Here is a 56,909-nt window from a genome sequence, read left to right on the forward strand (position 1 = left end):
ATCACCCCTAAGATGATGGTTTCTGAAGCAAAGCCCATGAGGGCTAGCGGAACATGGGCGATCAGCGACCACACACCTTCGAACGGACCAAATCGGATACCCGTTATGATGTTCATATCGCGTGAAGAATGGTGCACTGCGTGCTGAGTCCAAAGCAGCCGTACTTCATGAGCTATCCGGTGCTCCCAGTAATACGTGATGTCCGCGAGCAGGACGACCAATACCAGGCTCCACCAGGTCACCGGGATCGTCCAAGGCAAACCCTGGGCAATGATCCAGTATATCCCGTAGGCTCCTGTGAGAATAAAGGTTTCGACCAGCAAATACGGGATTTGGGTCGACGCACTCGCCAGCATTTCACCGAACGTCTTTGCTTTGAACTCGCGCTTGAAGAGCAACTCCGCGATTTCGATCAACAAGATTGCGCCGCCGATGAGGAAGAATGCATCATCAATCTGAGTGGTTAAGCTTTCTACGTTCATTCTGCGCGTCCTTTCAATCCCTGTGAGAGTGTCCGCCAGGCCAGCTCTGCGGCTTGTTTCGGTGTCGCCTCGCCGGACCGGACAAGGGACCAGGCTGCGTAGATCAGGTTTTCATAGGCCTCGACGACCCATTCGGTTGGTACGTTTGGGTCGAAGGCGCCTTCTTTCTTAGCTTCGGTCACATCGCGTCGAAGCTCATCCAGGCTCGCATCGTAGGCGGCGGCAATCTCGGGGTCGGCCTCCAAGCCCTCGTTGGCAAGGAACCATTGGCGGTTCGCCAAAGGCACAATTGCAAACAGTGAAAGTCTAAAGCCCTCTTCATAGCTGATCGCGCTTGCCGTCGCCTGTGCGACAGCTTCTTCAAGTTCGGCCAAGGCAATCTTTGCTAAGGCGCGCATTAACTCGGGTCGTCCCGGAAAGTGGCGATGCAGCGTGGCGCGGCCAACACCAGCGCGCAGTGCCACATCGCCCAGCGAAGCGCCTTGGTTCTCCGAGAAAACCTCAAATGCGGCTTCTACGATGGCGTCTTGTGTCGTCGGTCGAATTTTGCTCATGAGACAGATATGTCTCATACGGGACTCGATTTCAACCCATTATGCAAACTCGTTTACTGGAAGCCTGTAAAGCCGCAGTGAATGAGTGTCTTGAACAGCGATCAGTGAGCAACCAAAGGCACAGACTTTGAGATCGCAATGAATGTTCGTAATACGAATTGCAAACGCAGCATTGGAACACCTTGCGCGAGCGTAGCTATGGGCCGGTGCACTCAACCTCTTCTTGCGTCCTCCGAAAGTACTCTTGGTAGATGGGGGGTGCTCTCACAGGACAGGCTACGGCGATGTTGTCTCACCGAAAGCATGTGCTGTAGATTTCTTGTCATCGCGATATTTGAGGGGGAGTTGCTTTATGCCTTCATTTTCTTTTGTCAAAAATGAAATTCTAGACCTAACCGGATTTGGGTTGGGCAGCATCCTCCGAACCAGGCGTCGGCGCGGGTTTATGGACCGCAACGCCGATCATGACGAGTACCACTCCCAACACATCCAGTGCGCTCGGGATCTGGCGCAGGACAATTACTCCGATAATCGTTGCTGTCGCGGGCAGGAGGGCCAGCAGTAAGGCGAAGCTGGCGCGTGGTAGACGCGCCATTGCGAGCTGGTCGCAGACGTAGGGGATGACAGAGGAACAGATACCGACCCCTATACCTGCCAGAACCAGCAAGGGGGCGCCGAAGGCATCGAGTGCTTGCAAAAATCCGATGGGCATTGCGAAGACGAAAGCCACCGTCATGGCAGCAGCCAGACGCTCCACGCCTCCCGACGCGCCGCCTTCGGAAATTCTATGCCCAAGAACTACATAGAGGACGAAGAGCGCGCCATTTAGCAGCGCCCAAAAAAGGCCAAGAAGATCGGATGTGAGCGTAGGCGCATCCGCTGCGAGGAGTGACGGCACATCGATCAACAGCGCAACGCCGATAATGGCGAAGGCAAGAGCGAGATAGTTGCGGCAGGTGCGCAAACCCCAAAGTGCGATCCCGATAGAGCCAACGAACTCGATCGTGGCGACCAGTGAAATCGGCAGTCGGTCGAGGGCGAGATAGAATGAGCTGTTCATTACTGCCAGGCAACCGCCCAGGGCCAACAAAAGCCCGCGCTCGCGCGGCGTTGATGTCTTGAATGTGCGCCACGGCTTTGTGATGGGCGCGAAAACAAGAGCTGCCGAGGCGATGCGGAACCATGCAACGCCAAGTACCCCGACAACCGGGAACAAGAGAACAGCGAAGGCAGGTCCGAGGTAGTGGAAAACGGCAGAAACACCAAACCATGCATGAGGTGGAAGGGCCTCGGAAATCCGTGACATAGCACCAGGGGCGGGTGCCAGGGTGGAATGCTGGGAGGCTTGATTTTTCATCAATCTACAATGCAAGGTGGTAGCGATGTATTATATGGAGATCAAATATGTCGATTGAGGAATTAGAAGCAGAAACGAAGGAAAATTATGCTGGATGCCTTCGATCTGAAGGAAGTATGCTTGATGGAATCGATGCGGCGATTCTACGCGAGCTTTGCGCAGACGCACGGATTCCGCGCGCGGAACTGTCTCGCCGTGTCGGCTTGTCGGCACCAAGCGTTGCTGATCGAGTGCGACGTTTAGAGGACGTTGGCATTATCACCGGGTATGGCGCTCGGATCGACCCGGCCCGCCTCGGTTATGGATTGACAATCCTGATCCGCGCACGACCTTTGCCAGGCGAAATGGGCAACATGATCGAGGCAATTCAGGACACGCTGCAGATCGTCGCCTGTGATCGCGTTTCAGGTGAGGATTGTTTCGTTGCCCGTGCGCATGTCCGCGATGTGGCCGAAATGGAAGCCGTCATCGACCGGATCGTGCCGTTTGGCGCGACGAACTCGTCAATCGTGCAGTCCTCACCCGTGCAAGAGCGGTTGGTACAGCTTTGATTTTCTGAGAGCCAATACTAACGCAGCCTTGGCGACGTGATGCTTCGCCCCGCGCAACGCGCGGCGGTTGCCCGGAAATACGCTTCAAAGCACCGAATGACCGGAGCGTGCCCAACCGGAGAACTCTTCGACAAGTGACGCAGTTGAGGTTTCGATGGCATCGCCTACCTTCTGACTTTCACTCCAAAAGCCTCCCTTTGATCCGATGAGAGGTGCATCGTGGAGGTTGCTATGGTCGATTTCGGCAGTCGATCTTTGTGCCGCATAAGAAATGCCACCAAAGCGTCCGGGTCCTTCTTACCGGCCTCGCGCGTCCACGAGCCGATGGCTTTCTGGACATATGTATCCTCATCATCGACCAGCGACCCGGCGATGCGGAATGTGTCGGATACATCCCCGCGTCGGATGAACGCAAATGTGCTGACCAAGGCAGTGCGTCGCTCATGCGGGTTCACCGAGTGCGCCAGGTGGTCGAGTATGGACCGGTCCTTGTCGCGTAAGTACTCGCCGATGACGTGCGGGGCAGCGCGGTCAACAAAGTCCCAATTGTTCAACCGGTCGTGGCGGCGAAGGTACAGATCAAACAGGGCTTTGCGGTCTTCGTCTGGCAATCGCTTTTTGCGCGCCTGAAAATCCATGACGGAGACAGCCGCCATGCGAACCTCGTAGCGAGGGTCGTCCAAAAGCGCGTCAATTTCCGAGAGTGGCAGCGCAACAAACGCCTTGGCGATTGGAAAGACCTTCGGCATCGGAACGCCCATGATCTGGGTGTTCGGATCATCGCCCTGAAAGAACCTGGCTACACAGTCGATCTTTTTTGGATCTGCCGCGTCCTCTAGTGCCGCTATGAGATCAGCTGCGTTCATATGAGACCGACCGCGCTAAACCGTCTCAGGAAGCAACGCATCAAGATTTATGTAACTGGCCTCAAGCCCCTCATCCATCGGTGTCTGCAACACCGCATCACGTGTGGCCTTGCTGTCATAGGTGAGACGCATGGCGACGGTCGTTCGGCCCTCATGTTCGGTAAAGGTCTGTTCAACCAGCGTCTTACTGTCAGGAGCGAAGTCGAATACCTCGGTGCAGACGAGACGTCGATTGTCCTCGATGTCTCGGTAAACGCCGTTGGCGCTCATCCGACCTTCGGACCATTCCCAGACGTAGCGATATGCGCCGCCCACCCGCAGATCAATGTCACATTCCGGCATAGTGTGGCCTGGCGGGCCCGTCAGCCAGCGCTTCACAAGGTCGGGTTCGGTATGTGCGCGCCAGACGAGGTGTCTTGGGGCGTCGAAGCTGCGGATAATCTTGATTGTCGTGTCCGTGGGACTACTCAACTTCAGAGGCTTCATTCCTTTTCCTCCTGATCCATGAGATCGGCCAATACATCATCAAGCCGCGCATAATTGGCATCCCAAATCACGCGATATTGCTCCAGCCAATCGCGAACAGCGTTGAACGGCTGAACTTCGATCTGTCTTGGCCGCGAGGTGCCTTTGATACGGGTCGAGATGAGCCCAGCATTCTCCAGGACCTTGAGGTGCCGGGAGATCGACGGTTGCGACATATCGAATGGCTCACTGAGCTGGTCGACCGTGGCTTCGCCCTCGACCAGGCGCGCAAGGATTGCTCTTCGCGTTGGGTCGGCCAGGGCTTTGAAAACGGTATCCAGCTTTTGCATGGTAGCCATAATATAACTGAATTGCTATATAGCAAGAGTGCTATTTTTTTAAATCATCTGCAATCTGAAATGGGCGACCATGAGAGTGATGCGATGACAAATACCGACAAACCGGCTCACTCACCGACCGGGAATCTATACATCCCAAAGGACGACGGCGATGCTCCCGTAAAAGCATATATCTCCGCCATGTCAGCATGGAAAAACGCGATTGGTATGCAGATCAATGAGACCGTTGAAACAGTCTTTCAGGAAGTCAGGAAAAAGGTTCGTTGGAACACGCCCTTCTTCGGAAAGCAGGATGGTCGGTTCCTCGCGATGTATTGCTAAAAAAGTATGTCCAGATCGGCTTGCTGAATGGTTCATCCTCAAATTCCATGCCGTCAAAAGCCTCTAAGTTGGAGGGCACTCGGTATCTGGATATCCGTGAAAATGACGAGTTGGATAAAGAGCAGCTTGCAGACTGGATCCGGCAGGCGCTGACCTTCCCCGGTGTGAAAACCTAGGAATGCGAGCATGACCCATGTGGTTGGTTCTCTTTCATTCCATCCTTGGTCTCAGGCAAGCAGAGCGCGAAATCACATCCACCTTTGGGGTGACCCTGATGTTGACAGGTCACTGTATCATGAAATACTGCGCTGGCTCCGAGCTCTGGTATGAGCCCAAACCTAACGAGTTGCTGCGGCATGGCGAACGTCCGTTTCGGTGACGCCGACCAAAAATGCAAGTGAAGCCGAGCTGAGTGTCGAGAGTGGTTTTTAACTGGTTCAAGGACCACCTTGGCTGCTTTCACACTTTCCGCTATAACGCTGCCACGGTCGGCAGATACCGAGGCGTCGCTGCTCCTTTGAGAGAGCTAAACCTGCCAATATGATCGAACGGCATTCCATTTTCTCAAACTGATGAGAGCGCCGCATCGTTAAGCCAGCGACCAATGATGTTGTACCGGTGCTCGATGTGGAAGAAACATGCCGAAGACCCCTTTACCGCTGCGCGCGGGAGACCTGACCACCTTTGTGCGCACACTCTCCAAACAACTCGGCGATGCAAGTCCGTCGCACCTCACCCTTATGAACATGGCCGCGCGGGCGGCGGGCTATCAGAACGTCCAACACATGCGCTCCGTGCATGCAGCGGCACAGCGGCTGAGCCGTGCTGCCGATGATCCGCCTCATGATGCGCGGAAAGTAGAGCGCGCCCTGCATCAGTTTGATGCCACAGGCCGTCTCAACCGATGGCCGTCAAAGCGCAGCGTTCAGACACTTGCGCTTTGGGCGCTCTGGGCGACGCTGCCGGCGGACCGGTCCATGCCAGAGCGGGAGGTCAACGAACGCCTCGCGCATGAACACCTGTTTAACGATCCCGCAACACTGCGACGCACGATGGTTTCTTGCGCGCTTCTTTCGCGCCGTAGAGATGGAACAGACTACCGACGCATCGAACAGGAACCCTCCGCCGAGGCGAAGGCTCTGATCAGCGCACTTGGCGCGCGGCGCCGGGCGCGACCGCAGGAAGCGATGGGGGTGCGCCATGTATAAAGGCTCCTGCCTCTGCGGCGCCGTGCGGATCGCAGTCGAAGGTGACCTGCCGCGTCCCTCCGCGTGCCATTGCACCGCATGTCGCAAGCATACCGGTCACTACGAGGCCTCCATAGATATTCCCCGAACGGCGCTTCGGATCGAGGGAGAGGATGCGGTCCGATGGTATCATTCCTCTGAGAAGGTGCGGCGCGGCTTCTGTGGCACCTGCGGATCAACGCTGTTCTGGGACCCGATCCACCATGACTGGACTGCCGTTGCCATGGGTGTCTTCGACGGACCGACGAACACCTCGTTGTCGATGCACATCTTCGTTTCAGAAAAGGGCGACTACTACGAGATCGGTGATGGGCTGCCGCAGAACATTCGGTAGTACGGGCTAGAGTTGACCAAAACCAACGCGTTTTGGGCGGGCCAAGATGCACCTTTTTTCAACGCCTCTACAAGCCGACATTTGCGAATGGCAGCAAAATTCTTCGGGGCTGTCATCCGCAGGGCCTTAATCCTGCAAGAATGATCTACCTCCGCTTTGTGGAAGCCGCGCTGCGACGTAGGAGAACGCTGCAAACACCTGGTCTCCATTCTGGAACCAGAAGTTGCCCCGATACTTGGCGCGCCCTCCATTGGATGCCTTTGCACGGGGCACGTGTGTCTAGACCTGATGTTCTGAGCCATTTCGGACTAGAGTCTTGGGCACTGGTGGCGCGCGTGATGCAGTTGGATGTGGTTGTACGGCCTGTACGGGCCGTTAGGTTCCAAACCTCAAGTGCTTAAAGCGACTAGTAGTCCAATTGAACTACTCCGCCGTTGCCATGCCGAGACGCCTGAGCACCCGGCGCTCGACGATGACGATAACCTCGTAGAAGAGGGTGGACAGCAGGACCGAGTATGGATGTTGCACCTTGTCGTCCAATGGACCGCACGCCTTTTGGCTGATCGATTTCCATGTGAAGGCACTCAATGCCTGTAGGACTGAGATATGGCGGGTGATGATGGCCATTGGTAGGAGACTTGAATCTTCAGTCTCGACCGTGCTCCAATCGATCAATGGATTTCGTATACGATTTATCGGCTTCTCCCTGATCCACTTTCAATTCTTATCTGGGCCTCGGTGTACATCTTTTTGGGCGACCGGGTCTCAATGCTGAAGATAAACCCGTGATAGATATTTACGTTGGAAATCTCTTTTTTGCCATTGACGCGCATGTGGACGCGTAACCATTTATCCTCAAAGTCAGGGTCGTTTACCCTCAGGTCACTATGCGCATCATAGAACCTCAAGACGTTTATTCTCTTGTTGGTTCTCTCAACAAAGAAATCCCGGTTGATCTGCTGGTGTAGCAATTCGCTTGCTTCTGGGGGCAATACCTCGAATGCCGACATCAGAATGGCTTCTTCGTGGTGAAATAATTTCCAATTCCCTTCACCGCCGACAAAGTAGATCACTTCTGACGCTTGTTTAAGCACTTTCTTTATTGGGAAAAGAGCTCTCAAGATATTCCGCATCCCTATTTGACGAACCGTGTGGCATCTCTGTTGGGTACATCCGGAATATGGTCAATTTTAGGCTCGCATTTGAGATAACAGGATGTATTGCCTCTACGCATGTTGGTTTCTATCGTTGGCATATGAAAGACGCCAAAAATGGAATTGACGAGACGCTCCTGTGGGAGTTGGAGATGCTTCAGGCATCCATTAATGGGGAGTACGGCCTAAACGATGGACGTTTGAACACGTTCCTGATTTTCAACGGTATTTTGCTCGCGGTCGTGGGCGTCTTGGTATCCACTCAGTCAGAAATCATTGTCGGGTCAGTTTCCAAGGCTCTGGTCTTGTGCACAGCGCTTGGCTTGATCAGCAGCGTGATCTCATGGGTGTCTTTACAAGCTGGCATCAAACAAATTGAGATTTTGAAGAGGGGGCGAGCGCAGCTCTATCCACGCCTTCAAGACGCTATGAATACCTCACTCATTGGCGCTGACGTGGGATCTGGTCAACATATGAGCGGCATTTTGGCTTACAGGGCATATCCTGCTTTGTTGGGGCTTCTATGGCTTTTTGCACTGGCTTATGCAGTCACACTGCTTACGTGAATCTCAATCCATGAAGGCTACTTTCTGGCCCCTCGACAGTAGCCGTTCATTCACATCGTCGCCGCCTTCAAGGATTGTGACCAGATACCGCCCAAAACTGCCCCTAGACTCCACTCCGAGCGTTTGGTTAACGGTCATAAAAATAACGACTTGCACTCAATGCACGCCCTGGCGGCCTTGCCCTCGTCTGTATTGTTCTCAGGGGTGTTGATTCCCAAAAAGGCGAAGATGTTCCCCGTGCAGCCAGGTGCGGAAACCCAGTTTCATATCTGCAACGATGGTATCACCGTCAATGACCCTGACGAATGGTGGCTCTAGACGATGCGATAGACAACGAAGAGCCCCGGCGAGAAGGTCGTCAAAGATTTCAAGCGCGCCACGCGCCAGCAGTATTCATCCGAAGAGCAGATCCGGATCGTGCTGGATGGAAAACGCTCGTTCGGGGTCTCGAATCTCCTCGGAGGATGGCATCGGCAAGCCGCTGGTCTTCAGGCGACTAATAGATCGACCAATCTGGATCGCAGCGATGCATTCTGCGCCGAACTGTCCGCCAGAACATCGAACCGAACCGAAAATTCGGGCACGATCCCGATCTTGTCCGCGGCTATGTTTCGCAAACTGAGTTTCCAGTCGTGCGGCGGGGGCGGTGGGAGGCCACCACCCCCGCCCGGAATAGTTGCACCGCCACCCGGCGCGGACCTGCACAGGTCGACCTCCAATGTCTCAAGCACCGGTTCGATGTGATTTGCGTATGCAAACACCCCCTCGGCTAAGACGATGGTGCCGTTTTCGTCGCGCTCTTCCTCGTTTCCGGCAAACAACAACCCGATGACACGCCGCGAGTTGTCCACCGCGACCGATCCTGAATCTCCTGGCAGCAAGAAGGGGTCGCCCTCCGCCAGATTGGCGAACTGAAAGATCGCCTCGTTGCTCACGCCATTGATCGAATAGTGAATGATCAGGGAGTCCTGGGTGGCCTCGCCCCGCGTTTCGCCGGTTGCCATGAACGACGGCGGACCGGCGAATATAGCTTCGCCGGTGCGGCTTTCGTACATGGCGAGGTTCTGAAGCTGCGTGCCGGACGAACTATAGATCAAAAATACCGATCCATCGCCCTGACTGAACTGAACCACGGGGGCGGGGATGTTTGGTCCGCTTGAACCGCCGGTCAGGATCATAAGTTCTGACGGAGGAACCGTGGTGAAATCAACCGACGTCACGCGGCGCGTGATCGGACCAATCGATCCCAGCGTATCGAGGATGAGGACATGATCGTTTCCGTAGATCATGTATCGCAACGTTGTATTGGCGGCGCCCAGATGAGTAAGCGAACCGTTCGGGCCGGTGACCGTGATGCCTTGCGCGTTCATCTCAACCGTGACGTCGCCACTGCTGCTGGAGGGGGCATTCGTCCATTCGCCTGCAATGAACAGCCCTTCTTCGACGGCGATCGACCGCGCCCCCGAGGTGATTTCGATCTGGTTGCTGAACATGACCGGTCCGATACCCTCGAAATCGACGGAGATCGCTACGTCAAGCGCGTCGATCGTACCAGAAGTCACGCGCGATGTGCGCCCGCGTTTGCGCACCTCCATGCCAATGTCGGCCACACCGGTCCCGCCAAGGGCGCCGATCTCGACGATCTCGCATCGTGTTTCGCGGTTTGTAGCTGAGGCAACAGCGGCGTCGATCTGACCGCCGAGCACTGCGCGCTGCAACGTGCCGATGACATCGTCGGGGCAGGCCCCCGCATCGGGAACCGATGGTTGCACGATCTGATCGCCAACCGCGAACATCTGGTCCAGGGCAAGTACATGGTAGTTGCTCAAAACCATCGGGTCGTCGGTCTGCCGGTCCACAACCGGACATCCGAGCGTTCCGGAAAATGCATTGCCGCCGATCTCGCGGCAGCTTCCAATGCTAATGCCGCCGACCAATGGATCGTAGGAACTGGCATCCACCGAAGCCGCCACCTGTGGAACAGGCGCGGCAAGAACCATCGGCTTGATCCGCCGCTGGATAACATCGGTCAGCACGCCTGCGAACTGCGGCGGGATGCGTTCGGGCGGCGGAACATCACGCTTGTCCGTCACATAGACCCTTATGGCCAATTCGTTTGTGCGCCTTCCGCCGACATACTTCCAGCCAACGCCAACGCCGACGACCCCGGGCCGCTTAAGAAATTCAGATTCCGCGTTGCGTTTTGCGGCCGAAACTCTGTCAAAATCCATCTTTCACAATCCTTCGCTTTGCTTACGAGATGTTGACCAGCACTCGGATCAGGCCAGTCCCGCACGCCAGCGGCTCCATGGCTTTGCCGATCATCGCGCCAAAGGCCTTTGCCGGATCGGACGCCCGCATCGCATGGCCAAAGCGCGAACCGCTCACTAGGATATCGCCAATCTCTATTTCGCCGGGTTCCGCATCCGCCCAGCAATAAACCTGACCCATCAACGCAACTCGCGCGCTGGTTTCGCCAGCCTGAGCACGACCCAGCACGATCCCGGGGCGCAATCCGCCAGCGCCCGCAACAACACCGGCGACACGGCTGTCATAGGCTCTGGTCGTGGCACGGACACCACCATCCTTGGTCAGGCGGACAACCTGACCTGCCTCGACGGCGGCATCGGTCGCGAGCCGGAATTCTTCCGCACAATCCCCGTTGCTCAGAACGATATCTCCGGCATCGGCGTTCAGTTCGATGGTTGCCTGGGTGTTGTCGAAAATGTCGTCGGCACCTCTTGGATACAGATACACGTTTCCGGATCTGCCATTGGTCCCAACACGGATGTTTGCGTCGCCACCCATCATCGAAGTGATCGCCCCGTCCGCATCGCGGATTTCAAGGCGTTGGTCGCTGGCGCTCAGGTGCACACGCGTCGCACCACCGGTGTCCCGCAACAGCAAGTCGCCGTCTCCAGCACTGCCGCCGAGACTCGCATTGCCGGTTTCACCGTTCAGGGCAATCGAGGCTTGGCCATCACTGAATATGTTGCCAGCGTCCGACGGAAACAGAAACAAGTTGCCTGTGCGCCCATTGCTGCCAGCGCGGATATTGGCATCGCCACCCATCATGGCGGTAATCTCTCCGTCGGGGTCTCGGATCTCCATGCGCTGACCGTCCGCGCTGAGATGCACCCTTAGCGCGCCATCCGGACCTCGCAGGAGCAGATCTCCATCCACGCCGCCGCCGCCGGCGCGGATATTACCGTTTTCCGCGTCCATGCGGATGGTGGTCTGGCCCGAAGAATTTCTTGCCTGGATCGTGCCCTCCTGGCCATCGTTCCCAACCGTAATACTCCCGGCTCCGGCATCTATAAGAAATGTCTGAGTGTTTTCACCGTCCTGACCGAGGATTCTGCCATCCACACCGCTACCGCCGATCCGTAGCGTGCCGGTTTGGCTGTTGATATGCAGGACCGCCTGCGCGGTGCCCGCAACCGTATTGGCATCCGCATCGAAAATTGTCAGGTCGCCGTCTTGTCCGTGCCCCCCGAAACTGAGGTTGTTGCCAGGCACCTGCCAGCGGAGCACCACCTCGCCATCGCTGTTGTGGCCAAAAATCGAACCGGTTTCCCGATCCAAGCGCAGCCGGACGACACCGGCGGCGTCGATGATGACCAGATCCCCCTCAAGCACTAGGTCATTTGTTGGAATACCTTCATCGGTCATTTTGCACTCCTATAGCAGGCATAAAATAGGTAAGCAGGTCGGAAGTCAGAATTGTGGGTGCGACTGGAGAATGCGCCCCGCCACCGCAGTATAACACAGCCAAGCCGAAAATCGGCGGCTTGTCGGCTCACGCGGATGACCCCGGCGCAAAGGATCTTGCCGCACGGCAGCGTCACACACTGCCGTCAAAGACGGCATTGCGGGTAGAGAGGCGCCCTCTGTCCCGCTGGATGCGCCGTTCTGCATTTCGTCAGAGGTTGGCTCCAAGCCAACTATTCTGATCTTTTGCGACGTGGCAAATGGCTTTTTGCCACCCCTGAAACCCGCGCAATCATTTTCGTTCGGGTTCGATGGGTCGCTGAAAAAAATACTATCTTTTCGCCTTGGGGGCTGCGGAGGTAGCAATCACAAAATGAGGCCCATAACCCGGGAGAGGTTAGCCTTTGAGGCCGGGGTGTCCCAGTTCTCTTTCGCAGCGCGCTTCCAGGCGTTGCTCGGACTCGCTCCATTTGGGTGCATCCGCAAATGGCGCGTGATCTTCGCACCTCAGATGCTGCGAACCCTCAATACGCCCTTGGCCGAAATTGCGGAACGTGTCGGATATGGGCCGGTCAACTCGTTCCGTGTCGCCTTCATGAAAGATGTCGGAGTGCCGCCGCGTCGATGGAGGTTACGGGAAAAAGAAAGAAAAATGTCGAAAGAACGACGAGATGATCGATAAAAGTAATGCCTGCGGGCACCCCTAGATTGAAGTTGAAAGGCTCGGATGCGGCAGCACTTGAGTTGCGGACGTTGCACTCGTATTCCAGAACACCTGTTAGGCTACATAGATTTGCGGTTTTTTTGCGAGAGGTCCAAGGTCCTCCCCAAGCCCAAAAGTTCCGAATGCCGCTGTAAGTTTGAACGGCCACTTTCAATTATGCGCGACCGTTCACTACACTGAACTTGCCTGTAACCCAGGTCTGCGACCGGAAAGGCGTCAGATGAAAAATCTCTCGACCGCACCCATGCTGACGACGCAACGTTTGGTTTTGCGTGGACCCGAACGCAGTGATCTACCTGAGTTCACCCGCTTCATGACCAGTGCCCCGTCGATGGCGGCGCAGGGCGAGACGGTCACAGCAGAACAGGCTTGGTTCGGGTTTCTGACTGGCATTGGCCACTGGCATTGGCACGGTTTCGGCTTCTTTACGGTCGTTGAAAAGCAGACGGGGCATCCCGTCGGCCGAGTGGGCTTGATCAAGCACTCGGGTTGGCCGGACGTAGAGTTGGCATGGCATCTATTCGAAGACGCGGAGGGAAAAGGCTTTGCCACGGAAGCGGCGATGGCCGTCAAGAAATGGGCCTGTGAGGATCTGGGGTTCGACAGGCTATGCAGCTATATAGATGCGCAGAATACACGCTCAAAGGCTGTGGCAAAGAGGCTCGGTGCCATCTCGGACGGAACGCGGGCCGCGCATGAACCAGAGGCGGAGATATGGGTTCACTCAGTGGAAAGCCATTGAGACAAGCTGGTGAGACCTTGCAAAGCCGCCTTCCGGGCCTTCTTCGATGATAAAGTCGATCAGGGTGTCGCGGCCCTGGATGGCTTCTTCCAAAAGCAGGGCGGAACAACCGCCCAAGCGGCTTAATGCCAGACGCCGCTTTAAATTTGGTCTTTCGCACGCATCTGGCGAAAGGCCGGTTTGTCCGTGCGGCCGACATCGGCACGGCCTACGGCTATGGGTCGATCACGCGCAAGCTGTTGCCGTGGGGCCTGCTGATCATTGTATTCTGTTATGGCCTCTTCATTGGCTCTGCGAACGTGTTCTCTGTGCTAAAGGCAGAGCCGTCTCCGCTCGGCCAGCGCTCGGACCTCTTTGTTTATCTTGACACCGCCATTGAAGAGAAACCCGCTCAAGCCCTGGCGGTTGAGCGCTGGTTGCGTGCCCCCACAGTCTATGTCGGTGATGATGGTCCACGCTTCTAGCTCGGTCTGGATCCTGCGGAAACCGATCCAGCCAGCGCTTTCTTTGTAGTGAACACACAGAGTTTTGACGACGCAAAGACAATGGAGCAACGCGCGCGGCGGCATCTCACAGAGAACTTCGCATCATTTAGACCGCGTCTGACACGCCTCTCCATGGGTGGCACGGAATCTGACATTGTCGAAATCCGGATCACAGACCCAGATGGCGACTTCCTCATGGAGGCCGCAGAGCAAGTAAAGAGGGGCTTCGCGCAGATCCCCAACCTTGCATGCAACGAGGATGATTGGGGCAAAAATCCATCAAAATGGTTATCGACATCGCCCAAGGCAAAGCGCGCGAACTTGGCATCACGTACTAGGATGCGTCAGGCGCGATGGATACGTTTTTCAGAGGCACACCCTATTCGACTTTTCGCGAGGGAACGGATGCCATCCCCATCGTTGCGTGTGCGCAGGAGAATTTCCGCGACGGCCTGGAAGATCTCGCGAACCTTTCTGTGCCTACAGGTCGCGGCCTAACCTCGCCTAATCAGGTGGCGACATTCCGACCGACGCTAGAGTTCTCGTAAACCTGCCGTGAAAACCAGCAGTGCGTGATCAACGTTTCCGGGAAGAGCAACATTGGGCGGAACTCATGTATAACAGTTCCTAGAACTAACCCTGACGGCGCTCGATCTGGGCCCGGATTACACGATCAGCATCCGCGGGGAGAGTGAGGAAGGCGCAAAAATACAAGGCAGGTTGGTAGCTGGTATTCCCTACAAAGTGATCGTCATGTTGGCCGCGCTCACGTTCCAGTTCAATTCTGCGCGCCGGGTCGTTCTGACGCTCATGACCATTCCTTTGATCGTCCTCGGCGCGCCTCTGTCACTTTCGGACAATCGACTGTCACTGCGTGAGATGGCGCACGGGTAAGATTTGCCGATATAGATCTGAAAACACTATTTACCAACGCACGTGCTTTTAGTGCCTCGCTGTTGCGGCACCACATGGCTGGCGACATAGGACAGTGCGCGCCATCGAAAGGATGCTGCAATGTCTGAGAAACTGGATGGATTCCTGGCTGCGACCCGCGACCACGCGACTCAGGTCTCACCCCCAATGAAGATGTACACCCGCGCCACGAACGACGGCGATGGCACATGGACCATCAGCGGTGCGAAAGCCTGGGTCAGCCTTGCGGGGGAGGCCGACATCTATTTCACCGTCGTGAAGACCAGCGACGCCCCCGGCCAAAAGGATATGGCCATGATCGCCATTCCGGCTGATGCGCCGGGGATCAGCTTCGGCTCGATGTATGAGACGCCGTGATGAGGGACGAAACGGCAATGAGTCCGCCAAAGAGCATGATCACGCCGGAGCGGTTCCTGCCCTGACCGGGGGAGCCGCCAGCGTTCGAGCCAGGGCGACCAGAACACTTTAAGGGCCCAGGGCAGGATCAGAAGGGACAAGAGGCCGATCTGGTCAAGTGGCGGCCCTTCGCTGCGCAGGACCGCTGGAAGGCCGCTCCATGTCAGACCAGCGATGATGCTTTGCGCGACATAGGCGGCGCCGATGGCCGCGATGATGCTGGCGTGGGAGAGATGCGCTGCCACCAAAAGCGCTTGGTTAGGCTGACGGTGACAAGCCGTCCTTCGTCGCGGTAGCAAAAGCTGCTTGCACAAGTTGGTTTTCGGGTATCGAAGAGATTGCGAATATTGGCCTGTACGACGGTGCCGGGGACGTGCGGCAGCGCGTAGGACAGGGCGAGATCCACATAGGTGCGCGAGCTGTTACGGATGGTGTCGGCATCGATGTTGAAAAGGGCGGCCGACAAGAGGCTATTGCTTCCAGGCAGCTGATATTTGACGCCAATCTCTTGCTGCAAGGCTTCGGTCGGGCCGGCTGGCCGGGTGACAACCACGTTCACATCGTCATAGACAAGTTGCGGCACGGGTAAAAAAGACGAGGAGAGGTTGATATAGGGCGTTATCCCGGTCGCCATCTCATAAGAGAGGCCCAGGCGGGCAGAGGTGCCGGTCTGTCGTTGCGACTGCAGGGTACCTGTCGCATCCCGCGAGTCGATATCGGCCCGATCAAAACGAACAGAGGCAAAGGCCTTCAGGCTCTGCCATGTAATCTGATCGTGGAGGTAGACGCCGATCTGCTCCATCTCCAACCCGCCCAGATCGGCGAGCGGTGTAGCTGCGGCACTAGCAGAGGAGACCAGGCTGCGGGCAAAGGCAGAATCGTAGTCGGATTGAGTGACATCGAGCCCAAAAAGTAGCTCATGGCTGGCCGCTGCTGTCTTAAAATCGACCTGAACCATTGTGTCGACCGTCGTGGCAGTCATGTCTTCGGTGTAGTGATCCCAGTTGCGGATAAATCCTCCCAGACCATCGGGTGTCAGGCCGCTGTATTCCAAATCGGCGTCAACATCACTGTGGCGGAAATTTTGCCGCAGCGTGACGGCGTTGTTGAACCGATGCTCGAACTCATATCCGAAACGCCATTGGTCCTGTGTAAAATCGTTGTATGCCGGATCGGCCACATAAAGGTCAGAGACCTGACCGAGCACCGGGTTGACAAAGACCGCGGTGGCCCCGGTGACGCTTTGGCTGATCTCGCCCAGCAGGGTAAGGGTCGTGTCTGGCCCCGTGTCAATTGTCAGTGCGGGGGCCACGTAGAGCTTGTCATCCCGGAACCCTTCCAGATGGGTGTCGGAGTCCCGCGCCAGCGCTGTCAGCCTGTACCGAACCGTCCCGTCGCCCGTCAGCGGCCCGGAAAAATCACCCGCTACTTCCCGGCGACTGTGCTTGCCCAAGCCAAATCGAAGTTCGCGGAAGGGCTCATCCTTCGGGCGTTTGGAGACCAGATTGACAATGCCACCCGGACCGCTGGCACCATAAAGCGATGACGCCGGTCCCTTCAGGACAGTCAGCGCCTCCAGCCCGTAGGGTTCGTTTTTAAACAGCGCTGTGGGCGAGTTGTACTGTCGCAATCCATCGCGGAAAATTCCATCGTAGAAGGCGGGAAAGCCGCGCAGGTTGAACGCATCGAACCGGCTGTCATAGCCAAAGGAATAAGGGTCAGCGCTCGCGGTATAGGTGAGTGTTTCATTCAGTGTCCGGGGGGCCTGATCCTCGATTTGGTCTATCGTGATTGCGGTCACAGCCTGCGGGATTTGCAGGAGTGGGGTATCCACCTTGGTGGCCTGTCGACCGCTCTCAACAACATAACCATCCTGTACAAGGGTTGTGTCGCTCTCTGCTTCGGACACGATGGCACCCAGATCAAACGGTACATCTTGAGCGAGCGCCGGGGCCCCGAGGCCGTGTGCGATCATGATGAGCGTGGAAAGCGGTCTGGTCGTCATATGTTTGTCCCATTTTGTCGTATCTCGGCTGGGTACAAACTTACCTGACTGTTTTAATCGGTATTTGCAGGATTCGGTCCTGAGTTAAAGGGGTTTCAGGAACTTCTCCGTTCGGGTTTGCCTGTCGTGGCGCGAGAAACGGGCACGAACCTGCCGACCCCAACCGCCGATGTCCGCCAGCCGAGGGACGGATTTCCCAGAAGTCTAAATCGGTCTTCAGTTGCCTACCGACGCATTGCTCTGCTGTACGTGCCCCCAGGCACAAAAGGTGAGCCGCAAGATCAATGAGCTGATCTGTTACTTAAATCAGCCCGCAGAATGATATTGCGCCCTGCCTCCGAGAGGGGAAAGCCTGGTTGGGGCGATGGCGCCAGCCAGCATGTCCTTTTGCCTCCTGTGCGTCTTACGTCCGAGCTGCTGGGGGGACCGGTTTGCCAAAAGCGGTGCTTGCTTGACTGTCTGGGACTATCCGCGCTGACGTGCTTCGGGCAAACGGGATATAAGTTTTTGCCAGCGCGTTCGAGATTGGAAATGCGGCGCGGCTGATCAGGTGTTTGCAACTGAGATGGTATGTCCGCGATGCGGCAAATGCTGTGGCGATCGGCGCCTTGGCAGACTAGCGCCGCCAATCCAGCACAAGGCTGAATTTAAAGCTGCTACCGGGTAGATCGTCGGGTGCCTTCGCAAAGCGTCTCGCGCGCTTTACCGCGTCCAGAGCGGCTTGATCCAACGCGGACACCCCCGAAGACCGGCCAACGCTCACACCGAGGATTTGTCCGGACCGTGCAACGTTCAGAATGATCTGGGTACGCCCGTTTTGTCGCGTCCCCCGGGGGTAGCGCTGTTGGCGCGCAAGCTTGGCCCGGATCTTTGCACCCCAGACCGCCTGCAACTGCTGCTGTTGCCCCGGCGATGCGGTCGCGACCTCGGCTGCGCCGGTATTGCCAGCCTGCGCAGTCCCGCCGCTACCTGCCGCCCGCCGCTCGGCGCGCCCGGCAGATTGAGCTTCGGAGGTTTTGGCCGTTTGCGGATCTGGTTGTCGCTCAGGCCTCAGTTTCGGCCGGGTCGTTGGGGCGGCATCGGGAACGACATCCGGTGCTGGAGTTTCAACCGTTTCGGGATCAGGCTCTGGTGCGGGTGGTGGGTCAGCTGGCGCGGTATCGATTTCAAGGCTGTCGCGGGTCGGCGCGGGATCAATGATGGCCATGCGCATTTCTGCCCGCGGCGCCTGCTGCACTTGCAACGAGGGCATGGTAGGGCGGGTGGTTATGGGATCGGTGGGGGGGTCCAGCACGGCGTCCTGTACTGTCTCCACTTGCGTCGGGCGTTCCCATGCTTCGACCATTTTGATGACGGTCGGTGCGGCAGCCTGCAGCGAGATTATCTCCTCCCCGCCAACGCCTCCCGCTTCCGCTCCCTCGTCCGGTTTCACAACGAAGAAAGCAACATGCAGAGCGACCGCGATGGCCGTAAAGAGAGCAAATTCCAGCCACCGCATCATTTGGGTGTCACCACGAGTTCGACCCGCGACAGGCCAGCTGCGCCGAGATCGCTCAGAATGCGGGCAAGACGCGTCGCCTCCAGACGCGCGTCGGCGCGCAACTGGATGACCGTCATTTCGCTTGACCGCGCCGCTAGGGACAAAAGCGCCGCCTCATCTTCCACGCCATCAAAGGACATCCGACCGCTTTCATCCACAAACAACACCGGTTCGGCCTCGGCGTCGTTCTCAATCGATGCTTCCGGAGGCGTGACGTCAAAGGGCTGTGTTGCAAGTTGAGAGGTCATGAGAAAGAAGATCAGCAGCAGAAACACAACGTTGATCATCGGGACGATGGATTCAACGCGGCGGCGCTTGGGAGGGTCGCTCAGATCCATGCGTTACTCCATCAGGACGATGGCGGTGAACCCGGCGGCGCGCAGCTCTTCCGTGACGGTAACGACACGTTGCAGATCGGTGCCGTCCCGACCGCGCAACACGATCATGTCGGTCGGAGCGGTCATCAGTGGGCTGAGTGCAGCGACCAGATCGCCTGTTGGCGCCCCGTTCAGGGTGATGGCATCCGGGGCGATGTCCACAAGTCGCGGAGGACCATTATACGCGCCGCCACCCGCAGCCAGAGGCAGTGGCAATACCGCATCCAATCCGAACCGTGAGGCCAGCATGAAAAACACCAGCAGCAGGAACACCACATCGATCATTGGTGTGAGGCTGGGCTTTCGACGCGGCCGGGCAGGGGGGGCGAATTCCATGGTTATTGGGCCGCCATCTTCAGGTGCCCCGGCTGTTTGGCGACAAAGAGGCGGGTGGCATTATCTTCGATGTCACCTCTGATCCTGTCGATGACAGATTCGAACCACGTCAGCGCCACGGATGCGGGAATGGCGACCGTCATGCCCGCCGCTGTGGTCAAAAGGGCCTCCCAAATGCCCCCGGCAAGCAGGGCGGGATCCGCTTTGGATCCGGCGGCCTGCAGAGCCTGGAACGCCGCGATCATCCCCAGCACGGTTCCCAGCAGCCCTAGAAGGGGGGCGATGGTGGCGATCAACTCCAAAGCGCCTAAACCCACCCTGGCAGAGGCAAGCTCGCGTTTCGCCACGCGGGCTGTTTCCTCACGGGCGCGGTCCTCGGGGAGCTGTTCAATTGCGCTAAGCGTTGTCGCCATGACTTTTGATCGGATGCCGCGGCGGCCTCTGACCAACACCAGTGCCCGTTCCAGATTGCCACCTTCGAAAAGCTCAACGGATTGACTGGCCTTGCCACGGGACCACGCACCAACACGTGCCAGACGCCAGATTTTCCACAGGATCAACGCCAGTGTGATGACGGAGAGGGCGGCAATCGCCCAGACCACAGGCCCGCCATCCTGAAGAAATGCCTGGGCGCGTATCAGGGCGCTTTCTGCAGTTGGCCCAGCATGCGTCACACCAGGTTCCGAAGCGACGCTCGGGGAGGGCGGCACACGCCCTGTCGCGACCGGCGTATTCTCCGGTGCTGCTTCCGACGCAGGACGGGGAGGCGCTTCAGCCTCACCGGTGCCGGGAGGTACAACGTCGACCGTTTCCGATCCCACTTCCGGTGCTGGCAGGACGGGTGTGTCGGTTGATGCGGCAGGCCCTGCCGCGTCCTGCGCGAAAGCGGCCGAAAAGCCCATTAGCAAAATGGCCAGCAGAAACGGCTTGATCATGTCAGCCTCCCATGGATGCGGTCGAAACCGTGCAGGAAACCCCTGCGCCGGATTGTCGAAATTCATTTGAATTTGTCTGGCTGGACCGGGCGCTGCGTATGGCAGAGCCTCTCGGTTTTGCTCGATCAGATGAAAGGATCACCTTTGGTTCGGGTAGATTTTTGGCAGGGATTTGTCAAGAAACGCGGCAAGGTATCGCCGGTTTCCTATCCATATGCCTGACTGGCCAACCCGTACAACTTTACCGGAACAGAGGGCTCGATGAGCGGTTGCTCCCCCTTTAGCATGGTCGTCCCCATGTCAACCTTGGACAGCCCGATGGCCTCCAACCAGTCGCAAAGTCCAAGCCCGGGGTCACTATCAATCCTGAAAAACGCATTTTTCGCGGTGTGCAGGGCCCGGGTGACAAGTGCCTGCGCCGTTTCGGGCGCGTCGGCCACGATCGGGCCGATGATGCTGCCCTTGCCAGCGTGTCTTTCCAACGCGTAGCCGACGATCCGACCGTCGCGGGCGGCTGCCCAGCAGGTCCCTTTCTGCATCAGAGCCTGAAGCAGATCCGTCCTGTCCCACCCGCGCGCTGCTTTGTCCACATCTGCAATTCTTGTGACGTCGCGAGCGGACATACGAGAGATATCAAGGTCTGTGTCAGGCAAGGGCGGTCTGGCAGCATGGCCCTGATGCTGATGTATGATGCCGACGGGAACGAATCCCAGTCTGGCATACCCTGGCAGGCCAGCGCCGGTTGCATGCAACAGGATATTGCGTTCACCGATCTGCTTCAGCGCTTCGGTTACAAGGCGTGCACCATGACCCCTCTGACGATGTGCGGCGGCGACGATAACCATGCCGAGCGTTGCATGGGTGGTCTGCTCCCACCAGAGTACCGTCCCGATCAACGCGCCCTCGGACATAAGCCCCAGACCCCTGCCATTGGCGATCATATTGCCCCAATCGTTGGGCAGGTGTGGCCATCCCTCGGCCTGCGACAGGGCATGGGCCTGACCCAGCAGGCGCTCTGAAAGGGCGGTTAGCTCAGGCACGATGGTCCCTGTGCAGATCTGATGAGGCGCGTTTCAAGCATCCGATTTAATCCGGGATGGCGGTTTCCCGAATTCTTTTGCAAAGGCAGAGCTGAAATTGGAAGGGCTTCTGTAACCGGCGATACGAGCGGCCTGCGCCACCGAGATGCGCCCGGATCTCAGGGTCCTCAGAGCCTGCTCAAGCACCAGCCGTCGCTGATGTTCAATGACGGTCATACCGTATGTGTCGCGGTAGATGCGTTGCAGGGAACTGACAGAGAAGCCGGTTGCCACTGCAATGTCGCTCAATCTCGGATGTTCTGAGGCGGTCTGTTCTACATAGGCGCGGGCGGCTGCGATACGGGAGGTGGCGGCATCACCTTGCGCCTCCAGATGCTCGAGCAGTGAATCCAGTGCTTCAACCGCGAAGCGCGATGCCGCCATGCGGGAGCGCGGTTCGGACACAGCCTTGCCCTTGATCAGACCGCCTGCGGCCTCAGAGGCGGCCAGGCCAGGGGACCAGGAGATAACCTTGCCATGCGTGCCCAGAATCTGCCCGATGCCGGCCTTCCAGGTCACGTCGAAAAAGCTGAGCGGTGTATGTACCTGCACTTTGACAAGATGGTCGGGTTGTGCCGTTCTGCGGGTCACCTCGACCGGCTTGAGGTTCGTCCAGGCTACTGCAAGAGGTTGCCCGGATGTGCGAAAATCATAGGCGTGACCGTCCAATGAAAACGTTAGCCGTCCGTCAAGCACAATTAAGACAAGCAGGCCAGTCTCAGCGATGAAGCTGGTTTCAAATTCGGTTTCGGGCGCAATGCGGCTCTGGTGTACGGTCTGCCCGTCGCCGATGTCCCGAATGCCGAACTGCCCGGCGAAGCACGGCAAGGGGGCGGGGCGCCCAACTGTCATGCGGTGCCGTTTGACATAGGGCGCGGCACTTTTGCGCAGAGCTTCAAACCCAAGATCACCACTCAAAACCGGCACTTGCGCATTTTGCATCTGTTTTTGGTGATTTCGCATAGATCCGCGCCTTTCCAGAACGCCTGGCAGATTAGTAATTTGACAAAAATAGTCAAGAATTTGAAAAGGCGCTTCAAATGCCCCAGTTTTCGCTTCGTGTTTCGCTGCTGGCCAGCGTGGTTCTTGTTAGTCCGCTCGTCGCGGAAGAGGATATCACGGAGCTTGCACCGATCCTCGTCGAAGCCTCTGACGGCGTCGCGACCGAGGGCACCGGGTCCTATTCTACGGAACGGGCGACCGTTGGGGGGCGGCAGCCCGTGGACATCAGGGATATCCCTCAGTCGATCACGGTTGTGACCGACGAACGACTGGAAGACGCGAATGCAAATAGCCTCGAAGAAGCGGCCTTCGTGTTGCCAAACCTCACCACAGCACTGGGGGATGTCTATACCGGGTCGCTTTACTCGCGCGGGCATGAGGTTTTCACATATAACATCGACGGCGCCCCGCGGCCGTTTCTAAGCATTTATGGCACGGCACCGGATCTGGTGTTCTTTGACAGGGTTGAGCTGCTGTCTGGCCCCTCGGGGGTCTATCAGGGAACGGGCGAGCCGGTCGGAACGCTTAACCTGGTGCGCAAGCGCCCGACATCGACGCCGCAGGGCCGTGCATCGGTCGCTATCGGCTCCTTTGATGCTCTCCGGGGCGAGTTCGACTATTCAGCCCCGCTCAACGCGGAGACCACGGTGCGCGGGCGCATCATTGGATATGCGGACACCAAGAATTCCTATGTTGATTTTGTCGAGAGCGACCGTGAGGGGCTGTCCGGCGCGCTGGATGTCGATTTGACGGATCAAACCCTCTTGTCCTTCGGTTTTATCGCAGAAACTCAAGATGCATTGCGGTTTTCCGGTCTTCCCACATTCACAGATGGCACCTTGCTGGACGTGCCGCGTGAGACCTTTATCGGTGCGGATTGGAACCGGTTCGAAAGTGACAGCATCGAAGGCTTCACAGAGCTGGAACATCGCTTCGACAACGGCAGCGTTCTGAAGGCCAGCGCGCGGCGCTACAGCCGGGACGTGGTGATCCGTAGTGTCCTGCCGAACAGCGCCGTCGATCCGCTCAGCGGGGATTTCGATCTGCTGACCTTTGCGCGGGATTTCGAGGAGGACACGGATTTTGTCGATGTGAACTGGACGTCGCCGATCTCCGCCTTCGCTACCACGGGCGAGGTCACCCTTGGCGCAGACTACCGCAGTACCGATCAGGCGATGCGCCAGAATTTTGGCTTCTCTGCCGGGACGCAGAACATCAACACCTTCGATCCGACCGCCATTGCCGAACCGGTCATCACGTTTCCCGGCATCGGGCCGGGCTTTCGCCTGAATACCCTTACGGAAACTCAAGAATACGGGATCTACGCGCAGGGGCGCATTGACCTTGGGGCGCGCACAAAACTCTCCGTCGGCACGCGCTATGTGCTTTATGACAGCAGGGTGCGGGATACCGGCAGGGATCTGATACGCTCAGACATCGAAGAACAGCAGTTCGTATCCAACATTGGCCTCGCCTATGCCCTGAATGACCGGTTGACGGCCTATGGCGGGTACTCGGACATTTTTCAGCCGCAGATCGAGCAGCGCGCCGATGGATCGCAGCTTGATCCGGTTGAAGGCCGGCAATTTGAGGTTGGCCTGAAAGGCAGCTTCAATGGCGGGAGCCTGACCACACAGACAGCGGTTTTCTACATTGAGGACAGAAATCGTGCTGTTGAGGATCCGGCCAACCCCGGCGCATTTCTGGACAGCGGTGATGCGACAACCAAGGGCTTCGAAGCGCTGTTGCAGGGCTTCGTTGGGCAAAACTGGATGGTTTCGGGCGGCTATACCTACGTGGATACAGATCGTGATGACGATCCGACCTCGCCGCACACCCTGTCTCTTTGGGGGCGCTACACGGTGCCCGAGGGGCGGCTTCAGGGGGCAGATCTTGGCCTAGGTCTGCGCTATGCCAGCAGTTTCTCTCTGGGCACGATCAAAGCGCCCAGCTACGTGGTTATCGATGCAATGGCCCGCTACCCGATTACCGAGACCCTCTCAGCGCAGCTCTCTGTCGAAAACCTGCTCGACGGGACGTATTACACTCGGGTCAACCAGACGACGCGGGGCAACTTCTACGGCACGCCGCGTCGCCTCACGCTTGGTATAACGGTGCGATTTTGAGGCGACGTGACCCTCTTTACATCATCCAGCCTATCGCCAGAGGAGCATCCAAATGCCGACCGCCCGGAGTACCTTCGAAACCAAAAAAGCGCCCCGCTATCTTCAGCAGCTTTGTAAGCACTTTGCCCATAAGGTGGACGTTCGCTACGGGCCCGACACCGGGCAAGTGGATTTCCCGCTGGCGCAGGCGGATCTGACGGCGCATTCGGATCGCCTGGAATTCGAGGTGCGCGCCGAGAGCCGCGACGGATTGGAGCGAACCAAGCGGATCCTGGAAGACCACATTACCCGCTTTGCATTTCGCGAAAACCCGAAAACGCTGGAATGGTCGGATTGAGTTTCCCGGAAGCCTGTGTCACGGTGCGCCCGCCAGTTACATGCAATTGCATCTCGCCAGCGCCTCTTCCAATAGTTACCTCCCCAGCCTGCCATGAGGATGCCTGATGCTTGCCCGACTGACTGCCCTTATTCTGTTGATCCTGAGCGCCGGGACAAGCGCCGCTGATACTCTTGAGCTGGAGACGGCGCTGGGTGTCGTTTCCGTCCCTGCTGCACCGGATAGGGTGGCCGTCTTCGACGTCGCCGTGGCGGACACCCTCGATGCGCTTGGCGTGCCCGTTGCCGGTACGATGGGGTCGCTTTACGTCGACTATCTGGAGGATATGGCCGCGCAGGCCGAAAATCTCGGATCGTTTTTCGAGCCAGATTTCGAAGCCGTGCACGCCCTGGCTCCTGATCTGATCATTGTGGGCAGCCGCAGTTCCGACCAGCTTGATGCGATGGCCCGTATCGCGCCCAGCATCGACATGACCGTTGGGGATGACCTGTGGTCTGACGCCATCACCCGGCTGCGCAGCTATGGACAGCTGTTCAACGTGGCAGAGAAGGCAGCAGCGCTTGAGCAGGCTTTGAACAAGCGGCTGGCGCAGGCGCGTGAAGTGGTCCAGGGGCGTGGTGACGCTCTGGTGATCATGACCAATGGTCCGAAGATCAGCGCCTATGGCGCCGGGGGACGTTTTGGCTGGTTGCACAAGGATGTGGGCCTCTCGGAGGCTGCACCCGAGACCGGCGCATCCACACATGGCGAAGCGATCTCTTTTGAGTTCATCAAGGCGGTCGACCCCGACTGGCTGATCGTCGTGGACCGCCTCGCGGCCATTGGCCAGCCGGGCGAAAGTGCCGCGGCGACCCTCGACAATGCGATCATGCATCAGACCAGGGCCTGGTCCTCCGGTCAGGTGATCTATCTTAATGCCGCCGATATCTACATCGCGGGCGGGGGGATACAGTCGATGATGCGGACGCTGGACGATCTGATCGCCGGATTTCAGGGCCGCTGACTGGAGATGCGGATCGGCGCGAGCCTGCTGGCTTTGACAATAATGGCCCTGGCGTCGCTGTTTGTTGGCGTCATTGACCTGACCCAGGCAGAGGATGCCGAGATCTGGCCCTTGATCCGCGACAGCCGTTTCCCGCGCACGGTTGCCACGCTGCTGACGGGCGCGTCGCTGGCGATTGCCGGGCAGATCATGCAGACCATCGCGCGCAACCGCTTTGTCGAACCCATGACCGCGGGGACCGGGCAGGGGGCGGCTCTGGGCATCCTGCTGGCGGTTATTCTGGTGCCCGGGGCGCCTTTGAGTTTGCAGATGCTGCTGGCGTCCGGAACAGCACTTTGCAGCTCTCTGGGCTTTTTCGCGCTGACCCGACGGCTTCCGCCGACCCAGCCGCTGCTGGTGCCGCTGGTGGGACTGATCTATGGCGGCGTTATCGGCGCCGCGGTGACCTATCTGGCCTATCAGGCCGATATGCTGCAAGTCATTGAAATCTGGATGAATGGTGAGTTTTCGGGAACGCTGCGCGGTCGCTATGAACTGCTGTGGCTCGCCGGGCTGGCGGCTTTGCTGAGCTATCTTGTGGCCGATCAGTTTTCCATTCTGGGGCTGGGCGAGCAGGTCAGCCTGAACCTTGGCCTGAAGTACCGGCAGATCGTTCTGCTGGGCCTGATCATGATCTCCATCGTGAGCGGCCTGACCGTTGTCACCGTCGGCATGATCCCCTTTGTGGGTCTCGTGGTGCCGAACCTGATCAGCCGTGTCGCGGGCGACAATCTGCGCCGCGCCCTGCCGCTGACAGCCATCGCCGGGGCAGGATTGGTGTTGGCGGCGGATTTGCTGGGTCGTCTGGTGATCCATCCCTTCGAGATGCCCGCCGGCACGGTGATCGGTATCGTGGGGGCTGCCATGTTTCTGTGGTTGCTCTACGGGGGCAAACGTCTTGCGGGGTAGGATCGCGGTGCTGGGGCTGGTTCTGCTCGCCGCCTGTGCGGCCTATCTCTGCATCGGTGCGCGGGGCGACTGGGGGTTCGTGCTCGCCTTTCGGGGCCAGAAACTTGCGGGGCTCTTGCTGGTGGCGCTGGCGATGTCCTGGGCCACGCTGGTTTTCCAGACCATTACCGCCAATCGCATTCTGACCCCGTCGATCATGGGGTTCGATGCGCTCTACCTGTTGTTGCTCAGCGCGCTGGTCTGGGGGTTGGGCGCACAGACCTATCGTGCCATGCCCGCACAGGGGCTCATGGCTGCCAATGTATTTCTGCTTTGCGGGGCCGCACTGGCGCTTTTTGGGGCTCTGCTGCGGTCAGGCCGGGACGATCTGATGCGGCTGGTCCTGACCGGTGTCGTGCTGTCGGTGCTGTTCCGGTCGGTGACGGCCTATTTGCAACGGGTGATCGATCCCAACGAATACGCGGTGATCCAGGCCGCGTCATTTGCAAGGTTCTCTGCAATCGAAGTGGATGTGCTGGGGCTTTCTGCCGTGCTCACGCTACTCGCCTGCGGCGCGCTCTGGCACATACGGCACCGTCTGGATGTGCTGGCTCTGGGGCCGCTTCTTTCCACATCGCTGGGAGAGGCACCGGCGCGCGGCCAATGGCATGTTTTGATCCTTGTCTCTGTGCTTGTTTCGGTGTCCACGGCGCTGGTGGGGCCGGTGACCTTCTTTGGTCTGTTGGTGACCAGCCTGACCTATCAGGTGATGGACGCGCCGCGCCATGCCCTGCTCTTGCCCACGGCGGCACTTATCGGGGGGATCATACTGGTGGGTGGTCAGACCGTGATGGAGCGCCTTCTCGGCTTGGCGACCCCCTTGAGCGTCGTGGTGGAGTTTCTGGGCGGGCTTGTGTTTCTGGCGCTGCTCTTGAGGAGACAGAGATGATCGATATCGAAGGGGTTTCTTATCGGATCGGGGGGCAAGACATCCTGCGCGACGTGTCTTTGCAAATGGGTCCGGGCGGGGTCATCGCTCTTGTGGGGCCGAATGGCGCCGGCAAATCAACCCTCCTGTCGCTGATCGCACGGTTGCGCGCGCTGCAATCCGGGCGCATTACCGTGAACGGCTTGCCGGTCGGGCAGGTTGCCGATGACAGGCTGGCGCAGGAACTGGCCATATTGCCGCAGGATCTGACGGTAACCAGTCGCCTGACCGTGCGTGATCTGGTCGGTTTCGGGCGCTACCCTTATCACAAGGGCAGACCGAGTGAGGTTGACGATGCCCTCGTCACACAGGCACTCGGGAATTTTGATCTGCAAGATCTGGCGGACCGGGTGCTGGAAACCCTTTCGGGCGGGCAACGCCAACGCGCCTTTGTCGCCATGGCCTATGCGCAGGACACCGCATACCTGCTGCTGGATGAGCCGCTTAACAATCTCGACATCGCGGCCTCACGCGCCTTGATGGCACGGCTGCGGGCGCTTGCGATTGAGAAGGGGCGCACGGTGGTGATTGTTTTGCACGACATCAATTACGCCGCAGCCTACGCGGATCGGATCATCGCATTGAAAGGGGGCAGGGTGATTGCGGACGGCACACCAAAGCAGATCGTGACCGAAGGACTGCTGCGGGACGTCTTTGAGACGGACGCAAAGGTCTTTCATGTAGATGATCGGTCGGTCGTTCTGGTCTGAAACTGCGATGTGTATTGTCGTGACCGGGCGAGCCAGTTCCGGCAAGCCGCGATCTGGCTTTTGGGCTCATCGGACGGCTTCACTGTCCCCTTTGGGCTGTTCTCAAAAGGAATTAGACCCATTATGGCTTTCACAGCGCCAACGATGGTTGAAATCGCATAGTCCTTAACATGCACTTGCATGTTAAGGTATTAACCCTTAGAAACCCAGCCAATCTCGCCTCGCCACGTCCCGGATCGGGCCAGCCCGGCCTTTCTAAATCAAGATCTGGGGACACTTATGACTGTCGCAATTCATTCTGTGCGTGCATGCCTTTTGTGCGGCTCTGCATGCGTTCTGCTCTATGCCACGCAGGCTTTTGGACAAGCCTCAAATGAGACATCCGACGATGGCACAATCTCATTGGATCCGATCGTTGTCCGAAAGGCAGATCCAAAGGGTGATGCGGCGGACCGCGCGTCATCCGTTTATGTCGCTGACGCGGAGCTGGAACGGGCACGTAGCGGCGATCTGAAAGACGTTTTCGCCGGTATTGCGAGCGTATCGGTCGGTGGTGCGATCCCCCTTGCGCAGAAGATTTTCGTCAATGGAATCGACATGCTGAACCTGACGATTTCGCTGGACGGGGTGTTGCAGAACAATCGCGCGTTTCACCACGTCAGCGCCAATGTCTTCGACCCCGGACTGCTGAAATTCGTTCGGGTCGACCCGGGCATTGCTGCGGCGGATACAGGTCCCAATGCGGTTGCAGGTGCTGTCGTGATGGAGACGGTCGATGCAGCGGATATCATCCGGGATGGTGAGACCTTTGGGGGCAACGTGCGGCTGTCCTATGGCGACAACGGCGATACCTGGGGCCGCTCGGTCACCCTGTCGACGCGCGCGCAGGGTTTCGAGGTTCTGCTATACGGGCGTTCCGTAACCGGGAACGACTACTCCGATGGCGATGACAATGTCATGACCGGAACCGGCGCCGATCTGCAATCAGGCTTGCTCAAACTGGCCTATGAAACGGACACCGGCCACCGGTTTGAACTGTCCGGCCAGCAGTTGCAGGATTCGTCCCTGAGGAATTTTCGGGCCAACTTTGGCCCCGGAACGCGCCCCCTGGTGCGCTATGACACTGAACGATCCACCTATGCTTTCAACTATGCGTTCTTGCAGGGGGGTGCGATTTGGAATCCGGAGGTGGTGGTCGGCTTTTCGGAAAGCCTGATCAATGCTCCCCTGTTCGAAGAGAGCGAAGGGACGACCAACACGCTGTCGGCCAAGATCCAGAACACCTTCCGCTTGTCCGAGACAGACACAATTGTCGCCGGCATCGACTATTACGACCGTCAGGGCAGTTACCAAAGTGATGTGACGTCCCAGATTGATGAAACGACACAAAACATCGGCCTGTTTGCCCAGGCGCGATTTGAGCCAACAAACCGGTGGAAGATTTCGACCGGTCTGCGTTTCGATCATCAGGATTTCGAAGGGGTCAACGGGTTCAGCGACTCGTACTCCGGGGCCAGCGGGAATTTCTCCGCGACCTATGCGCTGACCGAGAGCCTCAGCCTGCGGGCAGGATATTCAAATGTCTTCGGCGGGCTTCAGATCGAAGATAATTATATCTACGACATCAACCTGATCCCGGGTCGGGAATGGGACTATGCGGGGCTTGAGCCCTCCCGGTCACAGAACTGGAATCTCGGTTTTGATTGGACGAACGGCGGTCTGAAGGTGGGGGGCGAAGCCTTCCTGACAGAGATCGAAGACGTTCGGAACGGCGGAGATACCTTTGACTTCAAATCCGAAGGTTTCAATCTCTATGCGACCTATGGCTGGGCTGACGGATTTGCCCGGCTGACATTTTCTGATAGCGAAACCTCCCGCGATGGGGATGAGGTGTCGAGCTTCTATCAGCTCGATTTCGGCGCGCCGCTGGGGCAGGTTCTGGCGCTTGAAGTGCAGCAGCAGTTGCCAAGGTGGAATATGCTGGTGGGCGGCAGCATCGATATGGCGCTCGACTACGATCCAAATCCGAGCAGTGCGTTGGAGGTGGATCCTTTGCGCACACTCGAAGGCTATACAGTCCTGAACCTCTTTGCAGAGTACACCCCTCCAAGGTTTCGCGGTGTCACGTTCCGTGGGGAGGTGCAGAACGTATTCGATGAGACCTATGCGGATCGCGCGACCTATGGGGGCGACTATGCGGGGTTTGCCGCGCTTAACGAGCCAGGGCGCACGTTCGTGATAGAGGCTGTGGCACGGTTTTAAGGCAGCAGTTTAATCAGCAACCGCGAGAGGGTATAGGCTTCATCCGCCGTCAGGTGCGGCCCGATCTCAGCCTGCATCGCGTCCCAATAGATAGGCCAGATCCGCTTATGCAGCCCCAAGCCCCGTTCGGTCAGAAACAACAGCTGTTTGCGCCTGCCATCGGCAATATAGGTCCGGCGCAGCAGCCCGTCCTTTTCCAGCCGCGCCACGTGGCGCGACAGCGCATATTGCGGCACAAAAAGTTTGTCCTCCAGCGCAGCCATCGGTTGACCATCCGTTCCGGCCCGCTCCACCTCCAGCAGGATCTCGTACCAGATCGGATCGTTGATGCCGCTGGCTTTCAAAGCCTTTGCAATGCGCGGATGAAACTTGCGGTGGGCGCGCATCAGGTTGAACCAAACCCGGTTGAACGAGATGTTTTCGTCGTCATCGCCAAAGTAGCGCGCGGCCTCGGAAAGATGCTTGTTGGGATTCACAATGGGCTCTGTCTCGCGCAGCGATATTTCAAGATGTCTGTGCATGTGAGTATCTCAAAAGCAGGGGTCCGAAAAGTCTCATGCACGCAAACCGTTACTTCATGCCCGACCCCTTCGGAGATGTTTTCAAGTGATGCCCATGCGTTCTGAAGCTGAGTTCCGTTCGTTACACGCCCGGGCGTATTTTGATCGTCTGACCCGGCACTTTTCGCACAAGATCCCCGTTGCAGTTGATGGCGACCGGGCACAGTTGCGTTTTTCTTGCGGGTTGGCAGAGATACATGTCGATGGCAGAAGTTTATTGTTTCTGGTTCGTTCAGAAAGTGCCTCTGATCGAAAAGAGACTTGTGCCGTTCTCAGTGATCACATGCGGCGTTTTGCGTGGCGCGAGGACAAGTCCGATTTGGTGTGGACAGATCTCGATGGGATCGCTGGGTGAACGTTTTAAAGTTCTCATCTAGTGAGAGCTCACGCCTACTTGGGCATTCGGCTTCGCCAACTTCTTGGTGAGAGACCAAACTGACGTCGGAACAATTTGGCGAATTGCGCAGGATTACAATAACCGACCTTTTGCGCGATCGATAAGACGCTCGCATTTTCTTCCTCCGCCAGCAGGTGCGCTGCATGCTCCAGCTTTCCATGGATTGCAAACTGATGTGGCGACTGACCCGTCGCAGCCTTGAACCGGCGGGAAAAATGGTGACGGCTTATTCCGGCAGTGGCTGCCATCTCTTCAACGGTTACATGACGATCCAAATTCTTGGCGAGCAGTTGTTTCACCCTGTTCAAACTGGCCCCGCTGAGCGGAAACGCCTCACCTGATTTCGCAACAGGTTCGAAGGGTTGATCCAGCAATTGATGGGTCACCATGTGGGCGGCATGGAAAAGCGTCGCATCAGAGATGTCTCCCGCTTGGGTATGGCCGACGCTCATCAAGGTGCTTTCAACAAGCGGATCACGAAAGACCTTTGAAAAGGTCTCTCTCTTCAGTTTTTGGGGCCAGTCATCGCCAAAACTCTCTGACACGCTTTCAATCGCGATCCCCAGTGTGATCACGGAGATTTCCGGCCATTCGCCAGCGCCTTTCGAATTCGGCGGCACAAGACCAATATCTCCGGGTGCGATCTCCGCCTCGATCAACTGAAGCGACGTGCTCTGACGCATTGGGCCGCCCCCCGAGACACACATTGTCACGAAAAGTGCCGGAAGACTTCTGATGTGTCCGACATGTGCGGGATAGCTTGCCCGGTACAATAGAACGCTTTGATCTTCGGTCACGTAAAGGTTGTGAACCTCAGCCTGCGTCGCCTCAAGACGTGCGCGTGCGATATCAATCGTCAGCAAACCCATATCTGGTATATACCTGACTAAAACTGTCAAAAAAAGCACAAATCCATCATTTCAAAGCACAAACGGGTTAGACCCGGCGTGCCGCACAATGAGAGGTAAGACAAAATCGCTTTGTGGGAGCCCAGCTATGAAAATCCGACGCGACGGCGCGCATGCTGCTGTCATTGCCAGTTCGCTCAGCTTGGTGGCTGGCAGCGCCCTCGGGCAAGACATCCCTTTTGATCTGGGCGTCGTTGTTCTCAGAGGTGACAAGGTTGGGAGAGACGTTGAAGATGCGCCGCCCAGTACGACAGTTATACTTGGCGATGTTGCCGCAAAACCATCAAATCGCGACATTGATGATGTCATCGGGAATGAGGCGAATGTGCTTGCCCCGGAAGGATTCATCCCACCCGCCATTCGAGGTGTGGGTGGTTTGGGCGGCGACCGTCCTGCGATCACCGCAGGTGCCCAGCCTCGTGTACCTGTTTTGGTCGACGATGTACCCCTTCCTTCAGGCGAAGCGTCAAACATAACGCAGACAAGCGGTTGGGACATCGATTCCGTCGAAGTGGTACGCGGGCCGCAGGCGGCAAGCACAGGTCGAAACACGCTTGGCGGCGCAATACGGGTCTACACCAAAGACCCGGTCTTTGAACGCGAGGGCGCCTTGCGGTTTCTCTATACCGATCAGCAGGAGGCTGAAACGGCATTCATGCTCAATACGCCGCTGGTGCAAGATCAACTTGCGTTTCGGTTGGTCGGCGAATTCGGATCAGGCGACAGCTATATTCAAAACGGGCCGAACCCGCTGCCTGCCGGATTTGATCCCAACGATGAAAGTAGCGAACGGTTGCGGGCCAAGCTCCTCTTCGAACCCGCTGCTGCGCCGCGTTTGAAGCTGCTGTTTTCGGCGGAGCGCGGCAAGGCGGAAGGACCTACAGAAGGGTTCTTCAATGGCGACATAGAGGACCTGAGCGTCAGCGAGGTGTTCGCGCTTGCCTCGTCCTATGAAGAGGTTGACCAGACCGTTTACTCGACCCGCCTGACATATGATCTGAGCGATGGGGCAACATTTGTGGCCCGTGTATCAAGTTCTGACAATGAACTGCGATTTTTGAACACCGGCGAAACACCTTTTGGCTTTTCCTTCGGAGAAACCGGGTTCGATAAAGAACTCGCGGAAGCCGAGGCTTATCTGCAGTTCAGCGAAGTTGGAATTATAACGAGTGGTGTGCTTGGCATCATCCGATCCGTGGAAGACGAAAAAGGCTTCAATGACGGATTACTCGCGTTCTCTGTGGATGGGCGTATCGAAAACACCGGTCTTTTCGGCGAAGTGGAATTGGATGCCAGCGCAGTTGCGCAAGGTCTTTCCGTCATTCTGGGTGGACGCTACGAAAAGGACAAAAGAACGCGCACCAGCTTGGATGGCAGCGGCGCCTTGGTGGGAACGGCGACTTTTTCAGAAAACGTATTTCTGCCAAAGCTTGGCTTGCGCTACGAGGTCAACGAGCGCACGACCCTTGGATATACCTACTCCGAAGGGTTCCGCGGCGGCGGTCTTGACGTTGATCTGGGTGCGGCACTGAGCCCGGCTGCCTTTTCATCGGTTGCCTTCGCGCCGGAATACTTGAAACAGCACGAGGTTTATGCGCAAACGACGGCGCTTGACGGGGCCCTGGATCTGTCGGCAACAGCCTTCTTTTATCAATGGCAGGATGCGCAGGTGTCGGGCGCGGCAGCCTATCCGAGCAGCGGCGACAGTGCGATCGGGAACATCCCGGAAGCGGAAGGCATGGGGCTTGAGCTGTCGGCTGTATACCGGATGACAGACGAGTTTAGCGTGTCCGGCGGGCTTGGTCTGCTCGACGCAGAGATCACCCAAGTTTCGGCAACACAAACGGCATTTCTGGGTCAGAAATTACCCCTGTCACCAGAAGCGACTGCGTCTCTTGGCGTCGCGTATCAGGGTCGAACCGGTTTCGATGCCTCCGCCCAGCTGAGGTTTGTGGGCAGCCGCACATCCGCATTGAACCAATCCAAACTTGATTCATTCACAGTGGTCGATGTGGCAGCAGGCTATGAGACCGAGCTGGCCCACAACCAGGTCTTCAGGGTCGACGTCTTCGTCGATAACCTCTTTGACGAGCGTTATCAGACATTCACAGAAGCGACGAGTTTTGGCGGGTTGAATATCGTTGGAAAGCCACGGACCGTAGGAGTGTCGGCAACGTGGCGTTTCTGAAAACCTCATCCCTTCAAGCGAATGGCGCGGCTGAACATATGAAACCGCAAATGACCATAGGGACGCCATAGTGCGTTGGCGTATCCTCTCTGTGATCGGGCTTCTTTATTCCGCCCAGTTCATTCCCTTTTTCTTTGCGGTCATGGCCTTGCCAATCGTCCTGCGTCAGGAAGGCCATTCCGCGACAACCATTGGCCTGGTTCAATTGGCGGCAATCCCATACGTTTTCAAGTTCTTATGGGCGCCCCTCATTGATCGCTACAAGCTCGGACGTGACCGCTACAAGTCCTGGATTGTCCTTCTGTCGGTTATCCATGTCCTTGGCATTGTCGCTTTGGCCTTCACGGATCCGGGGGGCAGCCTCGTTCCGCTATTTATCGCGCTGCTAATCGCGGCCCTTGCGGTTAGCACCCAGGACGTCGCGGTCGACGCCCTCGCGATTTCGCTCATGCGGCCCTCGGAACGCACCATGGGCAGCACGTTTCAAAACGCCGGTGCTTATATGGGCGCGGTTGTGGGCGGGTTTGGGTTCTTGTACATCTACGATCAGATCGGCTGGACCATTGCTCTGCTGATCCAGGCCGTCCTCTTCGCGCTACCGCTATTTGCCTTGGTCTTTGTCAGGGAGCCTGCACGCCTGCGCGGCGCGCCGCCTGCGACTTTTCGCAATGCGCTGAAGTTCTTCAAACAAGAAAAGATGCTCCGCTGGCTGGCGATCCTCGGCACGATCCGCGTGCCGCTTCTTCTGACCATGTTGCCGATGCGATTGATGATGGTGGATCAGGGAATGAGCACCGAAGAAATCGCCGTTTGTTTTGGCCTTTTTGCCATGTGCGCAGGGGGTGGTGCGTCGGCCATTTTCGGGCCGCTGCTGCGCAATCTGCCCCGGGTCAAAGCGATCTATCTGGTTGGTCTGATCAATATTCCGGTGCTTTTGGGCGTGGCCTTCATCGCGGGCTCAATGCCTGAGAATATTCGCTACGCTATTATCCTCGCGTGGGTGGCCATTGCCATGACCGACATTGTGATGTTCCGCGGCGCGATGGATAAAATCCGACCCGAGATACCGGGCTTTGATTTTTCTGTTCAGGTGGCCATCTATATGCTGATACCGGGGTTGATGGATCCTTTGGTCGGCTATGTCATAGACACGCAAGGGTACCTGCCAGCGTTCCTTGTTGCGATCCCCTTGGCGTTGGTACCCCTTGTGATCCTTTACTTTGCTTTTGCACGGCTGCGCTATTCAGACCAGGGCCTGGATGGCGCGCGTGCAGTGTCCACCGGAACGATGGCGCTGGATCAGCCAAAGGCCTTGCTGGCGTTTTGCGCCGACGAGTTCACCGATCATGGGATAAGCTGCAGCTACCCTCAACCCAACCTGCTACGGATGGAGGAAATGGGGTGTCTTGTAGAGATAGAGGCCGTAGACGGTGCCGTTGACATTTTGATCGACACCCCCACCGATAACTTTCTGGTCTTCATCCGGGAAGAGATCATTGAGCAGTTGGAGAAGTTTGACCCCGACGCCTTGCCGAGCCTGAAGTGGGCGGGTGGCCTGACGGTGGGTGAAATGCCGTCAAACTTCCGCATCTTGCGCGCTCGCAGGCGCCGCGAGATTCACCCTGGTCTGATACGTGTGACGCTGGGAGGCATTGGCGTCGAAGCCATGACAAAAGATGGCATCCACATCCGGCTCATGATGCCCGAAGATCGCAACCGTTCACCCGTTTGGCCGGTCATCAACGAAAACGGCAGCACGTCCTGGCCACAGGGCAAGGATAAACTGCACACCCGGTATGTGACGGTTCGGGACATCCGACCAGACGAAAGAGAGATCGATGTCGATGTTGCGCAACACATGGGCGGTTTGATCTCGGATTGGGCCACATTGCAGGGTGACGAACAAGAGGTTGGTGTGATGGGCCCCGCCGGGGACCCCGGGCTGACCAATACTAAAAATGTCATCCTTGCAGGTGACGCAACCGGGCTGCCCGCAATTGCGCGGCTGATTGAGAGTGTGGGCGGAGAGGCCACCGGCCATGTCTTTGCGGCAGCACCCAGCCAGGCCGCGCTGGAGGCCTATTTGCCAAAGTCGAAAATGAAGGTGTGCGCGCTGGACCCGGATGGGTTTTCGGAGGAGGTGGCGGAACGTTTGGAAAATTGCACCGCTGAGCCGGTCAGTTACGGTTGGTTCGCTGGGGAGTTTGAGGCCGCCCAATCCGTTCGGAAGGTTTTCAAGCAGACCTTCGGCTTGGATAAACGCACCCAGTTGAGCGTCGCTTATTGGAGGGCAGGGGCTCCGGGTCATCAATCCCGTGCTTTGTGATCATTGCCGGTGAAGGATCAGGCTCACCTGATCTCAGGACCCCCGGCAAGCATTGTGACGGCGAAGCAAAAACGGTAGGCTAAGATCGCCAGCAAACTTTGCCGCTTAAGCGTTGCAAAGTGCCAGCATGCCTTCTGGAAACTACAGGATCATTCCGATGAACACGCATGCGTCCACCTCCGAAACACTTGTGCCGACGGCAAAATCTCAGAACATGCTGGACATGTTCATGTCACACGCGCGCGACGATCACGACATGGAATTCTCCATCGCGCCCGATGGCACCCATTTTATCGAACAGGAGCTGTTCAGGATTGAGTTCGGCGTGCGCGACGACGGGTTACATGTCCGTCTTGCCGGGCTAAATGAAAATGCGCTGATCTTTTTCAAAGAAGAGATTGTGCATCACATTGCGGATATAGATTCAGACGCCGCTGCGCGGATCCGCTGGGATGAACAGGGCATGCGCGCCCGCGCAGGTGATCTGCTGCCGAATTTCCATGTGCTCACCGTGCAGGATAGCTTCGAGCTCTTTGAAGGCATGCAGCGTGTGATTGTTCACAGCCCCGAGGTGGTTGCAGGGTACGAAGACGGGCTGCATCTGCGGCTGATCCTGCCATTGGATCCGACCCGACCGCCGATCTGGCCAAGGATGGGGGCAAACGGGACACCGGTTTGGCCACAAGGTGCGGACAAGCTGCACGCGCGCTTTGTCACGATCAGACAGGTTCGGGCAGAAAGCAATGAGGTCGATCTTGATATTGTGCGCCATGGTGACGGTTTGATTTCGCAGTTCGCACAAGCGGCTGAAGCCGGACAGGAGATCGGCGCGATGGGGCCCGCAGGAATGCGCGCCCTGCCGGATCACGATCAGTACTTTATTGCGGCCGACGGCACTGGCCTGCCAGGTGTGGCACGGCTGCTGGAGACGCTGGCCCCCACTGTGCAAGGCGATGTGATCGTACCCTTGCCGGATGGTGTGGATTATCTGCCGCCGACCTCTCTGCGCATACATCGGATCCCGCCATCAGATTTCGAAGCAGACGTGGTGCAAAAAGCCATGCAGCTGACGGCGCGGGGAGAAACCGGATATGCATATTTCGCTGGAGAATTCGAAAATGCTCAGGCGCTACGCAAGCATTTCCGGCATGGCCTCGGATTTGACAAGACCACGCAGATCAGCGCGGCCTACTGGCGGCGTGGCAAACCTGGTTTTGGAAGCTGACCGATGTCCAAGGTGCCAGAATTCCCGCATGATCTTACGCTGTCGCGTGTGGCAAGCCTGGATGAGGCGGTCGAGATAAAGTCTCTTAACACGCGCGGTCCGGTGCTCGGCGTGGGGCGTATGGAAAGCATTCGGTTGTGGCCGGGCATGCAGTTGATGCGCGCAAACCTGCGCGGACAGGCGGCGTATGACGCCATGATCCGCGGGACGACAGGGCTCGTGGTCGAAGTGCGACTGCATGGCGAAAGCCGTTCGCGCGAAATCGGGGGGCCCCGCCGTGCGTACCTGCAAAGTGGCAGTCTTGAGATCGCCGGGTGCCCGGTACCGGCGCAATGGCACGTGCAGGCCCCCGCGCAAGAGGTCTTTGCCACTGTTGCGGTTGCTTACGATGGGCCCTTCGTTGAAGAGCTAGGCGACGCGGCGCCAGAGTTAGCAGCCCGCTGTACAGCGCTTATGGAACGTGAAGGTTTGATCAATACACAAGCGTCTCAGCACAGTTTATGCATCGCGCAACGCTTGCTGGATACGGACATCCGTCATGGTTCTGCAAAGCTGCAGTTGGCAGCAGGGGCCATGGATCTGCTCGCATCGGCTTTCGATGAGTTGAAAGGCCCGGCGCTGCAAGATGACCGAATGAGTTTTGTGCAGGACTACATCGCTCAGAATCCCGGTGCCGATGTCAAGATCGCGGATGTCGCGCGCGCAGCACGTATGTCACCCACCACGCTCAAGGCTCGGTTTCGCAGCGCTTATGGCCGCTCAATTGGAGCAGTCATGAAGGAGCGCCGATTGCGGTTGGCACAGGAGATGCTGGAAAACGGCTGTGGTGTGAAAGACGTGGCGCACAGGCTGCAATATAGCAGTTCGGATTCTCTCAAGCGCGCATTGCGTCAGGAGAGTGAGTCCGAATTGTCGGATTAAATGTCTCTTTTGTTGGCCGATGATTGTATTCACTCAAAGCAATTAACCCTACTAAAACAATCGGGAATTGTTGATGGGGAATACAATGAAATTTATACTTCAGATCGGTGCCGTTTTTTTGATCGGTTTTTCGGATCAAACTGTTGCCCAAGAAAGCGGGTCATTCGATCTGGGAACGATTGTTGTCGGCGAACGCAAGGACAGGCCGCTTTTAGAGACTTATGTCGGGGCCTCTGTCTTGGACGGGGAGGCGCTCGGCGAAGCGTCGGCCGGGGAACATATCAACGAAACACTGACGGCGACGCCCAACCTATTTGTCGAAGGAAAGAGCGAGGTGCCATCGCTGCGGGGCGTTCAGGGCGGTGGGCCGGGCGGCACTGTTTCGGCCAGCCTGACAGGCGCGGTCCCACGTCTTTCGTTTGTGATTGACGGGGTGACACGCCCCGCGGTTCTGCCGAACTCCAGTGGGTCGTCTTTATGGGATGTCGAGCAGGTGGAGGTGTTGCGGGGTCCGCAGTCGCTTTTAAGAGGGCGGTCGGCCTATGCCGGCGCCATCATTGTCAGTACCGCCGCGCCGACATTTCACCCTGAGGCCGCTTTCCAGTTTGGCATCGAGCATGATGACTTTCATGGGCTCAATTACATAACGAACGGAATGTTCTCGGGGCCGCTGTCGGACACTGTTGCGGGGCGATTGACGTTCGAATTTGCGGATGGCGCTGATCCTCGCAGGGCCACCGATGTCGATGACGACTGGATTGTGGAATATGACAATATCCGCCTGCGCGGCAAGCTTCTGGGCGAGTTCGAGACTGATGCAGGTGGATTGACGCTGAACCTGCTTGCCGAGCATCAGTTGGGGCAAACACCACAGACCCGAAACAATGTGATGACGCCGCTGCTGACCGGGCGTCCGCTCGAGGATCGGGTGCTGGTAAATGCTGCCGCTGGAACCCAGGGTATCCCGGCGCGGACCTTTGATACGGAAACCAATGTGCTGTCCTTTGATGCAGCGTTGGAGACTGGTCGTGGCACGATCCGCTGGATTACATCCTATGTGGATGACAGCTACGTCTCGATCCCAGAGCAGGTCTATCCGTTCCCGTTCGATGTGGACGAGCAAAGCATCACGCAGGAGCTGCTCTATGAATTCGGACCAACCGACCGTGTGCGCGCAGGAGAGTTTTCCGGGCTTGTCGGGCTGGCCTATGAAGACCGGAAACAGGATACCCGGATCGGAGGGTTATTTATATTTTCCAGTGATGTAGAGACCACGTCGAGTGCTGTCTTTGCAGATCTCCGCTATGGGATCAGCGACCAATTGACGATCTTTGGGGGTATGCGATTGCAGCGCTACGAAGACGAGCGTTTTCAGGTATCGACGTTTGGAGCGACCACGGGCACGCAGATTTACGACGAGGCGGAGACGGTTTATCTGCCTGCTATCGGTCTGGCCTACCATTTTGATGAAACCCGGGTGCTCAGCGGATCGGTGCGCACCGGCTTCAATCCCGCCGGGTCTTCGGTCAATATCTTTAACGGGACACCTTATACATATGAAAGCGAAAGCGTTGTCACCGCAGAGCTGACATACCGGCAAGGGGCCCCAGACGGGCGTTACAATTTTGGCATCACGGCCTTCTATAATGACTTTGACGACCCGCAACTCTTTGCGGAGCAGATACCCGGACAACGCGCGACGCTTCAGGTCGTCAATCAAAAGGCGGGGCGGAGCTATGGGCTGGAATTTGACGGCATATTGCAAGCCACAGAACGGCTGCTGCTGAGCGGGGCTCTGGGCCTTCTCGACACGGAGATCACAGAAGCCCAGGACGGACGCCCGGACCTAAAAGGGAATTCATTTGGCCAGGATCCAAACCTTACGCTCTCCATTGGCGCTGACTACCGGATAAACGATGTCTGGAGCGTTGACGCCCGCGCGATCTATCGTGGTGAGAGTTTCAATGATTTCAATAATATTGCGGCGGAAAAGGTCGGCGACTACTGGATCACGGATGTTGGCCTGACCGCCCGGATGGGGAATATGGAACTGCGCGGCTACATCAAAAACCTGTTCGATGAGACCGGCGTAACCCGATTTATCGGCGGTGCACAGTTTGCCGATGTCACGGATCCGCGCACCGTCGGTATCACGCTGACAAGCCGATGGTAGGTAGAGCGACAAAAACCGAACGCGACGTTCTTTGGAGCGTCGCCCTTCTGACCTTCGCCGCCGGGTTTGTCGCACAGTTTTTTGCGCAGGGCGTGGTCCTTTTTCTGCGTGAGGCGGGCGTATCCTCTGCGGTGATCGGCCTGCTTTACATTGCAGCCATACCCTACACACTGCGCTTTGTCTGGGCGCCGATCATTGATCGCAACGACCTCGGCGGCGGGGGCCGTTTCGAAAGATGGATCTATCTATGTTGTTTTGCGTTGTGTTTTGTCCTGAGCGTGCTGTGGTTTTTCGAACCAGCGCGCCACGCTGCACAGATTATCATCTGCGTCGGGCTGGGAATGTTCGTGCTTGGAACCCTTCAAACAGCGCTCGGAGGGGTGCTAGTGGAAGGGCTTGCGGAGCCATCCTATCCCAAAGGCGCATCGCTTCAGGCAGCCGTATCCGCTATGGCCGGTATGGTGTTGGGTGGTGCCGTGCTGTTTCTACTCGGTCCCTTGGGGTGGGGACCGGTTGTTCTGGCACTTCTCGTGGTTTGCATCGTGGTCGCAGGGCTTGCAGGCTTTGCCCTCAACCTCGGTCATGGCGCCAAACAAACACCTGCCACACCTCCCAAACTCTGGGACCAGTTTTCGATTTTCAAAATAGCGCGTGCTCGCCACCTGTTGCTGGTGTCGCTTTGTGTCAGCGCCGCGTCAGTTCTCCCATATGCGACCAAATCCGTGCTGCTCATTGATGCGGGTTTTTCAGTGTCTCAAAGCGGCTTAATCGGAATCGTTGCCGGAAATGCCACTGGCTTTATCGGCGCATTGGCCTCACGCCCACTTGTAGAACGCTGGGGTGGCATGCGCGTGTTAGCAGCCTTGGCTGTTCTCAACGCCGTCGTTGTTTTGGTGATGACCTATATTCTGGCGTTCAATATCGGTCCGATTCCTATTGTTGCGCTCATTCTCTTTGCAAATTTCAGTGTGTTTGGCGCTTACACCGCCAGTCGTTCCATCCTGATGCCATTGTGTAGGGTAGGGCATCAGGCAACGCACCTCGCCAGTTTCGTAGGTATTGAGGCGATGTGCTTTTTGGTGATCGCCGGGCTGGCTATCTCTGGCTTGGATAAGATCGGGCTGGTGCCTCTGCTGCTGTGTGGTGCCGTGATTTCCTGCTTTGGCGCTGCGCTCGCATTTCGCGACATAATGCGTCGCGACGCTTCCAAAGCTGGGACCTGCATATCCAATGAGCCTTGTCAGTGAAGTAAATCAGACTGTGGCCATCGAAATTTGGGACCCAAGATCCGAAAGCGGGCTTATGGCATCCACCGAAGTTGCGTCGTTTTGCAATGGTACGCCGACGATGCGTATGTACGCGCAAATGGCCGTTGGTGTTATCCATCTCATGCTGATGATCACTACGCCCAGCTTATCGATTTTGACGTGACGGCGACCCATGGCTGGCAGTTCGCTCGCGAAACACCTTGCGAAACCCAATCCCCTTCTCGGGGTGGGGGTTTTCTAACTCATCAAATGGCGGTCCAAATTTGACGGTATTGAAGCGTCTGGTGCAAAGCATCTGAATGTACTTGAGATCGACGACGCCAAGCTCAAGAAACTGCTGGGAAAATTCTGAGGCCCTGTGTGTGTGTCGGCGCACCATGAATTGTTGCCGATTGGCGATTTGGCCAAGTCAAATCTGCCGAGAGGAGCGGCCATGACACGAAAACGGATACGGGCAATGAAGGAATGGAAGAAAATAAACGAGGCAGAGCAGTTGGGAAATTGTGGGCACCTCATGGAGCGGCCCACAAGGAGAGTTCCATTCTGATTGAATAGGCGGCATACTGCCGACGACGCTCAATCCCGCGCAAGCTGCAAACGGATCGGACAAGCGAAAGCACTTCTCTTTTGGACCCGGCCCTCCCGGTGAGGCTCGATCATCCCTCGACCGGCAGGCGGGTCGGACACGCATCCGGGAGGGTGTTCTATTATGAACGCTGAGATGCAGCAAAAGCAGAATTCAAAGGACACCGCCACCAGGATCGGCATCATTGGGGCGGGAATCTCCGGGCTGTCTTGTGCCGCGCGGCTGGTCAGGGATTTGCCCGAAACAGGCGCTTGGCACGTTCATATTATCGAAAAGGAAAGCAGGATCGGCGGACGGATCGAAACGAGTGTCTGGCAGGGACATAAGATCGAGATCGGCCCGCAATGGATTCATGGGTGGCATGGCAACCCAATCGCGCGCCTGGCGGACAGCCTCGGTCTGGAGGTGGAGCGGCTGGAGCCCGAAACCGTGAGTACTGTGGATTGGCAGTCCGGTAGGCGCTTTGACGGCCATGTCAGCCAATTGGAAATCGATTTTCTGACCGACATCGGCGCGCTTTACGGTCGGATGGTGACGGAACGCGCGATGGATACGGATGCGGCGGCCGTCCTGCGGGACCTTAGGGCGGGGTCGGAGGGGCAGGCCTTCGAGGCCCGTTTCCTTAAGGATTCGGTTCGGGAGGGCATCCCGTCCTGGCTGCCTCTCAGGCGCAGCCTAGCGGGTCTCGTCGCGCGGGGGCTGCGATCTTTGCCATCGTTTCGCGGCTGCCATGGTCGGCTCTCCGATTGGATGTTCGAGGAAAACCTCGGCGTTGATATGGGCGTCAGCCCAAAGCTCTACTCGGCCAAGAGGGTTTTCTGGACCGCCCCGATCGTTATGTACCTCCGGCGGGGGGACGCGGTTATTCCCGGCGGGTACGACGCCCTACCGTCCGGATTGCTGCATTGGATAAAGACGCGCACGCGACAGAGGCCCCATGTCACCGTCTCACTCCATCTTGGGACGAACGTCGATCAATGGCACCTCGGAGAAGGGATCGAGGTGCCGATGCGGGGCGGGAGACTGAGCCTTTCAAGGCTTGTCGTCACTTGGCCCGGTTGGGTCTGGGCCGGCAAAGAGCATCTCGCCGACGAGGCTTTCCGTCGGAGCCAGGCAGGTATCGGCGTTGCCCATTTGGCCCGGTGTCATGTCAAGTTCCGTGGCGATTGCCCCTTCCCGACGACCTATACGAATATCGTTGGGGTCGAGGGTGGCCCGATCCAGTGGTATCGGCAGGCCCCCGATTTGATGGTGGGTGTCACCTATGGCGCGGCCGCACAGGACCTGGAGCGGGTGTGGCGCGACGATCCGGATCGGATCCGCGCGAGACTTCGTAATGTTTTCGAGGTCCTGCGATATCCAGAGATCCTTGCCGTGGATATGACATCTCATTCATTGCGAGGAGGCTCCTATTCCTTCCCGAAAGTCGGCGCGGAGGAGCGGGCCCTCTATCCTCGGGACGAGGATCGGCGGGTGCTTTGCGCGGGCGAGCACTGCGTGCCATTCGCTGAACCGGACACCTTGATGAGGTTGGCAGCGGAGGATTCGTCGCGCAGCTTTCCTAAGGTTCCTTTAGAGCAATTGCTCGAAGTCCATTCCGGTTTTCTTGCGCCGTCCTCAACACACAGCGCGTTCAACTCCGGGATCATCGCCGCCAGCAAGATTTTAGAGAGCTTACCATGAAGGAAATTGTCCGGGTTACAGAAGGAACCTCCGAGGCGTGTAGCAAAGTTCTTGCCGAGACTTTTCAAGATCATCCATTATCGAAGTGGATGTTTCGGTCGGAGGCAAACCGGCACAAGAAGCTTCTATTCTTGTCTAGGGGGCTTTTGCGTTGCGTCTTGCACCGTGCGGAAGTGATGACGACACCGGATTGTGAAGCCTGTTTTGTCTATCTGACTCCCAGTCAGGCAGAGCCGTCCGATTGGGAGTATGTCAAAAGCGGTTGGTGGAAGGCGCCCTTCAAACTCCGGCTTGATGAAATCGCCAGGCTCATGCGCTTTAACGGGAGGCTGGGAGACCTGCATGGCCGCCTGATGCCGGAGGCGCATTTCTATCTGCTCGTGATGGGCGTGAAGCCCGAGTTGCAGGGGCAGGGCTTGGGACAGAAAATGATGGAACTGCTCTTAGAGCAAGCTGATCGACGGTCGATGCCCGTTTACGTCGAAACCCAGACGCAACGAGTTCTGCCGCTGCTAAGGCGCAACGGCTTCGAGATAAGTGTCGACGAGACCCTGCCCGGATCGTCCGTTCGGCACTGGGTTCTGTCGCGTCCGATCCAGAGATCGGAAACCGGCCTGTGACGGGCGACTGTAGTTCAGGGAGATTTCTGGCCGACAAGGCCAAGGATTTTCTGCGTTTGTGGGAGATCCCCAACGAAGTTCTCGTCATGGCCGATGCCTGGAGCAAAGCCGAGGTTCTCGGGCTTGAGGTCACCCTTGGCCAGGGCGGTGGGGCGGCTGATCTTGCTCTCTCCGTGCCGGTGCCCGAAAGCCGCACGGCTTCGGTGCAGACGGAGGCTTACGAATACGACCAAGCCGGAGACGGACGGGTCCGGTCACGGCATTTCATCGCCCTGAGTGACGGCGTGACACCCGTCTCCGCGCGCCAGTTCCTGGAGAGTACGTTGCCGCAGCTCGATCTGCCAACCTGGCCGCTGCGCCCGGGCGTGCTGCCGGCGGAGCTCAGCATCGAGCATTTCGGCTACGATCTCGCCTGTCCCGAGCGCGGCATGCGGATCTGCGTCCACGGCGATGCGTTCCCCCACATGAAGCGGGTGTTTACCGCATTAGGCCATGAAGATTGCCCCTGGGAGCGGGATACGCCCTACCCGCAGGTGCATCAACTGTCGCGTTGGGGTCAGCTCCGGTTTCTCAATCTCGACATCGCCCAAAGTGTACTGATGCCCCGGCTTGGGGCCGAGTGCCATTTCGACATCGGCCAAGGTCGGTTGGAAAGCTTCCTGCACTGGCTTCATGCGCGCGGCCTTTGCTCTGCAGATGAACGAGAGGCTCTTCTTGCCTGGAATGGACATCAGAGACTGGCCGAGGATAAAATCCTGCTCTTTCGCGTCACTCATCTGAAATTCCAGTATGGCGCGAAGCCTTCCATCAAGGCGTATCTTGGATGCTTTCCATTGTCGCGCGGGGACCATCTGCAAGATCGTCTGCCCCGCTTGAGACCTCGCGCCCGACAGAGCGGATGGCATCCGAATGCTATGGCGGTCGAGGCTCCAGCCCCGTCGGAGAATGAGGGTTGGCTGCTGGAGGATTTTCTGCGCCATGCGGCAACCACGCCGGACCGGCAGGCCGTGATCAGCGATTCCCGGGTTCTGAGCTACGGGGATCTTCTGCAACTCGGCACCAGCCTGGCGCAGATATTGACGGCGGAAAACGTTCGCGACGGGGCGCTTGTGGGGGTGTGCCTGCCGCGCGGCTGGCGTCAAGCCGTTGCTGTGGTCGGCATCCTGCTCGCCCGTGCCGCTTACCTGCCGCTTGATCCGGCCTGGCCCAAGGCGCGTCTCGATGAAATCTGTCGAGAAGCCGGGTGTTCCCTCGTCATCACGGATCGTGAACTGGACACATCGGCGAGAAGCCTGCTTATCGATTTCGATAGTTTACCCAACGCGGAGCGCGCGCACGATCCGAAGGTCTCGGGAAATCACCTCGCCTACGTCATCTACACATCCGGTTCCAGCGGGCGCCCCAAGGGCGTCGCCATCGACCATCATGCGGCCCTCAATACCATCAGGGACGTCAATGAAAAGATCGCGTTGACACCGGATGACCGGCTGCTGGCCGTTTCGTCCCTGACCTTCGATCTTTCAGTCTATGACCTTTTTGGTGCCTGGTCCGCTGGTGCGAGCGTGGTGCTCCTGGATTCTGCGCACACAGCGGACGGAATTCCCTATGCCGATGCCTTGTGGCGTCAGTGTCGGGACCATCGCGTTACTGTCTGGAATTCCGTTCCCTCCCTTTTCCGACTGCTTTTGGCGGGGCTGAAATCGAGGCCACTTCCGGATACGCTGAGATCGGTGTTGCTCAGCGGGGATTGGATCCCCGTAGACCTGCCCTTGGCCGCTTGGAGGCTGCGCCCCAAACTCGACATCCTCTCGCTGGGCGGGGCGACCGAGGCTTCGATCTGGTCGATCATGCACCCGATACGCCCGGAGGATTGCGAGAAATCGAGCATCCCCTATGGCAAGCCAGAATCGATGAGGGGCCAGTGGCTGTCTATTGTTCAACCGGACCTCTCGCTCTGCGCGCCGGGGGAGGTGGGAGAACTGGTCATCGCCGGGAGGGGTTTGGCCCGATGCTATTGGAATGCCCCGGATCTGACCGCGCAATCGTTTGTGCACCACGCGGAACTAGGGCGAGTTTATAGAACAGGCGATCTGGGGCGCCTGGGAGGTGATGGGCGGATCGTTTTCCTCGGTCGCAAAGACCAGCAAGTCAAAGTTTCTGGATTTCGCGTCGACCTTAGCGAAATTGAAAGCAAGATCTCACAACTCGATGCAGTAGAGGAGGCGGCGGTTGTCGTCTGCCGTGGCCGACCTTACGGGCCCATCATTGTCGCTTGGGTGGTCACGACCCTCGCGGAGGCCGATGTTCGAACCCATCTCGAAGAGATCCTGCCCGCGAGCGCGATCCCGCGTCACATCAATAGGCTGCCCGCACTTCCGAGAAGTGGGCAGCAGAAAGTCGATCGGGCCAAGCTTGCCGCATGGACTCCAGCCTCTGCCGCGTCCGTACCAGTGGACGACGCGACAACTGATCTCGAGCAACGCATTGTCAATGTATGGAAGAGAATGCTTGAGTTGGACAGCATAGAAAGCGACACGCATTTCTTTCACTCGGGAGGGGCGTCTTTTGCAGCCCTCGAAGTGATGCTCGAAGTGGAAGAGATCCTGCAGACCGAACTTCTCCCCAGCCTGATATATGAGTTTCCTGTGTTCGGCGATTTCATGGATCAACTGAAGATAAAGGATGGCAAACTGGGCGAGTTCTGTTCCGCCGCACTGACCGTCAGAAATCCGACCCAACGGGATGTCTCGGCCTTCCTGAGACTCGAAAGACTGGCCCCCAACGAACTCCACCTGACTGCCGCCCAGATACGAAAACAGTGGGAAATCTTTCCCGAAGGTCAGTGGATCGTCAGCAGGGAAGCGAAAATACTAGCTTCCCTGAGTGGTTTTCGACGGGAGAAAGGGAAGCCAGGCCAAGCCAGTTGGGCGGCCCTTACGCTGAACGGCACATTCGCCTCGCACGAACCGAATGGCGAATGCTACTACGTCGCTGACCTCAAGACCGATCCGGATTGGCTTGGCGCGCCTTTATTGCCGCTTTTGTGGGACGGGTTTGTTGACTATCTCGTCAGGCATCCAGAGATATCCGAAATCCGAGCGGCCGTGATGCTGGAAGGGTATCGGGGCGATATTTCACCTAGATCTTTGCATCGCTATTTGAAGGGACTGCAACATGGCATGGTGAAGGCGCCGCTGCTCCAAGCCTATCTCTCCCTCGGCGCCGAACCATGCGATTTGATCGCGAACTATGAGCCCGAGGCGCCCGTACATCGGACGTTTCTGAATCTGCGCTTCGACCGTTCGAAGCTGATCCGTTGCAAGATGCAGCCAGAACCCCGGTCGACCGCTGAGGTGAGCCGCCCTGTGACCTAAGCCCCAAGTTTCTTCCAAGTCGCTGATAGGCGCGGTTACTCTCATTGAAAAGACAGACTGGTGGCTTATCTTCGCAGGATGATGCACCAACGAGGTGGTGCTCTTTGGTGAAGCGCGCAAAGGTCCGCAAGTCCTGGAGGTATTCGGATTGCGAAAAGCCGGTTCGGAAGAAACACCAAGTCTCCAAGCTTTGATGTTCTTTTTGACTATCAGGCCAGAACACGGAGAAGTTCCGACCCCCCCTTCCTGCGCTGATTCAGCGTGTCGTACCAGTTGCTCGGTATTGAACCGCCGGCGATCTCTAGTACCCGTATAGGTATGAACTGGCTCCAGCCGAGCGCGCGTTCCATGACGCCGCTGTTGGTACAAGCGACTATCGTTGCAAATTTGGCGCTCGAGGGACGCGATGGGCGAAATGGCACGGGCATGGTTGCAGTCGCCTCAAACGCTACCGCATGCCAGCCTTTGCGCGGCGCGGGGTGGCGGATAGAATGTTATGTGCATATAGCGTTTACTCGCGCTCGTTCAAAATACAGACGAGTTTATGGAGATCGAAAATGCTCTTGACCGCCGCTGCCAAGACCCCGCGCCTTTCTATTGCGCCGATGATGGATTGGACGGAAATCGCTGTTTTTTCATATAGATGCATTTGCCAGCGTGTAAATTTCGTGCTGTAAGAAATAAGAAATTCAAATGGCAGCGAAGTATAGTAGTGGTCTTACCTACAGCATGAAAGGCAGCAAAGTCCGCAACTGAGTTGTTCATGCAATCAGACCGTTCGCTGAACGATATGCTTTTATGACCCTGCGCTCTGCCAATACCTCACCGAGCACTCAAGCTCATTTTCGAGCCAGGACCGGAACTTTATGACGTTAGGCTTTCGCGCTGACATCCGGCTTGTTGCAAACCAATATGTTGCACCCGTCAGGGACCTTTGGTGGAACGGAGATACAACCTGCCCCCGTTCCAAAGCATCACATGCGAGTGTCTCCCACGCCATAAAAACCCCTTGCCCAGTCATGGCCGCATCTAAACACAAAGACGCATCGGCGTAGGTCGGTCCGGCTTTCAGCTTCAGTGTTGAAATGCCCTGTCCGGCAAGCCATGCCTTCCAGCCGTACAGCGCCTCATTTTCCCGGATGACAGGTATTTTTCCAAAGTCGGCAGCCGTCTTGATCCCTTGCGCGATCTCGGGAGAGCAGACAGGAAATACGTGTTGTGGTTGATCATCTTGTCGAGACGATCAAACGAAATGATCATAAGCTAACGGACGGAACACAGACGACTTGATGGTGAGCGACGCCACCGTTGGACCAACAGCTTCGTTTTCGACCAAGCAGAAGTCACGATAAGGCCGGGTTCGGCAACAGGACATTGTGCAAATCATTATCGATGAATGGGTTCTCAATACGAAAGGATCTTCGATACAATGCAGAGAACAGATCGATTGCGGCCGTATGGAGTGGCGTGGCTACTGCCTTCTGTTTTCCCAGATATTCAATGAAAACAAATCCGTAGGGAATGTCCTCCGTAATATAGCGTGTTTCGATACTGGTAGGACCTCTTGGCCGCCCCTTTCGTTTTTCGTGAAGAGCAGACGTCATCTCGGCCAAAGGCATTCCGTGCGGGAAACCAAACGATGTATGGTAGTGGTCCTTCAAGGATACGACGTGGACGCCGTATGCTTTTGCGACGGAAAGTCGTTCGCAATCGAATGCCTCTATTAAATTGGCAACGCTTGACGTGATACCTGCGTAGTTGCTCCAGGACTCGCCATTTTCGATCCTCGTAAAATTACATAGCGCGTTAGCTGCGTGTACCGTCGGGTTAAGGTTGGAGAACGTGATCCAAAGCCGTGCTGGTGCGGGTTCAAGTACTGGTCCGAAGACCTTCCGCCAGAAAGCGATCTCCACTCCTTGTTTCGAGGCAGGTTCTGTTGCCGCCTGGCAAGCGTTTCGTACGATGCCGATAACTACCTCTGACTTTCCGGCTCGCCGAGCGGTCAGAAGCGTGGTCCCCAGCGAAGTGACGGGAACTGCCTTGCCGGACTGACAGAGTTGATCAGCGAGCATGCTGCCACTAAGCGAAAGCTCCGCGCTGACGAGGACATGCTGCCCTTCACTAAGGGCGGGAACCAGAAGGTCGATGAGTGGCCTGTGATAATTCGCCGTTGTCGCGATGATCACTGCAGCAGCGTGCTGAAGAGCCAGTTCAAGATTGTCGGCGATTTCAAGTTTGAAGGAGTGCTCGATCGGACCTGTAGACTTGATGGTCTTGCCACGAAGGCATACGCCACCTTCACCGGACAGAGAAAACAGCACCACCTCATGGCCGCCTTTGCTGAGCATTGCTGCATAGCCCAATGCAATGCCGCCAGTCCCCAAGATCGCAATGCGCATATGTTTGCTCCTTTTCCCGATACGCTGCTGAAGTGTCGCGCGAGTCTGGACAGCCTATTGAGGCGTACCCACATGCGTGTACATCTCAGCAACCATCAGATTCTGTTTTTGCCAAGTCGCTCAAAGTAATCGGGACAATCGGGTTTCGCAGGCGATGCAAACCGATCTTTTCTTTTGTTTCGCCTGTGGTTTCACTAATAATAGTTTCGACCGAAAGGCTACACATGCGCCCCTGACAAGGACCCATCCCGCAGCGCAAGTGTGTCTTTAGCCTATTCGGATCTGTTCCACCGGTCGCAGCGCTCTCTGCGATACGCTGCTTCGACACGGCTTCGCAACGGCAGATAAGTGTCGCCCCGCTTGAAAGAGCAGCATTTCCCAATGTCGGATAAACCGCGTCGATGAAGGATCTAAATAGCCGTTCCTTCTTCAGGGCGCTCTTTATCTCGTCCGGGATCGGATTGCCCAACAACTCGTGGGCGGCGGCAATTCCGCTCAGTTTGGCGGATTTTGCTCCAAGTATGCCCCCTGCATCGCCAGCCACCTTGATGATTTCGTTAGAGATGGGTGCCCAGCAATCCTGATCAGGATTGCGCCTGAGAGTAAGCCCAGCCGCGCCGCCCGGGTTCACGTTCGGGACGACACCATCGTGGAGCAGAACGGTTTTTGCAGTCACGTCGTGCTGACGACGCGTTCGGAACCGAACACCCGCAGCGTGGCCTTCCCCGGTAATCTCGATTGACGTGGCGTTCCTATAGACGGGAATCTTCGCAAGCGCGCGCCGGGCGAGATAGCCCAAACCCTTCAATAAGTACCCACGCCCATACCACGCACCAGATAGTCTATGGATGCAACTGCCAAGGTCCCTCGATATCGCGGGTTCTACAAAGGCCGCGATTTTCCCTCCAATGGCGAGGACCTGCGCCGCGTAGAGCAGGGGCAGGGGGCCGGTTCCGACAATAACAATTGGACCTTTCGGCAGATCACCACTGGCCTTTAGAAGTAATTGCGCAGCGCCAACACCCATAACGCCAGGGAGGGTCCAGCCATCTAGTGGCAACGGTCGCTCCTGAGCACCAGTTGCAAGCACGACCTTACCGGCGGCAAAGGTCTTCGTCCCGTCCGAACCACGGGCACTGGCGGTGCCGTCCGGATCTAGATGCCAAAGGGCATGACGTGGAAGATACTTGACGGATGACGTCAGAAAGCTGTCAACGAGTTCTTGCCCATCGCGGTAACTGGATCCAAGCGCGTTCCATATCTCTGGGCGATACTCTTTGGTAGATCGCAGGCTTGAATAGATATTGCCGCCGGGCTCTGTGCGATTATCGATGACAGTAACCAACGCGCCCTGTTGCGCAGCCGTGATCGCAGCAGCCATGCCGGCTGGGCCCGCCCCCACTACGAGAATATCAGTCATCCAGCTTCCTTCTGACTATCATCCCGTCTTGTACTAAGACGAGACACGCTTGCGTTGAAGGAACACCGTCGACCTCAACTAAGCACTCAAAGCAGATACCCATCATGCAGTGCGGCGCTCGGCCCGTCTTATCGGCGGGGTTTTGTCTGAACGGCATGAGGTCGTTTCGAAGCATAAGCGCCGCTAGGTTTTCACCTGGTTTCGAGTTGTATGTAGCGTCATCAATGATCACGGTTACTGTCATGGCTTCTCCATTCCCAGCGACACTAGGATTTGGATATATAATACGCAAATATCTTTGATAGGGGCGTGTATTCTAGAAAGTTATATTGATAAGTTATAACTTTTGTGCCATACCTGCTAAACAAATACGATTTGACGTTATGGGATATGCGCGATTTGCTACGGCACGAAACAAGGAGGTTCCAATGAAAAAACTATTTCTTTCGACGGTTCTCGCAGCGCTTATCAGTTCCACAGCATTTGCGGACCAGATTACGCTCGGTATTGACGCCGCAAGTGTGACGCAGCTCGATCCACATGTCTCAACGAAAGTGGGAGACAAAATTGTCTTCGGTATGGTGTTTAACGGGCTGGTGCGCTTTGCGCCCGGTTCCATGTTGGCAGATGATATCGAGCCTGATTTAGCGGAAAGCTGGGAGCGTTCAGACGACGGCCTAACTTGGACGTTTAAACTCCGAGAGGGCGTTCAATTTCATGGTGGCTATGGTGAGTTAACGGCGGACGATGTCGTTTATTCTCTGGAACGGGCTGCTGATCCTGATCGTTCTGGTGTCTCGTCCGACTATGCGGAGGTTCAGTCGGTTACCGCACTTGATGACTACACCGTTGAAATCAAGCTCAGTCAACCGATCCCCTCGCTGCTTGGCATCGTTGCCAACTACCACGGTGGCAACATTATTTCAAAAGCCGCGGCCGAAGAGCTCGGCGAAAACTTCAAAGGCCAACCAATCGGAACTGGTCCCTATGAATTTGTCGAACTGGCAGATGGACAATATCTGAAACTAAGCGCGCATGAAGATTATTTCCGCGGCGGGCCGTCCGTCGAAGACGTTGTGGTCCGCTTTATTCCCTCAGCGAGTTCGCGCGAACTCGCCTTCCGAAACGGTGAACTGGACATGTTTACTGGCACGCGTGAAGACAGATGGATTGATCGGTTCGAGAACGAAGAAGGCGCGCTCGTCGATGTGTTCCAACCTGGTGAACTGCGGACACTGCACCTCAATCAATCGATGGAGCCCTTTGATGACATCAGAGTTCGGCAAGCGATTGCGCATGCGCTAAACCGGGATGAACTCATTTCGTTCATGGGTGAATCTGTCGCCAATCTCAATCCATCACCTGTGCCGGGTGGATATCTGGGCCATGATCCCTCCTTGGAAGGTATCGCTTATGATCCTGAACGGGCCAAAGAGCTGTTGGCCGAGGCGGGCTATCCCGATGGATTTACAACAACGGTCTATATTACGGAGCGTCCGGCTCTCTTGACGCCGATGCAAATAATTCAGGCGCAGCTTAGGGAAGTGGGGATCGAGGTTGAACTGGAGGTGACGGAGCATTCGGCTTGGCACGCGGCCATCCGCGACAATGTCAGTGCAATGGTCCTTTATGGAGCCGCTCGTTTTCCTGTTGCAGATACCTATCTCACTCAGTTCTATCATTCTGATAGCACCGTCAAAACGCCTACTGCTGTGACAAATTTCTCCCACTGCGACGTGGCTGATGAGCCCATCGACGCAGCGCGGTCGGAAGCTGATCCCGATAAGCAGATTGAACTTTGGGCTGATGCGCAAGCCGTAATCGTTGAAGATGTTTGCTCTGTCCCGCTCTTTGAGCTTCTTCAGGTTTGGGGACGTTCGCCGAATGTAGATTTTGGCTACGAGTTGACTGGCGCGCTGTCACTCGGGCCTCTCATCAACGAGACCACTACGAAGTCTGAATAAACAACAAGAGCCGGGTCCCGAGACCATCTGGGACCGGCCCTCATACGAAAGCACTCTATGTCCGGGTTCATCTTCAAGAGATTACTCTCTTCCATACCAACTCTATTCGGTGTCCTGACACTTGTTTTCCTCCTAATTCGAGTGGTTCCTGGTGACCCCGCCATAGCGATCTTAGGAGATACGGCATCCGAGCAGGCGCTGCAGTCTTTCCGCGAACAGATGGGCCTCAACGAGCCGCTCTGGAATCAATACCTCGACTTTCTTGGACAACTACTCTCGGGAAGTCTGGGGAATTCGATGGTGACAGGAGAGCCAGTATTTTCAACCGTTCTGGAAGTCCTGCCGCATACCCTTCAACTCACAGTATTCGCATTGTTTATCGGTGTACTTTTCGGCGTGCCCTTGGGAGTCTGGTCCGCGATCCGTTGTGACACATGGGTTGATTACACCTGTCGGGTCATCTCACTGATCGGGATTAGCTTTCCATCATTCCTGATCGCGATCGTTCTCATTCTTATCTTCGCAATCGAACTTCCGTGGTTTCCGGTCATATCAAATCCAGGAGGGTCGTTTTCATCGAGCCTCTATAATTTGGTCTTGCCAGGAATGAGTCTGGGGCTTCTCATGACGGCTTACGTCATGAGAACCTCCCGTTCTTCGTATCTGAATGTCTCGTCTGAAGACTACGTTCGTACAGCGAAGTCGAAAGGGACACCCCGGCACATCGTAATTCTGCGCCACACTCTCAGAAATGCGCTTATCCCGATCGTGACCGTTGTCGGTCTGTACATGGGTCTCCTGATTGGGAACTCAGTGTTGACAGAGATCGTGTTCAACCGTCCGGGATTGGGCAAGCTGATAGTGCTATCGCTGAACCTCCGTGATTACGCGACCTTGCAAGGCCTCATGATCGTGTACGCGTTTTTGGTGGTCTTGGTTAACCTGTTGACGGATATCACCTACGGCTTCTTTGACCCAAGGGTGACCTATTCATGACCACTTTTACATTCACGAAAAACCTGATGTCGCGGGCGGCAACACTCAATCCGCTCACGGCAATGGGGCTATTCTTATTTACAATCATCTTAGTCGTGTCTTTTGGGGCTCCTCTGATTGCACCATACGATCCGCTCGACCAGGATATTCTAGGGCGTCTGGAGGGCGTGAGCGCAGAACATTGGCTTGGTACTGACGTGTTCGGACGAGATACGCTATCTCGAATTCTTCACGGAGCAAAATTGAGTCTGATTATCGGTCTAATTTCGACCGGGATTGCTTTAATCATCGGCACCGCGCTTGGCATTATCGCAGGTTACTTTGGTGGTTGGATTGATATCGTTGTTATGCGGATGATGGACATACTTCTTGCCTTTCCGACTCTGATAACCGGCCTGCTTATCGTAGCCGTTCTGGGAACGAGCCCCATAAATATCGTCGTTGCAATCGCCGTTACTCTGGCACCAAACTTTGCCCGTGTGGCACGCGCTCCGACGATTACTCTACGCGAAAGAGAGTTCGTCGAGGCGTGTCGTGCTCTCGGATATTCAAACACCCGGATTATGGTGGTGCACATTCTTCCTAACGTGATCGGAGAGGTCGTGGTGCTCGCTTCTCTTTGGACGGCGTCTGCTATCATGATAGAAGCATATCTGAGCTTTATTGGTCTGGGTGTTGCGCCTCCAACTCCAACGTTGGGTGGTATGATCCGCCAAGGTCTGGACAACATATTGGAAGTGCCTTGGGTGACCATCTATCCCGGCCTCGCGATCATGCTGATTGTTCTTGCTCTCAACCTCATCGGTGACGGCGTCCGGGATGCCATTGATCCCAAAGCGGGAGGTCGATCATGAGTGTTCTATCGGTTCGCGACCTTGAGATATCGTTCAAGCTTGGTGGTGTTTGGCATCCAGCCGTCAATGGCGTGTCATTTGATGTTGAGAGAAACGAGACCCTTTGCATTGTCGGTGAGTCGGGCTGCGGGAAAAGCATAACTGCTCTCAGTATCATGGGGCTGCTAACCGAT

Annotated in this window: 54 protein-coding genes and 1 pseudogene (2 of these 55 cut by a window edge); 31 read left to right on the top strand and 24 right to left on the bottom strand. The window is 57.0% G+C overall.

Features of this window, described 5'->3' with window-relative positions; translation table 11 throughout:
* From Q1A20_RS20225 to Q1A20_RS20235, 3 genes are all read right to left on the bottom strand, one after another.
* On the bottom strand, window positions 1-482 hold the 5' portion of the coding sequence (locus Q1A20_RS20225) for a sterol desaturase family protein (RefSeq protein WP_299918366.1). The gene continues 355 nt to the left of window position 1, outside the view; only the first 482 of its 837 coding nucleotides appear in the window; it begins with the start codon at window positions 480-482; its stop codon lies off the left edge, out of view.
* Window positions 479-1,036, bottom strand: coding sequence for a TetR/AcrR family transcriptional regulator (locus Q1A20_RS20230; protein ID WP_299408598.1), 558 nt, complete (start codon window positions 1,034-1,036; stop codon window positions 479-481). The genes Q1A20_RS20225 and Q1A20_RS20230 overlap by 4 nt, the downstream gene beginning before the upstream one ends.
* A 391-nt stretch (window positions 1,037-1,427) precedes the next feature.
* The gene (locus Q1A20_RS20235; protein ID WP_299408600.1) at window positions 1,428-2,252 is read right to left on the bottom strand and encodes an EamA family transporter; all 825 of its coding nucleotides are present in this window, start codon (window positions 2,250-2,252) and stop codon (window positions 1,428-1,430) included.
* A 188-nt stretch (window positions 2,253-2,440) separates the two neighbouring features.
* Here Q1A20_RS20235 and Q1A20_RS20240 point away from each other — a divergent pair, with 188 nt between their 5' ends.
* A complete protein-coding gene (locus Q1A20_RS20240; RefSeq protein ID WP_299408603.1) occupies window positions 2,441-2,944 on the top strand; it encodes an Lrp/AsnC family transcriptional regulator in 504 nt (167 codons plus the stop codon).
* A gap of 164 nt (window positions 2,945-3,108) precedes the next feature.
* On the opposite strand, the gene Q1A20_RS20245 is transcribed toward Q1A20_RS20240, so the two are convergent.
* The 3 genes from Q1A20_RS20245 to Q1A20_RS20255 are packed head-to-tail and all read right to left on the bottom strand — an operon-like array spanning window position 3,109 to window position 4,625.
* Entirely contained in the window at window positions 3,109-3,810 is a 702-nt protein-coding gene (locus tag Q1A20_RS20245; RefSeq protein ID WP_299408605.1) for a DNA alkylation repair protein, read from the bottom strand.
* A 15-nt stretch (window positions 3,811-3,825) separates the two neighbouring features.
* Window positions 3,826-4,296, bottom strand: a complete 471-nt coding sequence (locus Q1A20_RS20250) for an SRPBCC family protein (protein WP_299408608.1) — start codon at window positions 4,294-4,296, stop codon at window positions 3,826-3,828.
* Window positions 4,293-4,625: a metalloregulator ArsR/SmtB family transcription factor gene (locus Q1A20_RS20255; protein WP_299408611.1), complete on the bottom strand. Its 333-nt coding sequence runs from the start codon at window positions 4,623-4,625 to the stop codon at window positions 4,293-4,295. The genes Q1A20_RS20250 and Q1A20_RS20255 overlap by 4 nt, the downstream gene beginning before the upstream one ends.
* A 350-nt stretch (window positions 4,626-4,975) precedes the next feature.
* On the opposite strand from Q1A20_RS20255, the gene Q1A20_RS20260 reads away from it, so the two are divergent.
* From Q1A20_RS20260 to Q1A20_RS20270, 3 genes are all read left to right on the top strand, one after another.
* A complete protein-coding gene (locus Q1A20_RS20260) occupies window positions 4,976-5,131 on the top strand; it encodes a hypothetical protein (protein ID WP_299409059.1) in 156 nt (51 codons plus the stop codon).
* A gap of 462 nt (window positions 5,132-5,593) precedes the next feature.
* Window positions 5,594-6,163 (top strand): DUF2087 domain-containing protein, encoded by a 570-nt coding sequence (locus tag Q1A20_RS20265; RefSeq protein WP_299408613.1) that lies wholly within the window; start codon window positions 5,594-5,596, stop codon window positions 6,161-6,163.
* The gene (locus Q1A20_RS20270) at window positions 6,156-6,536 is read left to right on the top strand and encodes a GFA family protein (protein ID WP_299408616.1); all 381 of its coding nucleotides are present in this window, start codon (window positions 6,156-6,158) and stop codon (window positions 6,534-6,536) included. Before Q1A20_RS20265 ends, Q1A20_RS20270 begins: the two co-directional genes overlap by 8 nt.
* A 423-nt stretch (window positions 6,537-6,959) precedes the next feature.
* On the opposite strand, the gene Q1A20_RS20275 is transcribed toward Q1A20_RS20270, so the two are convergent.
* Window positions 6,960-7,163: a hypothetical protein gene (locus tag Q1A20_RS20275; protein ID WP_299408618.1), complete on the bottom strand. Its 204-nt coding sequence runs from the start codon at window positions 7,161-7,163 to the stop codon at window positions 6,960-6,962.
* 65 nt (window positions 7,164-7,228) lie between these two features.
* Window positions 7,229-7,657, bottom strand: coding sequence for a hypothetical protein (locus tag Q1A20_RS20280; protein ID WP_299408621.1), 429 nt, complete (start codon window positions 7,655-7,657; stop codon window positions 7,229-7,231).
* Between the two features lie 134 nt (window positions 7,658-7,791).
* Here Q1A20_RS20280 and Q1A20_RS20285 point away from each other — a divergent pair, with 134 nt between their 5' ends.
* Window positions 7,792-8,256, top strand: coding sequence for a hypothetical protein (locus tag Q1A20_RS20285; RefSeq protein ID WP_299408623.1), 465 nt, complete (start codon window positions 7,792-7,794; stop codon window positions 8,254-8,256).
* 488 nt (window positions 8,257-8,744) lie between these two features.
* Here Q1A20_RS20285 and Q1A20_RS20290 read toward each other — a convergent pair whose 3' ends face one another.
* On the bottom strand, window positions 8,745-10,487 hold the full coding sequence (locus Q1A20_RS20290) for a hypothetical protein (RefSeq protein WP_299918372.1): 1,743 nt from the start codon (window positions 10,485-10,487) through the stop codon (window positions 8,745-8,747).
* 22 nt (window positions 10,488-10,509) lie between these two features.
* Window positions 10,510-11,928 carry a hypothetical protein gene (locus Q1A20_RS20295; protein ID WP_299918374.1) on the bottom strand — a complete coding sequence of 473 codons (1,419 nt, stop codon included), beginning with the start codon at window positions 11,926-11,928 and terminating at the stop codon, window positions 10,510-10,512.
* Window positions 11,929-12,340: 412 nt separating this feature from the next.
* Here Q1A20_RS20295 and Q1A20_RS26160 point away from each other — a divergent pair, with 412 nt between their 5' ends.
* The 5 genes from Q1A20_RS26160 to Q1A20_RS20315 all read left to right on the top strand — a co-directional run bounded on the left by Q1A20_RS26160 (window position 12,341) and on the right by Q1A20_RS20315 (window position 15,208).
* The gene (locus Q1A20_RS26160) at window positions 12,341-12,649 is read left to right on the top strand and encodes a helix-turn-helix transcriptional regulator (protein WP_367180945.1); all 309 of its coding nucleotides are present in this window, start codon (window positions 12,341-12,343) and stop codon (window positions 12,647-12,649) included.
* 262 nt (window positions 12,650-12,911) lie between these two features.
* The gene (locus Q1A20_RS20300) at window positions 12,912-13,433 is read left to right on the top strand and encodes a GNAT family N-acetyltransferase (RefSeq protein ID WP_299918376.1); all 522 of its coding nucleotides are present in this window, start codon (window positions 12,912-12,914) and stop codon (window positions 13,431-13,433) included.
* A 125-nt stretch (window positions 13,434-13,558) separates the two neighbouring features.
* On the top strand, window positions 13,559-13,897 hold the full coding sequence (locus Q1A20_RS20305; protein WP_299408632.1) for a hypothetical protein: 339 nt from the start codon (window positions 13,559-13,561) through the stop codon (window positions 13,895-13,897).
* 774 nt (window positions 13,898-14,671) lie between these two features.
* Window positions 14,672-14,812: a hypothetical protein gene (locus tag Q1A20_RS20310; protein ID WP_299408633.1), complete on the top strand. Its 141-nt coding sequence runs from the start codon at window positions 14,672-14,674 to the stop codon at window positions 14,810-14,812.
* A 120-nt stretch (window positions 14,813-14,932) separates the two neighbouring features.
* On the top strand, window positions 14,933-15,208 hold the full coding sequence (locus Q1A20_RS20315; protein ID WP_299408635.1) for an acyl-CoA dehydrogenase family protein: 276 nt from the start codon (window positions 14,933-14,935) through the stop codon (window positions 15,206-15,208).
* Here the strand turns inward: Q1A20_RS20315 and Q1A20_RS20320 are convergent.
* The 8 genes from Q1A20_RS20320 to Q1A20_RS20355 all read right to left on the bottom strand — a co-directional run bounded on the left by Q1A20_RS20320 (window position 15,094) and on the right by Q1A20_RS20355 (window position 22,482).
* Entirely contained in the window at window positions 15,094-15,492 is a 399-nt protein-coding gene (locus tag Q1A20_RS20320) for a hypothetical protein (protein ID WP_299408637.1), read from the bottom strand. The two genes, Q1A20_RS20315 and Q1A20_RS20320, sit on opposite strands and share 115 nt — an antisense overlap.
* Complete coding sequence (locus Q1A20_RS20325; protein ID WP_299918380.1) at window positions 15,411-17,252, bottom strand: TonB-dependent receptor; 1,842 nt, start codon at window positions 17,250-17,252, stop codon at window positions 15,411-15,413. Before Q1A20_RS20325 ends, Q1A20_RS20320 begins: the two co-directional genes overlap by 82 nt.
* Window positions 17,253-17,868: 616 nt before the next feature.
* Window positions 17,869-18,753, bottom strand: a complete 885-nt coding sequence (locus Q1A20_RS20330; RefSeq protein WP_299918382.1) for a TonB family protein — start codon at window positions 18,751-18,753, stop codon at window positions 17,869-17,871.
* Window positions 18,750-19,130, bottom strand: coding sequence for a biopolymer transporter ExbD (locus tag Q1A20_RS20335; RefSeq protein ID WP_299408645.1), 381 nt, complete (start codon window positions 19,128-19,130; stop codon window positions 18,750-18,752). Before Q1A20_RS20335 ends, Q1A20_RS20330 begins: the two co-directional genes overlap by 4 nt.
* Before the next feature lie 3 nt (window positions 19,131-19,133).
* The gene (locus Q1A20_RS20340) at window positions 19,134-19,505 is read right to left on the bottom strand and encodes a biopolymer transporter ExbD (protein ID WP_299408647.1); all 372 of its coding nucleotides are present in this window, start codon (window positions 19,503-19,505) and stop codon (window positions 19,134-19,136) included.
* A gap of 2 nt (window positions 19,506-19,507) precedes the next feature.
* Window positions 19,508-20,440: a MotA/TolQ/ExbB proton channel family protein gene (locus tag Q1A20_RS20345; RefSeq protein WP_299408649.1), complete on the bottom strand. Its 933-nt coding sequence runs from the start codon at window positions 20,438-20,440 to the stop codon at window positions 19,508-19,510.
* A gap of 206 nt (window positions 20,441-20,646) precedes the next feature.
* Entirely contained in the window at window positions 20,647-21,480 is an 834-nt protein-coding gene (locus Q1A20_RS20350; protein ID WP_299408651.1) for a GNAT family N-acetyltransferase, read from the bottom strand.
* Between the two features lie 33 nt (window positions 21,481-21,513).
* Window positions 21,514-22,482, bottom strand: coding sequence for an AraC family transcriptional regulator (locus Q1A20_RS20355; RefSeq protein WP_299408653.1), 969 nt, complete (start codon window positions 22,480-22,482; stop codon window positions 21,514-21,516).
* Window positions 22,483-22,559: 77 nt separating this feature from the next.
* On the opposite strand from Q1A20_RS20355, the gene Q1A20_RS20360 reads away from it, so the two are divergent.
* The 7 genes from Q1A20_RS20360 (at window position 22,560) to Q1A20_RS20390 (ending at window position 30,874) form a co-directional block, all read left to right on the top strand.
* Window positions 22,560-24,647 carry a TonB-dependent siderophore receptor gene (locus Q1A20_RS20360; protein ID WP_299918386.1) on the top strand — a complete coding sequence of 696 codons (2,088 nt, stop codon included), beginning with the start codon at window positions 22,560-22,562 and terminating at the stop codon, window positions 24,645-24,647.
* A 52-nt stretch (window positions 24,648-24,699) separates the two neighbouring features.
* Window positions 24,700-24,984, top strand: coding sequence for a DUF2218 domain-containing protein (locus tag Q1A20_RS20365; RefSeq protein ID WP_299408657.1), 285 nt, complete (start codon window positions 24,700-24,702; stop codon window positions 24,982-24,984).
* Between the two features lie 106 nt (window positions 24,985-25,090).
* The gene (locus tag Q1A20_RS20370) at window positions 25,091-25,987 is read left to right on the top strand and encodes a siderophore ABC transporter substrate-binding protein (protein ID WP_299918388.1); all 897 of its coding nucleotides are present in this window, start codon (window positions 25,091-25,093) and stop codon (window positions 25,985-25,987) included.
* Window positions 25,988-26,029: 42 nt separating this feature from the next.
* The gene (locus tag Q1A20_RS20375; protein ID WP_299918390.1) at window positions 26,030-26,935 is read left to right on the top strand and encodes an iron chelate uptake ABC transporter family permease subunit; all 906 of its coding nucleotides are present in this window, start codon (window positions 26,030-26,032) and stop codon (window positions 26,933-26,935) included.
* The gene (locus Q1A20_RS20380) at window positions 26,925-27,863 is read left to right on the top strand and encodes an iron chelate uptake ABC transporter family permease subunit (protein WP_299918392.1); all 939 of its coding nucleotides are present in this window, start codon (window positions 26,925-26,927) and stop codon (window positions 27,861-27,863) included. Before Q1A20_RS20375 ends, Q1A20_RS20380 begins: the two co-directional genes overlap by 11 nt.
* A complete protein-coding gene (locus tag Q1A20_RS20385) occupies window positions 27,860-28,612 on the top strand; it encodes an ABC transporter ATP-binding protein (RefSeq protein ID WP_299408665.1) in 753 nt (250 codons plus the stop codon). Before Q1A20_RS20380 ends, Q1A20_RS20385 begins: the two co-directional genes overlap by 4 nt.
* Before the next feature lie 279 nt (window positions 28,613-28,891).
* Window positions 28,892-30,874 carry a TonB-dependent siderophore receptor gene (locus Q1A20_RS20390; RefSeq protein ID WP_299918396.1) on the top strand — a complete coding sequence of 661 codons (1,983 nt, stop codon included), beginning with the start codon at window positions 28,892-28,894 and terminating at the stop codon, window positions 30,872-30,874.
* Here the strand turns inward: Q1A20_RS20390 and Q1A20_RS20395 are convergent.
* On the bottom strand, window positions 30,871-31,395 hold the full coding sequence (locus Q1A20_RS20395; RefSeq protein WP_299408669.1) for a MarR family winged helix-turn-helix transcriptional regulator: 525 nt from the start codon (window positions 31,393-31,395) through the stop codon (window positions 30,871-30,873). The genes Q1A20_RS20390 and Q1A20_RS20395 overlap by 4 nt on opposite strands.
* 94 nt (window positions 31,396-31,489) lie before the next feature.
* Between Q1A20_RS20395 and Q1A20_RS20400 the strand changes: the two genes are divergently transcribed.
* Window positions 31,490-31,789: a DUF2218 domain-containing protein gene (locus Q1A20_RS20400; RefSeq protein WP_299408671.1), complete on the top strand. Its 300-nt coding sequence runs from the start codon at window positions 31,490-31,492 to the stop codon at window positions 31,787-31,789.
* A gap of 35 nt (window positions 31,790-31,824) precedes the next feature.
* Here Q1A20_RS20400 and Q1A20_RS20405 read toward each other — a convergent pair whose 3' ends face one another.
* Window positions 31,825-32,406, bottom strand: a complete 582-nt coding sequence (locus Q1A20_RS20405) for an AraC family transcriptional regulator (protein ID WP_299918400.1) — start codon at window positions 32,404-32,406, stop codon at window positions 31,825-31,827.
* 421 nt (window positions 32,407-32,827) lie between these two features.
* Between Q1A20_RS20405 and Q1A20_RS20410 the strand changes: the two genes are divergently transcribed.
* From Q1A20_RS20410 to Q1A20_RS20450, 9 genes are all read left to right on the top strand, one after another.
* The gene (locus Q1A20_RS20410; protein ID WP_299918402.1) at window positions 32,828-34,927 is read left to right on the top strand and encodes a TonB-dependent receptor; all 2,100 of its coding nucleotides are present in this window, start codon (window positions 32,828-32,830) and stop codon (window positions 34,925-34,927) included.
* Window positions 34,928-34,997: 70 nt separating this feature from the next.
* Window positions 34,998-37,253, top strand: a complete 2,256-nt coding sequence (locus Q1A20_RS20415; protein ID WP_299918404.1) for an MFS transporter — start codon at window positions 34,998-35,000, stop codon at window positions 37,251-37,253.
* Window positions 37,254-37,410: 157 nt separating this feature from the next.
* Window positions 37,411-38,478: a siderophore-interacting protein gene (locus Q1A20_RS20420; RefSeq protein WP_299918405.1), complete on the top strand. Its 1,068-nt coding sequence runs from the start codon at window positions 37,411-37,413 to the stop codon at window positions 38,476-38,478.
* Window positions 38,479-38,481: 3 nt separating this feature from the next.
* A complete protein-coding gene (locus tag Q1A20_RS20425) occupies window positions 38,482-39,399 on the top strand; it encodes a helix-turn-helix transcriptional regulator (protein ID WP_299918408.1) in 918 nt (305 codons plus the stop codon).
* An 85-nt stretch (window positions 39,400-39,484) separates the two neighbouring features.
* Window positions 39,485-41,572, top strand: a complete 2,088-nt coding sequence (locus Q1A20_RS20430) for a TonB-dependent receptor (RefSeq protein ID WP_299918410.1) — start codon at window positions 39,485-39,487, stop codon at window positions 41,570-41,572.
* A complete protein-coding gene (locus Q1A20_RS20435; protein ID WP_367180947.1) occupies window positions 41,566-42,819 on the top strand; it encodes an MFS transporter in 1,254 nt (417 codons plus the stop codon). Before Q1A20_RS20430 ends, Q1A20_RS20435 begins: the two co-directional genes overlap by 7 nt.
* A gap of 730 nt (window positions 42,820-43,549) precedes the next feature.
* Window positions 43,550-45,109, top strand: a complete 1,560-nt coding sequence (locus tag Q1A20_RS20440; protein WP_299408693.1) for an FAD-dependent oxidoreductase — start codon at window positions 43,550-43,552, stop codon at window positions 45,107-45,109.
* Window positions 45,106-45,729 carry a GNAT family N-acetyltransferase gene (locus Q1A20_RS20445; RefSeq protein ID WP_299918412.1) on the top strand — a complete coding sequence of 208 codons (624 nt, stop codon included), beginning with the start codon at window positions 45,106-45,108 and terminating at the stop codon, window positions 45,727-45,729. Before Q1A20_RS20440 ends, Q1A20_RS20445 begins: the two co-directional genes overlap by 4 nt.
* Window positions 45,726-49,103, top strand: coding sequence for a non-ribosomal peptide synthetase (locus Q1A20_RS20450; RefSeq protein ID WP_299918413.1), 3,378 nt, complete (start codon window positions 45,726-45,728; stop codon window positions 49,101-49,103). The genes Q1A20_RS20445 and Q1A20_RS20450 overlap by 4 nt, the downstream gene beginning before the upstream one ends.
* Before the next feature lie 796 nt (window positions 49,104-49,899).
* On the opposite strand, the pseudogene Q1A20_RS20455 reads toward Q1A20_RS20450, so the two are convergent.
* The 4 genes and pseudogenes from Q1A20_RS20455 to Q1A20_RS20470 all read right to left on the bottom strand — a co-directional run.
* A pseudogene (locus Q1A20_RS20455) lies at window positions 49,900-50,307 on the bottom strand (LysR substrate-binding domain-containing protein); the annotation flags it as partial.
* Between the two features lie 139 nt (window positions 50,308-50,446).
* Window positions 50,447-51,502 (bottom strand): NAD/NADP octopine/nopaline dehydrogenase family protein, encoded by a 1,056-nt coding sequence (locus Q1A20_RS20460; protein ID WP_299918415.1) that lies wholly within the window; start codon window positions 51,500-51,502, stop codon window positions 50,447-50,449.
* 85 nt (window positions 51,503-51,587) lie between these two features.
* On the bottom strand, window positions 51,588-52,922 hold the full coding sequence (locus tag Q1A20_RS20465; protein ID WP_299918416.1) for an FAD-dependent oxidoreductase: 1,335 nt from the start codon (window positions 52,920-52,922) through the stop codon (window positions 51,588-51,590).
* On the bottom strand, window positions 52,915-53,166 hold the full coding sequence (locus Q1A20_RS20470) for a (2Fe-2S)-binding protein (RefSeq protein ID WP_299918417.1): 252 nt from the start codon (window positions 53,164-53,166) through the stop codon (window positions 52,915-52,917). The genes Q1A20_RS20465 and Q1A20_RS20470 overlap by 8 nt, the downstream gene beginning before the upstream one ends.
* 184 nt (window positions 53,167-53,350) lie before the next feature.
* Here Q1A20_RS20470 and Q1A20_RS20475 point away from each other — a divergent pair, with 184 nt between their 5' ends.
* The 4 genes in view from Q1A20_RS20475 to Q1A20_RS20490 are tightly spaced (at most 57 nt apart) and all read left to right on the top strand, a layout consistent with a single transcriptional unit that may run on beyond the window.
* Entirely contained in the window at window positions 53,351-54,886 is a 1,536-nt protein-coding gene (locus Q1A20_RS20475; RefSeq protein WP_299918419.1) for an ABC transporter substrate-binding protein, read from the top strand.
* Window positions 54,887-54,943: 57 nt separating this feature from the next.
* Window positions 54,944-55,882, top strand: a complete 939-nt coding sequence (locus Q1A20_RS20480) for an ABC transporter permease (RefSeq protein ID WP_299918420.1) — start codon at window positions 54,944-54,946, stop codon at window positions 55,880-55,882.
* A complete protein-coding gene (locus Q1A20_RS20485) occupies window positions 55,879-56,736 on the top strand; it encodes an ABC transporter permease (RefSeq protein ID WP_299918421.1) in 858 nt (285 codons plus the stop codon). The genes Q1A20_RS20480 and Q1A20_RS20485 overlap by 4 nt, the downstream gene beginning before the upstream one ends.
* Window positions 56,733-56,909: the start of an ABC transporter ATP-binding protein gene (locus Q1A20_RS20490; RefSeq protein ID WP_299918423.1), read on the top strand. It continues 774 nt past the right edge of the window; 177 of the gene's 951 nt are visible here — the first part of the coding sequence; the start codon lies at window positions 56,733-56,735; its stop codon lies beyond the right edge, outside the window. The genes Q1A20_RS20485 and Q1A20_RS20490 overlap by 4 nt, the downstream gene beginning before the upstream one ends.

It is taken from the genome of uncultured Roseobacter sp., assembly GCF_947501835.1.
In the GTDB taxonomy this organism is placed as follows: Bacteria; Pseudomonadota; Alphaproteobacteria; order Rhodobacterales; family Rhodobacteraceae; genus Roseobacter.

What these genes read in the sequence shown, in the direction of transcription:
- Q1A20_RS20230 (WP_299408598.1), bottom strand. Translation starts at nt 1,036, where the DNA reads ATGAGCAAAATTCGACCGACGACACAAGACGCCATCGTAGAAGCCGCA.
- Q1A20_RS20240 (WP_299408603.1), top strand. Translation starts at nt 2,441, where the DNA reads ATGTCGATTGAGGAATTAGAAGCAGAAACGAAGGAAAATTATGCTGGA.
- Q1A20_RS20245 (WP_299408605.1), bottom strand. Translation starts at nt 3,810, where the DNA reads ATGAACGCAGCTGATCTCATAGCGGCACTAGAGGACGCGGCAGATCCA.
- Q1A20_RS20250 (WP_299408608.1), bottom strand. Translation starts at nt 4,296, where the DNA reads ATGAAGCCTCTGAAGTTGAGTAGTCCCACGGACACGACAATCAAGATT.
- Q1A20_RS20255 (WP_299408611.1), bottom strand. Translation starts at nt 4,625, where the DNA reads ATGCAAAAGCTGGATACCGTTTTCAAAGCCCTGGCCGACCCAACGCGA.
- Q1A20_RS20265 (WP_299408613.1), top strand. Translation starts at nt 5,594, where the DNA reads ATGCCGAAGACCCCTTTACCGCTGCGCGCGGGAGACCTGACCACCTTT.
- Q1A20_RS20270 (WP_299408616.1), top strand. Translation starts at nt 6,156, where the DNA reads ATGTATAAAGGCTCCTGCCTCTGCGGCGCCGTGCGGATCGCAGTCGAA.
- Q1A20_RS20275 (WP_299408618.1), bottom strand. Translation starts at nt 7,163, where the DNA reads ATGGCCATCATCACCCGCCATATCTCAGTCCTACAGGCATTGAGTGCC.
- Q1A20_RS20285 (WP_299408623.1), top strand. Translation starts at nt 7,792, where the DNA reads ATGAAAGACGCCAAAAATGGAATTGACGAGACGCTCCTGTGGGAGTTG.
- Q1A20_RS20290 (WP_299918372.1), bottom strand. Translation starts at nt 10,487, where the DNA reads ATGGATTTTGACAGAGTTTCGGCCGCAAAACGCAACGCGGAATCTGAA.
- Q1A20_RS20295 (WP_299918374.1), bottom strand. Translation starts at nt 11,928, where the DNA reads ATGACCGATGAAGGTATTCCAACAAATGACCTAGTGCTTGAGGGGGAT.
- Q1A20_RS26160 (WP_367180945.1), top strand. Translation starts at nt 12,341, where the DNA reads ATGAGGCCCATAACCCGGGAGAGGTTAGCCTTTGAGGCCGGGGTGTCC.
- Q1A20_RS20300 (WP_299918376.1), top strand. Translation starts at nt 12,912, where the DNA reads ATGAAAAATCTCTCGACCGCACCCATGCTGACGACGCAACGTTTGGTT.
- Q1A20_RS20305 (WP_299408632.1), top strand. Translation starts at nt 13,559, where the DNA reads ATGCCAGACGCCGCTTTAAATTTGGTCTTTCGCACGCATCTGGCGAAA.
- Q1A20_RS20310 (WP_299408633.1), top strand. Translation starts at nt 14,672, where the DNA reads ATGTTGGCCGCGCTCACGTTCCAGTTCAATTCTGCGCGCCGGGTCGTT.
- Q1A20_RS20315 (WP_299408635.1), top strand. Translation starts at nt 14,933, where the DNA reads ATGTCTGAGAAACTGGATGGATTCCTGGCTGCGACCCGCGACCACGCG.
- Q1A20_RS20325 (WP_299918380.1), bottom strand. Translation starts at nt 17,252, where the DNA reads ATGACGACCAGACCGCTTTCCACGCTCATCATGATCGCACACGGCCTC.
- Q1A20_RS20330 (WP_299918382.1), bottom strand. Translation starts at nt 18,753, where the DNA reads ATGATGCGGTGGCTGGAATTTGCTCTCTTTACGGCCATCGCGGTCGCT.
- Q1A20_RS20335 (WP_299408645.1), bottom strand. Translation starts at nt 19,130, where the DNA reads ATGGATCTGAGCGACCCTCCCAAGCGCCGCCGCGTTGAATCCATCGTC.
- Q1A20_RS20340 (WP_299408647.1), bottom strand. Translation starts at nt 19,505, where the DNA reads ATGGAATTCGCCCCCCCTGCCCGGCCGCGTCGAAAGCCCAGCCTCACA.
- Q1A20_RS20345 (WP_299408649.1), bottom strand. Translation starts at nt 20,440, where the DNA reads ATGATCAAGCCGTTTCTGCTGGCCATTTTGCTAATGGGCTTTTCGGCC.
- Q1A20_RS20355 (WP_299408653.1), bottom strand. Translation starts at nt 22,482, where the DNA reads ATGCGAAATCACCAAAAACAGATGCAAAATGCGCAAGTGCCGGTTTTG.
- Q1A20_RS20360 (WP_299918386.1), top strand. Translation starts at nt 22,560, where the DNA reads ATGCCCCAGTTTTCGCTTCGTGTTTCGCTGCTGGCCAGCGTGGTTCTT.
- Q1A20_RS20365 (WP_299408657.1), top strand. Translation starts at nt 24,700, where the DNA reads ATGCCGACCGCCCGGAGTACCTTCGAAACCAAAAAAGCGCCCCGCTAT.
- Q1A20_RS20370 (WP_299918388.1), top strand. Translation starts at nt 25,091, where the DNA reads ATGCTTGCCCGACTGACTGCCCTTATTCTGTTGATCCTGAGCGCCGGG.
- Q1A20_RS20375 (WP_299918390.1), top strand. Translation starts at nt 26,030, where the DNA reads ATGGCCCTGGCGTCGCTGTTTGTTGGCGTCATTGACCTGACCCAGGCA.
- Q1A20_RS20385 (WP_299408665.1), top strand. Translation starts at nt 27,860, where the DNA reads ATGATCGATATCGAAGGGGTTTCTTATCGGATCGGGGGGCAAGACATC.
- Q1A20_RS20390 (WP_299918396.1), top strand. Translation starts at nt 28,892, where the DNA reads ATGACTGTCGCAATTCATTCTGTGCGTGCATGCCTTTTGTGCGGCTCT.
- Q1A20_RS20395 (WP_299408669.1), bottom strand. Translation starts at nt 31,395, where the DNA reads ATGCACAGACATCTTGAAATATCGCTGCGCGAGACAGAGCCCATTGTG.
- Q1A20_RS20400 (WP_299408671.1), top strand. Translation starts at nt 31,490, where the DNA reads ATGCGTTCTGAAGCTGAGTTCCGTTCGTTACACGCCCGGGCGTATTTT.
- Q1A20_RS20410 (WP_299918402.1), top strand. Translation starts at nt 32,828, where the DNA reads ATGAAAATCCGACGCGACGGCGCGCATGCTGCTGTCATTGCCAGTTCG.
- Q1A20_RS20420 (WP_299918405.1), top strand. Translation starts at nt 37,411, where the DNA reads ATGAACACGCATGCGTCCACCTCCGAAACACTTGTGCCGACGGCAAAA.
- Q1A20_RS20425 (WP_299918408.1), top strand. Translation starts at nt 38,482, where the DNA reads ATGTCCAAGGTGCCAGAATTCCCGCATGATCTTACGCTGTCGCGTGTG.
- Q1A20_RS20430 (WP_299918410.1), top strand. Translation starts at nt 39,485, where the DNA reads ATGAAATTTATACTTCAGATCGGTGCCGTTTTTTTGATCGGTTTTTCG.
- Q1A20_RS20435 (WP_367180947.1), top strand. Translation starts at nt 41,566, where the DNA reads ATGGTAGGTAGAGCGACAAAAACCGAACGCGACGTTCTTTGGAGCGTC.
- Q1A20_RS20440 (WP_299408693.1), top strand. Translation starts at nt 43,550, where the DNA reads ATGAACGCTGAGATGCAGCAAAAGCAGAATTCAAAGGACACCGCCACC.
- Q1A20_RS20445 (WP_299918412.1), top strand. Translation starts at nt 45,106, where the DNA reads ATGAAGGAAATTGTCCGGGTTACAGAAGGAACCTCCGAGGCGTGTAGC.
- Q1A20_RS20460 (WP_299918415.1), bottom strand. Translation starts at nt 51,502, where the DNA reads ATGCGCATTGCGATCTTGGGGACTGGCGGCATTGCATTGGGCTATGCA.
- Q1A20_RS20465 (WP_299918416.1), bottom strand. Translation starts at nt 52,922, where the DNA reads ATGACTGATATTCTCGTAGTGGGGGCGGGCCCAGCCGGCATGGCTGCT.
- Q1A20_RS20470 (WP_299918417.1), bottom strand. Translation starts at nt 53,166, where the DNA reads ATGACAGTAACCGTGATCATTGATGACGCTACATACAACTCGAAACCA.
- Q1A20_RS20475 (WP_299918419.1), top strand. Translation starts at nt 53,351, where the DNA reads ATGAAAAAACTATTTCTTTCGACGGTTCTCGCAGCGCTTATCAGTTCC.
- Q1A20_RS20480 (WP_299918420.1), top strand. Translation starts at nt 54,944, where the DNA reads ATGTCCGGGTTCATCTTCAAGAGATTACTCTCTTCCATACCAACTCTA.
- Q1A20_RS20485 (WP_299918421.1), top strand. Translation starts at nt 55,879, where the DNA reads ATGACCACTTTTACATTCACGAAAAACCTGATGTCGCGGGCGGCAACA.